36 protein-coding genes and 1 tRNA gene (1 of these 37 cut by a window edge) are annotated in these 40,680 nt (G+C 46.4%); 20 read left to right on the top strand and 17 right to left on the bottom strand.

Going from position 1 to position 40,680, the window contains the following annotated elements:
• The first annotated feature begins 140 nt into the window (after nucleotides 1-140).
• The 7 genes from Q1A41_RS17705 (at nucleotide 141) to Q1A41_RS17675 (ending at nucleotide 9,389) form a co-directional block, all read left to right on the top strand.
• A tRNA-Lys gene (locus Q1A41_RS17705) sits at nucleotides 141-216 on the top strand.
• A 772-nt stretch (nucleotides 217-988) separates the two neighbouring features.
• Nucleotides 989-1,927, top strand: a complete 939-nt coding sequence (locus Q1A41_RS17700; protein WP_299981677.1) for an alpha/beta hydrolase — start codon at nucleotides 989-991, stop codon at nucleotides 1,925-1,927.
• A gap of 146 nt (nucleotides 1,928-2,073) precedes the next feature.
• Complete coding sequence (nadA, locus tag Q1A41_RS17695) at nucleotides 2,074-3,132, top strand: quinolinate synthase NadA (RefSeq protein WP_299981675.1); 1,059 nt, start codon at nucleotides 2,074-2,076, stop codon at nucleotides 3,130-3,132.
• A 174-nt stretch (nucleotides 3,133-3,306) separates the two neighbouring features.
• Nucleotides 3,307-6,930: a DNA polymerase III subunit alpha gene (dnaE, locus tag Q1A41_RS17690; protein ID WP_299981673.1), complete on the top strand. Its 3,624-nt coding sequence runs from the start codon at nucleotides 3,307-3,309 to the stop codon at nucleotides 6,928-6,930.
• A gap of 243 nt (nucleotides 6,931-7,173) precedes the next feature.
• On the top strand, nucleotides 7,174-8,130 hold the full coding sequence (locus Q1A41_RS17685; protein WP_299981671.1) for an acetyl-CoA carboxylase carboxyltransferase subunit alpha: 957 nt from the start codon (nucleotides 7,174-7,176) through the stop codon (nucleotides 8,128-8,130).
• Between the two features lie 77 nt (nucleotides 8,131-8,207).
• Nucleotides 8,208-8,939, top strand: a complete 732-nt coding sequence (locus tag Q1A41_RS17680) for an SDR family oxidoreductase (protein ID WP_299981669.1) — start codon at nucleotides 8,208-8,210, stop codon at nucleotides 8,937-8,939.
• Nucleotides 8,940-8,948: 9 nt separating this feature from the next.
• Nucleotides 8,949-9,389 (top strand): hypothetical protein, encoded by a 441-nt coding sequence (locus Q1A41_RS17675; protein ID WP_299981667.1) that lies wholly within the window; start codon nucleotides 8,949-8,951, stop codon nucleotides 9,387-9,389.
• Nucleotides 9,390-9,547: 158 nt separating this feature from the next.
• On the opposite strand, the gene Q1A41_RS17670 is transcribed toward Q1A41_RS17675, so the two are convergent.
• Complete coding sequence (locus Q1A41_RS17670; RefSeq protein ID WP_299981665.1) at nucleotides 9,548-11,632, bottom strand: prolyl oligopeptidase family serine peptidase; 2,085 nt, start codon at nucleotides 11,630-11,632, stop codon at nucleotides 9,548-9,550.
• A 189-nt stretch (nucleotides 11,633-11,821) separates the two neighbouring features.
• On the opposite strand from Q1A41_RS17670, the gene minC reads away from it, so the two are divergent.
• Genes minC through minE form a run of 3 tightly spaced genes read left to right on the top strand, consistent with a single transcriptional unit; the run spans nucleotide 11,822 to nucleotide 13,742 of the window.
• A complete protein-coding gene (gene minC, locus Q1A41_RS17665) occupies nucleotides 11,822-12,673 on the top strand; it encodes a septum site-determining protein MinC (protein WP_299981663.1) in 852 nt (283 codons plus the stop codon).
• An 8-nt stretch (nucleotides 12,674-12,681) separates the two neighbouring features.
• Nucleotides 12,682-13,488, top strand: coding sequence for a septum site-determining protein MinD (gene minD / locus Q1A41_RS17660; RefSeq protein ID WP_299776022.1), 807 nt, complete (start codon nucleotides 12,682-12,684; stop codon nucleotides 13,486-13,488).
• A 2-nt stretch (nucleotides 13,489-13,490) separates the two neighbouring features.
• Nucleotides 13,491-13,742 (top strand): cell division topological specificity factor MinE, encoded by a 252-nt coding sequence (gene minE / locus Q1A41_RS17655; protein ID WP_166845039.1) that lies wholly within the window; start codon nucleotides 13,491-13,493, stop codon nucleotides 13,740-13,742.
• A gap of 99 nt (nucleotides 13,743-13,841) precedes the next feature.
• Here minE and Q1A41_RS17650 read toward each other — a convergent pair whose 3' ends face one another.
• From Q1A41_RS17650 to Q1A41_RS17635, 4 genes are all read right to left on the bottom strand, one after another.
• Nucleotides 13,842-15,347 (bottom strand): parallel beta-helix domain-containing protein, encoded by a 1,506-nt coding sequence (locus tag Q1A41_RS17650; protein WP_299981661.1) that lies wholly within the window; start codon nucleotides 15,345-15,347, stop codon nucleotides 13,842-13,844.
• A gap of 2 nt (nucleotides 15,348-15,349) precedes the next feature.
• Complete coding sequence (locus Q1A41_RS17645) at nucleotides 15,350-16,513, bottom strand: cytochrome c peroxidase (protein WP_299981659.1); 1,164 nt, start codon at nucleotides 16,511-16,513, stop codon at nucleotides 15,350-15,352.
• Nucleotides 16,514-16,569: 56 nt separating this feature from the next.
• Nucleotides 16,570-17,220 (bottom strand): c-type cytochrome, encoded by a 651-nt coding sequence (locus Q1A41_RS17640; RefSeq protein ID WP_299981657.1) that lies wholly within the window; start codon nucleotides 17,218-17,220, stop codon nucleotides 16,570-16,572.
• A gap of 93 nt (nucleotides 17,221-17,313) precedes the next feature.
• On the bottom strand, nucleotides 17,314-18,384 hold the full coding sequence (locus Q1A41_RS17635; RefSeq protein ID WP_299981655.1) for a helix-turn-helix domain-containing protein: 1,071 nt from the start codon (nucleotides 18,382-18,384) through the stop codon (nucleotides 17,314-17,316).
• 328 nt (nucleotides 18,385-18,712) lie between these two features.
• On the opposite strand from Q1A41_RS17635, the gene Q1A41_RS17630 reads away from it, so the two are divergent.
• The 4 genes from Q1A41_RS17630 to Q1A41_RS17615 all read left to right on the top strand — a co-directional run bounded on the left by Q1A41_RS17630 (nucleotide 18,713) and on the right by Q1A41_RS17615 (nucleotide 24,756).
• Nucleotides 18,713-21,259: a TonB-dependent receptor gene (locus tag Q1A41_RS17630; RefSeq protein WP_299981653.1), complete on the top strand. Its 2,547-nt coding sequence runs from the start codon at nucleotides 18,713-18,715 to the stop codon at nucleotides 21,257-21,259.
• A gap of 203 nt (nucleotides 21,260-21,462) precedes the next feature.
• Nucleotides 21,463-23,022 carry an alanine/glycine:cation symporter family protein gene (locus Q1A41_RS17625; protein WP_299981651.1) on the top strand — a complete coding sequence of 520 codons (1,560 nt, stop codon included), beginning with the start codon at nucleotides 21,463-21,465 and terminating at the stop codon, nucleotides 23,020-23,022.
• Nucleotides 23,023-23,148: 126 nt separating this feature from the next.
• A complete protein-coding gene (locus tag Q1A41_RS17620) occupies nucleotides 23,149-23,526 on the top strand; it encodes an MmcQ/YjbR family DNA-binding protein (RefSeq protein ID WP_299981649.1) in 378 nt (125 codons plus the stop codon).
• Nucleotides 23,527-23,562: 36 nt separating this feature from the next.
• Complete coding sequence (locus Q1A41_RS17615; protein ID WP_299981647.1) at nucleotides 23,563-24,756, top strand: RDD family protein; 1,194 nt, start codon at nucleotides 23,563-23,565, stop codon at nucleotides 24,754-24,756.
• A 16-nt stretch (nucleotides 24,757-24,772) separates the two neighbouring features.
• On the opposite strand, the gene Q1A41_RS17610 is transcribed toward Q1A41_RS17615, so the two are convergent.
• The 5 genes from Q1A41_RS17610 to Q1A41_RS17590 form a co-directional block, all read right to left on the bottom strand.
• Nucleotides 24,773-25,774, bottom strand: coding sequence for a glycosyltransferase family 2 protein (locus Q1A41_RS17610; RefSeq protein ID WP_299981645.1), 1,002 nt, complete (start codon nucleotides 25,772-25,774; stop codon nucleotides 24,773-24,775).
• Nucleotides 25,765-27,171, bottom strand: coding sequence for a hypothetical protein (locus tag Q1A41_RS17605; protein WP_299981643.1), 1,407 nt, complete (start codon nucleotides 27,169-27,171; stop codon nucleotides 25,765-25,767). Before Q1A41_RS17605 ends, Q1A41_RS17610 begins: the two co-directional genes overlap by 10 nt.
• Nucleotides 27,158-27,541, bottom strand: a complete 384-nt coding sequence (locus Q1A41_RS17600; RefSeq protein ID WP_299981641.1) for a GtrA family protein — start codon at nucleotides 27,539-27,541, stop codon at nucleotides 27,158-27,160. Before Q1A41_RS17600 ends, Q1A41_RS17605 begins: the two co-directional genes overlap by 14 nt.
• Before the next feature lie 212 nt (nucleotides 27,542-27,753).
• Nucleotides 27,754-29,334 (bottom strand): transglycosylase domain-containing protein, encoded by a 1,581-nt coding sequence (locus tag Q1A41_RS17595; protein WP_299981639.1) that lies wholly within the window; start codon nucleotides 29,332-29,334, stop codon nucleotides 27,754-27,756.
• A gap of 35 nt (nucleotides 29,335-29,369) precedes the next feature.
• The gene (locus Q1A41_RS17590; RefSeq protein ID WP_299981637.1) at nucleotides 29,370-29,753 is read right to left on the bottom strand and encodes a BlaI/MecI/CopY family transcriptional regulator; all 384 of its coding nucleotides are present in this window, start codon (nucleotides 29,751-29,753) and stop codon (nucleotides 29,370-29,372) included.
• 224 nt (nucleotides 29,754-29,977) lie between these two features.
• Here Q1A41_RS17590 and Q1A41_RS17585 point away from each other — a divergent pair, with 224 nt between their 5' ends.
• The gene (locus Q1A41_RS17585) at nucleotides 29,978-30,373 is read left to right on the top strand and encodes a hypothetical protein (RefSeq protein WP_299981636.1); all 396 of its coding nucleotides are present in this window, start codon (nucleotides 29,978-29,980) and stop codon (nucleotides 30,371-30,373) included.
• 121 nt (nucleotides 30,374-30,494) lie between these two features.
• Here Q1A41_RS17585 and Q1A41_RS17580 read toward each other — a convergent pair whose 3' ends face one another.
• The 4 genes from Q1A41_RS17580 to Q1A41_RS17565 all read right to left on the bottom strand — a co-directional run bounded on the left by Q1A41_RS17580 (nucleotide 30,495) and on the right by Q1A41_RS17565 (nucleotide 35,205).
• Nucleotides 30,495-31,601, bottom strand: a complete 1,107-nt coding sequence (locus tag Q1A41_RS17580) for a phosphoribosylaminoimidazolesuccinocarboxamide synthase (protein ID WP_299981635.1) — start codon at nucleotides 31,599-31,601, stop codon at nucleotides 30,495-30,497.
• A gap of 265 nt (nucleotides 31,602-31,866) precedes the next feature.
• Nucleotides 31,867-32,106: a YdcH family protein gene (locus Q1A41_RS17575; RefSeq protein ID WP_299981633.1), complete on the bottom strand. Its 240-nt coding sequence runs from the start codon at nucleotides 32,104-32,106 to the stop codon at nucleotides 31,867-31,869.
• 673 nt (nucleotides 32,107-32,779) lie between these two features.
• The gene (gene nhaC, locus Q1A41_RS17570; protein WP_299981631.1) at nucleotides 32,780-34,285 is read right to left on the bottom strand and encodes a Na+/H+ antiporter NhaC; all 1,506 of its coding nucleotides are present in this window, start codon (nucleotides 34,283-34,285) and stop codon (nucleotides 32,780-32,782) included.
• An 83-nt stretch (nucleotides 34,286-34,368) separates the two neighbouring features.
• Nucleotides 34,369-35,205, bottom strand: a complete 837-nt coding sequence (locus Q1A41_RS17565) for a 6-carboxytetrahydropterin synthase (protein WP_299981629.1) — start codon at nucleotides 35,203-35,205, stop codon at nucleotides 34,369-34,371.
• 100 nt (nucleotides 35,206-35,305) lie between these two features.
• Here Q1A41_RS17565 and Q1A41_RS17560 point away from each other — a divergent pair, with 100 nt between their 5' ends.
• Nucleotides 35,306-35,626, top strand: coding sequence for an NGG1p interacting factor NIF3 (locus Q1A41_RS17560; RefSeq protein WP_299981627.1), 321 nt, complete (start codon nucleotides 35,306-35,308; stop codon nucleotides 35,624-35,626).
• Between the two features lie 83 nt (nucleotides 35,627-35,709).
• Here the strand turns inward: Q1A41_RS17560 and Q1A41_RS17555 are convergent, their stop codons facing one another.
• Both Q1A41_RS17555 and Q1A41_RS17550 read right to left on the bottom strand, forming a co-directional pair.
• Entirely contained in the window at nucleotides 35,710-36,318 is a 609-nt protein-coding gene (locus tag Q1A41_RS17555; RefSeq protein WP_299981625.1) for an NUDIX hydrolase, read from the bottom strand.
• A gap of 119 nt (nucleotides 36,319-36,437) precedes the next feature.
• Nucleotides 36,438-36,785, bottom strand: a complete 348-nt coding sequence (locus Q1A41_RS17550; protein ID WP_299981623.1) for a DUF3135 domain-containing protein — start codon at nucleotides 36,783-36,785, stop codon at nucleotides 36,438-36,440.
• A gap of 354 nt (nucleotides 36,786-37,139) precedes the next feature.
• On the opposite strand from Q1A41_RS17550, the gene Q1A41_RS17545 reads away from it, so the two are divergent.
• Nucleotides 37,140-37,742, top strand: coding sequence for a CoA pyrophosphatase (locus Q1A41_RS17545; RefSeq protein ID WP_299981621.1), 603 nt, complete (start codon nucleotides 37,140-37,142; stop codon nucleotides 37,740-37,742).
• 44 nt (nucleotides 37,743-37,786) lie between these two features.
• Here the strand turns inward: Q1A41_RS17545 and Q1A41_RS17540 are convergent, their stop codons facing one another.
• A complete protein-coding gene (locus tag Q1A41_RS17540; protein WP_299981619.1) occupies nucleotides 37,787-38,518 on the bottom strand; it encodes a PepSY domain-containing protein in 732 nt (243 codons plus the stop codon).
• 208 nt (nucleotides 38,519-38,726) lie between these two features.
• Here Q1A41_RS17540 and Q1A41_RS17535 point away from each other — a divergent pair, with 208 nt between their 5' ends.
• The 3 genes in view from Q1A41_RS17535 to purT are tightly spaced (at most 49 nt apart) and all read left to right on the top strand, a layout consistent with a single transcriptional unit that may run on beyond the window.
• Nucleotides 38,727-39,251, top strand: a complete 525-nt coding sequence (locus tag Q1A41_RS17535; RefSeq protein ID WP_299981617.1) for a gamma carbonic anhydrase family protein — start codon at nucleotides 38,727-38,729, stop codon at nucleotides 39,249-39,251.
• On the top strand, nucleotides 39,251-39,454 hold the full coding sequence (locus Q1A41_RS17530) for a DUF1289 domain-containing protein (protein WP_299776072.1): 204 nt from the start codon (nucleotides 39,251-39,253) through the stop codon (nucleotides 39,452-39,454). The genes Q1A41_RS17535 and Q1A41_RS17530 overlap by 1 nt, the downstream gene beginning before the upstream one ends.
• 49 nt (nucleotides 39,455-39,503) lie before the next feature.
• Nucleotides 39,504-40,680, top strand: partial view of a formate-dependent phosphoribosylglycinamide formyltransferase gene (purT, locus tag Q1A41_RS17525; protein ID WP_299981615.1) — the 5' portion only. 11 nt of this gene lie beyond the right edge of the window; 1,177 of the gene's 1,188 nt are visible here — the first part of the coding sequence; its start codon is at nucleotides 39,504-39,506; its stop codon lies off the right edge, out of view.

Below are 40,680 nucleotides of genomic sequence, written 5' to 3'. Positions count from 1 at the left end.
GTCGTTAGCTCAGTTGGTAGAGCAGTTGGCTTTTAACCAATTGGTCACTGGTTCGAATCCAGTACGACCCACCATATTTAGATTTGAAGTTTTAACTGGGCGGCTTTAAATCACACAGAACTTTTATACCACGAGTTTACGGGTCGTTAGCTCAGTTGGTAGAGCAGTTGGCTTTTAACCAATTGGTCACTGGTTCGAATCCAGTACGACCCACCATATAAAAAGGGCTGCCCATTCGGGCGGCCCTTTTTTTATGGTGGGTCGTGCTGGATTCACCCCAAAGTGGGGTCAGAACCCAAGGGTTCTGACCCCGAGTGCCTGCACGCTGCGAGTGGTATAGCTAGGTTTTAGCAAAGTCCCATTCTTACTGTTCTTTATGGTCAATCGATCCCGTTCAGCATCTCGGCTCCGAAATGGGGTCAGAACCCACGGGTGCTGACCCCGAGTGCCTGCACGATGCGGGTGGTATAGCTAGGTTTTAGCAAGGCCCTTTTCTTACTGTTCTTTATGGTCAGTCGATCCTATTCAGCATCTCGGCTCTGAAATGGGGTCAGAACCCACGGGTTCTGACCCCGAGTGCCTGCACGCTGCGGGTGGTATAGCTAGGTTTTAGCAAAGCCCTGTTCTTACTGTTCTTTATGGTCAACCGATTCCATTCAGCATCTCGGCTCCGAAATGGGGTCAGAACCCACGGGTTCTGACCCCGAGTGCCAGCACGCTGCGAGTGGTATAGCTAGGTTTTAGCAAAGTCCTGTTCTTATTGTTCTTTATGGTCAGCCGATTCCATTCAGCATCTCGGCTCTGAAGTGGGGTCAGAACCCACGGGTTCTGACCCCGTCTCGAAGCCTGGCTGTTTAACTCAAAGCAGTGCAATCAGAATCCCTACCTCTGCTCATACAAGTAGTGAGCAAGATCAATCTCGCTCTTCCCCCAATCAATCGAGCGTTTTATAGTAGCCAATTTCCCAAATAACAATAAAAGGCAGTACATGAGCCACAACCCACAAACCCATTTTGAGGAATGGCAAAAAGCCATTCATGGCGACAAGCTTTATCGCTGCAGTTGGCGAATTGAAAACCCCAAGGCCGTTGTGCAGCTGGCCCATGGTATGGGAGAACATATCGCGCGCTACGATAGCTTTGCCCGTTTTCTAAATGCTAACGGTTATAGCGTTTATGGCGCCGATCATCGAGGCCACGGTAAAAGTGCTATTGCGAGCAGCTATGGACATATGGGCAAGCGAGGCTGGGAAGGCTGCTTGGACGATATGGCTGAGCTGGCAGGAATTGCACGCGAACAGAACCCTGGGCTGCCTTTGTTTCTCTTTGGCCACAGTATGGGGGCTGTGCTCTCTCAACAGCTAATCACCGATATAGAAGAGCCTTACGCAGGGGTTGTTTTATCGGGTTCCCCTGGCTTTGTAAGTAGAGCTCTTAGTCGGTTAGGGCGCTTTCTGGCTCGAATAGAGTCGTGGCGTCGCACTGAAGCTGGCAATAGCGGGCTGCTCAAAGCTTTGGTGTTCGATGGCAATAACAAGCCCTTTAAAAACGAAGGTAATACTGGGTTTGAGTGGTTAAGTCGCGATTCCTCAGCGGTGCAGGCTTATATTGCCGATGAGGCCTGCGGTTTTGTGTTGAGTAATGGCAGCATGGCCGAGTTCTTTGCGGGAGTATTGGCAGGGCAAGATGTGCAGGCTATTTCCAGCATTCCGAAGAGTCTCCCAATGTTGATTCTATCAGGCACTGCTGACCCGGTTCATGAGGACACTAAAAATTTAAGGGCTATGCGCCTTGCCTACGAGAAAGTAGGTCTAAAACCGGACTATAAACTCTATCGAGGCGGTCGACATGAGATGCTCAACGAAAGTAACTCTGAGCAGGTATACAGCGATATATTGGCCTGGTTGGACAAAAACCTTGACGCTTAAGTTTTCTTGATTGTAAGTACAAACTACGCCTTTGGGCCATGTTTCATATGGCTTTATGATTCTTCACGATTGAAATTGCCCAGTATTGCTGGGCCCTGGCAGATATGTGGTAGAATCGCCCTCCGATTAGCCAGTTGGATAAATGCATGACCATTGTGAGCGATAGGCATTCAAAGGATGTCTATGACTTAGTTAAAGACCATATCGCCAATCTTAGCCAGACTCCAAAGTATACTCCCGAGCAACAAGCGGCCTATAAAGAAAAAATCAAAGCTAAGCTAAAGGAGCATAATGCGGTACTGGTGGCGCATTACTACACTGATCCTATCGTCCAAGCTTTGGCCGAGGAGACCGGTGGCTGCGTGTCTGATTCCTTGGAAATGGCTCGTTTTGGTCGCGACCATGATGCCGATACCTTGATCGTAGCTGGCGTTAAGTTTATGGGAGAGACCGCTAAAATCCTGACGCCCAATAAACGTGTCTTGATGCCAAATCTAGAAGCGACTTGCTCTTTAGATTTGGGCTGCCCAATTGATGAATTTTCGGAGTTCTGTGATCAGCATCCGGATCGCACCGTGGTTGTTTATGCCAATACATCGGCGGCTGTTAAGGCGCGTGCCGACTGGGTGGTGACATCGTCAATTGCGCTTGATGTGGTTGATCATTTAGATGCTCAGGGTGAGAAGTTTATTTGGGCACCTGATAAGCACCTGGGCACTTATGTGGCTGATCAAACGGGCGCCGACATGATCTTGTGGGATAGCGCTTGTATTGTGCACGAAGAGTTCAAGGCGAAGGGCATTCAGGATCTTAAGGCTTTGTACCCTGATGCTGCGGTACTCGTGCACCCAGAGTCGCCTAAAGCTGTTGTTGAGCTGGCCGATGTTGCGGGCTCTACCTCACAGCTAATTAATGCGGCTCAAACTTTGCCAAATCAGCAATTTATCGTGGCAACAGATCAGGGCATTTTCTACAAAATGCAACAGCTATGCCCGGAGAAAGAGTTCTATATTGCCCCAACTGCAGGCTCGGGCGCGACTTGTCGCAGCTGTGCTAATTGCCCGTGGATGGCGATGAATGAGCTGGAAGCTTTAGCCAGCGTGTTTGAAAAACCTGAAAATGAAATCTTTGTTGATGAGGATCTGATCCCGGCAGCCATGAAACCATTGCAGCGTATGTTGGACTTTGCGAAAGCCAATAAGTGATTGCAAATATGTAGTTGCTAAGCGCCCGCGGTAGCGGGCGTTTTTGTTTGACTTGAGTAAAAATTCAAGGACCAAAAGCCTTGCCATTCGGTCAGAGTAATGTCTGAATAAGGGCTGTGTATTTTTTGATGGGTAGGGCATTGAAGCCAACCCAATAATAACTAGCGAGACTCCATGTCCACCTCATTTATCCATTTGAGACTCCATACCGAATACTCTTTGGTAGACAGCATTGTTCGTATTAAGCCCCTTGTAGCTAAAGTCGCCGAAATGGGCATGCCGGCAGTGGCCGTTACGGATCACTGTAATTTCTATGGTTTGATCAAGTTTTATAATGCCTGCTATGGGGCGGGTGTTAAACCTATCGCAGGTGCTGACTTTTGGATGGCGCCTGAAGATGCTGAAGGCAAGCCTACATTGATAACCTTGCTATCAATGGGCCCAAAAGGCTACCGTAATATTACCGAGCTTATCTCCAGAGCCTACCAAGAAGGCCAAGTGCATGCGCACCCTTATTTGAAGCGTGAATGGTTGGAAGAAAAGAGTGATGACATCATCGTTCTATCAGGTGGTCGTCATGGTGATATTGGCTTGTCGCTATTGGCTGATCGTCAAACGCAAGCCGAAGAATCTTTGCAGCGCTGGTTGCAACATTTCCCCGATCGCTTTTATCTTGAGTTGCAGCGCACTGGGCGCGAGCACGAAGAAGATTATTTGCATGCCGCAGTGGATTTGGCGACGCGTTTCAATTGCCCGGTTGTAGCGACCAACGACGTACGCTTCTTGGCAGCCGAAGAATTTGAAGTGCACGAAGCGCGAGTGTGTATCGGTGAGGGTATGGCCCTTGACGATAAACGTCGTGAGCGCAAATATTCCGATCAGCAATATTTGCGTAGCCCTGCTGAAATGGAAGAATTGTTTAGCGATATTCCTGAGGCTCTGCAAAACTCTGTAGAGATTGCCAAGCGTTGTAGTGTTGATATCGAATTGGGGACTTACTATCTGCCGGATTATCCGATTCCCGATGATTTTGAAGCCGATCCGTTCTTTAAAGAACATATACCCTACGAGACTTTAGCTGGCTGGGCCGCTAAAGCAATGGAAGAAAAATGGACGGGTCGTGAAGAAGAAAAAGAATATAAGGAAATGTTACAAACCAATATCTTCTTCCAGAAGATATCTTATGAAGGTTTGTACGAGCGCTTGGAAATTATTCTTCCCGATAAACAAGCAGAAGATTACCCAGAGCAGCTAAAAGAATATACCGACCGTTTGCAGTTCGAGCTCGATATTATTATGCAAATGGGTTTTCCGGGTTACTTCCTGATCGTAATGGACTTTATTCAGTGGTCAAAAGATCACGATATTCCTGTAGGACCTGGTCGAGGCTCCGGTGCCGGTTCCTTGGTGGCTTACGCTCAAAAAATTACCGATCTAGACCCACTAGAATACGATTTGCTGTTTGAGCGATTCCTAAACCCTGAACGTGTATCCATGCCCGACTTCGATATCGATTTCTGCATGGACCGTCGAGAAGAGGTCATTGAATACACCGCTCGCCGCTATGGTAAAGATGCGGTATCGCAGATTATCACCTTCGGTACCATGGCCGCGAAGGCGGTGGTACGTGATGTGGCTCGCGCTCAGGGTAAATCCTATGGCCTAGCGGATAAGCTTTCTAAGCTTATCCCTGCTGACCCGGGTATGACTCTCGCCAAGGCTTACGATGGCGAAGAGGCGCTGCGCGAATTTTTGGCCGACGATGCCGACGGCCAAGAAATTTGGGATATGGCCAAGCAGCTAGAAGGTGTAGCTCGTAACGTAGGTAAACACGCCGGTGGTGTTGTAATTGCCCCAACCAAGCTGACCGACTTTGCGCCCTTGTATTGTGATGAAACCGGGGCGGGCCTCGTTACCCAATATGATAAAAACGATGTGGAATCGGCGGGCCTGGTTAAGTTCGACTTCTTAGGTCTACGTACATTAACGATCATCGATTGGGCGAAAAAGATGATCGATAAGCGCCTGCTGGCCAAGGGTGAACCTGAGCTGGATGTTGCTGCAATTCCGCTTGATGATGACGAAACCTTCGCGCTATTAAAACGCGCTGAAACCACGGCCGTATTCCAGTTGGAATCCCGTGGTATGAAGGATCTCATTAAGCGCTTACAGCCCGATAATATTGAAGACATGATCGCACTGGTGGCGTTGTTCCGACCGGGCCCCTTGGATTCGGGCATGGTTGACGACTTCGTAAACCGTAAGCACGGACGTGCCGAAGTCGCTTATCCCGATGCTAAATATCAACACGAAAAGCTCGAACCTATTCTGAAGCCTACTTACGGCGTTATCGTTTACCAGGAACAGGTAATGCAGATCGCCCAGGAGCTAGCCGGCTATACCTTGGGTGGTGCGGATATGCTGCGTCGAGCTATGGGTAAGAAAAAGCCTGAGGAAATGGCCAAGCAGCGCTCCACCTTTGAAGAGGGCGCGATTAGCCAAGGTATCGATGGCTCTCTTGCCATGAAAATTTTCGACCTGGTAGAGAAGTTTGCCGGTTATGGTTTTAACAAATCTCACTCGGCCGCTTATGCGGTAGTTTCCTATCAGACCGCTTGGCTAAAAGCTCATTATCCTTCGCAGTTTATGGCGGCCACCATGTCTTCGGATATGGATAAAACCGAAAAGGTTGTAACCTTTATCGAAGAATGCCGCGAGATGAAGCTCAAAATGTTACCACCTGATGTGAATATGGGTGAGTTTCAGTTCTCGGTAAACGATGAAGATGCTGTGGTTTACGGTTTAGGCGCGATTAAAGGTTTGGGTGAAGGCCCTGTTGAGGCCATTTTGAGCGCCCGTAAAGACGGGCCGTTTAGTGATCTCTTTGATTTTTGTGCCCGAGTAGATTCACGCAAAGTCAACAAGCGCGCTTTAGAGGCTTTGGTGCGCTGTGGTGCATTCGATACCATTGGTCCGCAAATGGATTTAGATTTATCCCGTGCCATCTTAATGGAAGCTATCCCTGAGGCTGTAAAGGCGGCCGAGCAAGCCAACGCCAACGCCAATGCCGGCATGGTGGATATGTTTGGCGAGGTGGTACCACAAGCATCGGCGGGTGATGTTTATGGGGAATTTACCGAGCGCACTCGCCGTTGGAGTTTGAAGGAGCGTTTAGAAGGGGAGCGCTCTACTCTTGGCTTGTACCTAACTGGTCACCCTATTGATGAATACCACGCGGAAATGAAGCATTTGGTAAGTTCGCGTATCAGTGATCTGCGGGCCGATAAAGAAGCTCAACAAGTTGGCGGCCTAGTGGTTGATATGCGGGTGATGAAAACCAAAAAAGGCGCCTCTATGGCCATTGTGTCTTTGGATGATCGCACCGGCCGAATTGACGTGGCTATCTTCCCAGAAGCCTTTGAGAAGTTTAAAGATCTGCTGGCCAAAGATAACTTGCTGATTTTAACAGGCAGAGTTAGCCATGATGATTATTCTGGCGGCTTGAAAATGAGTACCGATGCGGTTTCAAGTTTGACCCAGGCCCGACAGCAGAGGGCTCGCGGGCTCAAGCTGCAAATAGACAGCAGTAGCATGCCGAATGGCTTTATTTCCAGTTTGGCTACGGTGTTTAATCCGCATTTGAATCAGGAAGGCTGTCCACTGTTGGTGGAATACAGCCGCCAAGATGCTCAGGCAGAGCTGGTGTTGGGCGCGCGCTGGCGTGTTGTTCCCAATGATGAGCTAATCGATGAGTTGAAGTCGAGCCTAGGCAGCGAAAGGGTTACCTTAGTTTATTAAGGGCAAATTGGCGTCTCAGTTGGCGAGTTTGTCCGTCTTGAAAGGCTGAATTATAGTCGACTCCTGAGGCGCTTTCGCGTATCGTTACGGCTATTTAAATGATGGTGAAATCACCGCATCTTCAGTGCCAAAACAGTTCAAAATAAAGCTGTATAGGCGCTGAATGATTGTAGGTTTTTTGAGCACTTTGTGGCTCTAGGATTTTGCTAAAGACCCCATTAGTGTAAAGGCGCCCAAGCACCTATGAACCCGAATTATCTGGATTTTGAGCAGCCCATTGCTGACCTAGAAGCAAAGATCGAAGAGCTTCAATTGGTGAGTGCGGATAACGATCTCAATATTACTGAAGAGATCAGCAAATTGCGTGAAAAGAGCAATAAGCTGACCGAGAGCTTATATTCTAATTTGAGTCCTTGGGATATTGTAAAAGTTGCGCGTCACCCACAGCGGCCTTACAGCTCTGATTATATTGCCCGAGTCTTTGATGATTGGGATGAGTTGCACGGTGACCGCCACTTTGGTGATGATAAGGCCATTATTGGCGGTGTTGCCCGCTTAGAAGGCAAGCCAGTGATGGTTATCGGCGAAGAGAAAGGTCGCAGCGTTACCGAGAAGGTTAGCCGCAACTTTGGTATGCCGCGCCCAGAAGGCTATCGCAAGGCCTTGCGCCTAATGGAGATGGCTGAGCGTTTTAAAATGCCTGTGCTTACCTTAATTGACACCCCTGGGGCCTACCCGGGTATCGATTCAGAAGAGCGTGGTATCTCCGAGGCAATTGCTCAAAACTTGGCGGTAATGTCTCGTTTGCGTACGCCGATTATTTGTACCGTTATCGGTGAAGGCTCCTCTGGTGGTGCACTGGCAATTGGCGTGGGTGATCAGCTTAACATGCTGCAGTATTCTACCTACTTTGTTATCTCGCCCGAAGGCTGTGCCAACATCATTTGGAAGACAGTCGAAAAAGCTCCACTCGCCGCTGAGGCAATGGGGGTGACTTCTGATAATCTGGAAAACTTAGGTATTGTTGATACTACTATTCCAGAGCCTCTTGGTGGTGCTCACCGAGATATCGATGCCATGGCCGCCAGCCTAAAAACTCACTTGGTAGAGCAGGTAGATCGTTTGGCTCAGGTGCCACTCGAAGAACTACTGGAAAAACGCTATGAGCGTTTGATGAGCTACGGCAACCCCGATGCCTAAGTGATGTTTGAATAAAAAGCCCGCTGATGCGGGCTTTTTTGTGCCTTGCCGTTAACAACTTAATAGTGAGCGAGTAAATGACAAAGCGAGTCTTAATCACCGGAGCTGGACGAGGTATCGGTGCCGCTGTTGCAAAAGAGCTGGCAGCTTCAGGTTATATCGTAATTATTAATTATCGCGAAAATCGTCAAGCTGCTGAGGTATTAAATAAAGAAATCGAAGCTGCTGGGGGTGAAGCCTATATCTTGCAGGCGGATATCAGCGTACGAGCGGAAGTCTTGAGATTATTCGAAGACATTGATCGGCAGTGGGGGCCAGTCACCCATCTTGTTAATAATGCGGGAATCTTATTTACGCAGTGCCGCTTTGAAGATATCAGCGAAGATCGTTTTCAGAAAGTTCTTGATACCAATGTGCTCGGGAGTTTCTATTGCTTGCAAGAGGCGATAAAGCGAATGCAGTCTGGCTCGGCCATTGTCAATGTGTCCTCCTTGGCAGCCATCACAGGATCACCCAATGAATATATTGATTATGCCGCCTCCAAAGGCGCTCTCGATAGCATGACTGTTGGCTTGGCCAAAGAGCTAGCTAGCAAAAACATTCGAGTCAACGGCGTTCGCCCGGGTTTTATTTATACCGATATGCATGCCGATGGGGGAGAACCAGGCCGTGTTGATCGCCTAGCCAGTCAAATTCCTTTGCAACGTGGAGGGCAACCAGAAGAGGTGGCTAAGGTGATCGCATGGCTGCTATCGGATGAAGCGTCTTATGTGACAGGAAGTTTCATTGATGTGGCTGGCGGGCGTTAGCATATTGATATGAAAAGAGTATCTGAAGGGGATGTAGAAGCTTATATCAAAAAGTCCAAAGAATCACAGGCTAAGCAAGAGCTTGTTTATCGCAGTGAATTGGAAATTAGAGCGCGTGCAAGATTAGGAGAGCTCCGTGTGAGCTATGACAACGAAGGCCCTGCTGTTGCATACTTAATTAAAGAATTTGGTAGCGCTAATGCATATATCGAGGGTTTAGTTGGCTGGAATAAAAATGGGAATGGTCTTCTCAAAAGGCTAAAACATCTAGCCCAAGAGCAAAAAAGTACCACAATGTATTTTCATGTGAGGTCAGAAACTAAAAAAGAGCGAGTTGCAATGAAAAGGGCTTCTTCCTGCTCGCATTTGCCTGAAGAGATCGCTGATTATATCGGTTCTCAATTTGATTCTGGCTGGAGCCTGTTTAAATATCGTTCCCTGGGTGATTAAAAGGAGTGGTGAGCCTTTCGCCTTTTAATAACAGCTTTAGGTATCTACAAAACGGTTTGGAATACCATCGGGTTGTATTTACAGTTACTGTCATAAATAATTCATCTGACCGTAGAATATACCCTATCTCACATCATCTTGTTTGTCACATGGGCGCTTTAATGGTTTTCAGGAGTCATGAATTCATCATGCAAAAAGCTCAGAATGAGCGCGTCTCGTAATTGAGAGTCTTCATGGTTGCCCCCTAAATGTCCGCCACTGCCAAATTCATAGTAATTAACCCTTTGGCTTGCTGATTCGAGAGTTCTGGCGAATTGCTGAGAATGTTCAGGGGATACTCGATTATCGTTTTTGTTATTGAGTATCAAAGAAGGAGGGTATGTGACACCTTTTTGAATATTATGAAGGGGGGATATTTCCCTTAGATACTTTCTTTCTTGTGAAATTTTAGGGTCGCCGTATTCGCCTAGCCAGGCCGCTCCTTGATCCATGGTGTGGTAATCAAGCATATTGCTTAATCCGTTTTCACTGATCATGGCCCCGTATAAATGTGGTTTGCGAATCATGGCAGCCGAAACCGTGAGGCCACCATTGCTGGCACCTTGAATTGCGATCTTTTTATGCTGGCTGTACCCTCTGTTAACAAGGTCTTTTGTTACAGAATCCAGATCGTCTAGTGTTTTATATTTATTCTCCTTGGTGGCTTGATTGTGCCAATTCACACCTTGTTCTCCGTCACCTCTGACATGAGCTATAACATAAATACCGCCCTTATCAATCCAGTGCTTGCGTATCAGTTCGCTGTAAAGTGGAGTGCTGAGATTCTCAAAGCCTCCGTATGTGTAAATCCATGCTGGATTTTCTCTATTGAGCTTTAAGTCTTTGTGATGAAAAATCGTGTAATTTACTAATGTGTCGTCTTTTGAGGTGGCTTGTAAGCGCTCAATAACGTAGTTCTCTTCAGCTAGACCCTTCGGAAAAGTTCTGCTCGAAATGGTTTTAAAGGAACGGTCTAATAGGTGGATGTTTCCTGGGTTTATGAAACCTGTTTCTTCAATAATGATCAAGTTATGCTCTTCGCTCACGTCAATCACGCTAATAGTCTGACTTTCATCAAACTCTTTTTTTTCTTTTAACTTCCCGCTGGTGCCAAGAAGTTTAAGTGTGTATCGGCCATTTTCATATTCATTAATTAATATGCTGCTATCTTGCACTAATATGTCTTCATCCTTTAGTAGACTATTTTTGGGTGGACAATATAGGTTAGTGATCTCGAAATTGCGTTTGGGGAGCCCAGATTTTGGAGCAGCACTTAAGCAACCTGCGGGGACTGTATTATCTTTAAATTGAATGGTTTGTTTGGCTCTAAAGATCAGCTGTGTTGCTGTTTGTCCCATCAGTACTAGTGTGTCGGGAATATTTAGCTTTATGTTGGGGTTGCTTGAATTGGCTAGAATAGTGTACTCGCTTATATATCGATCTCGATACTCGATTGCGAGTATTTCATTTTTGTTGTCGATGCTTATTGGGTAAGGCGTTACACTCAAAGAGCTTTCGTTGGCTGCATATACCACTTGAGTATCATCTACTGAGTCACCTCGTTTCCAATGGTAAATATATCGAGGGAAGGTAGATGTTAAGCCAAAATGGAAATTATTATGACTGAAAAATATATTGTCTTTATCCTTCCAGGCAACATCGGCTAGCCCGTTGCTAATGGCAAAGCCATTGTCGTAAACAAAACCACTTTGTGGATTGTATTCATACCACACTACTTCTTCGAGGCCATTCTTGTGCAGCGCTAACATGCAGTTTTTATTGTCAGCCGTGCAGCTAAATCCACGCGGGGCAATTCGGAACTCTTCGAATCCTTGCATCTGGGGAACATACAATTCCCACTGCCAATTATTTTTGCCGTTTAAGTAGTCTTCGATCGGTATATAGAGCAAGCCCCATGGGTTTAGGTGGTAGCTCCCTGGATAAGTGCTATTATAAAGTCGCCCTCCAATAGCAACGCCCGTATTGTAGCTATCAGGGGTATTATGTGAGTATTGCCCGCTTGTGACTGCGCGGAAGACTGCAGTATCTGAAAGGCGCTCAAGTGTTTTCTTACTCGAGCTACTTACCCACTCATTTGAGCTTGGATCAGTAATAGCGGGCAGATATTCAATTTTCTCGCAGCCAATCAAGCCTAAAACGATGGCTATGAAGGCGCTAGCTAGCTGGGCCCTATCTATTTTCATCGCTTATATCCTTATTAGTTTTATCCTTGCAATTAATGGCTGCACTTACTCGATAGAATTTTGATGCAAGGGGTGGCTAATAAGTGAGCAATTGCTTGTATTAAATAGTTAAGGCAAACACTACCTTTTTCCCCCAAAGCCAGTAAACTAGCGCCTTTGGCGAGTTTTATATAAGGCCCTTTGGCAGTAATGAGTGTATCTGAAGTCTGCTTCCAGTTAAAAGGAAGTAATATCACCTCCATAGTATTGGAGCTGAAAAACTATCCCTCCTCTGATTTTCTCAATCAATTGCAGAATAAGGTGTCGCAGGCGCCACAGCTGTTTGCGGATTCAGCTGTGGTTATCAGTCTGGAAAAGTTTAGCCCTGATTCTGCAGTTGATTTCCATGCCTTAATTAGCGACTGCTTTGAGGCGGGGCTTCACCCTATGGCCTTTCGTGCGGTAGCTGATGAGTTACTGGATGCAGTTAAACAAACCGGTCTGCCGGCTTTGCCAGGTGCTGCGCGATCAGCCTCAGTTCAGGCGCCCGAAGAAGATAATAGCGTTCAAGACCAAACCTCTGCCGCCGTCGGTGATGGGGAACAGGTAGAGATGAGCTTGGAGGCTACCGCTGAAGTTAGTGAGCAAGACCTTACTGCGTCGGAACCTGAAGCTGTTAAAACCATCATAGAAACACGGGTAGAGATTCAGGAGAAGCTGGTACACAGGCCGGCAAAAATCATTGAGCGCCCTGTGCGAGGTGGCCAGCAAATCTATGCAGAGGGTTGCGATCTTATCGTTTTGGCGCAGGTGAGTGAGGGCGCCGAGGTTTTAGCCGATGGTAATGTGCACATCTATGCGCCATTACGAGGCCGTGCCCTTGCGGGTGTTAAGGGCGATAGCAACGCCAGGATTTTTTGCCAGCAGTTGGAAGCCGAGTTGGTTTCAATTGCGGGTATTTTCATATTAAGCGATGAGCTCAAAGATAAAGCTTGGAAGCAAACAGCTCATATTCAATTAAAGGACGAGCGATTAGAAATCGCGAAAATTAACGATAAGTAGGTGAACGAGTGGCAAAAATTATCGTAGTGACATCAGGAAAGGGCGGTGTTGGTAAAACCACCACCAGTGCATCCATTGGTACAGGTTTGGCTCAGCGTGGCCACAAAACCGTTATCATTGATTTCGATGTGGGCCTGCGTAATCTAGATTTGATCATGGGGTGCGAGCGTCGGGTAGTATACGACTTTGTAAACGTTATCAATGGCGAGTCTAATTTAAAGCAAACTCTTATCAAAGATAAGCGCGTTGACAATCTTTATATTTTGCCAGCATCACAAACTCGCGATAAAGACGCTTTATCTCAGGAAGGTGTAGAAAAAGTTCTTGATGAGTTGAGTGAAGACTTCGACTTTATCGTCTGCGATTCTCCTGCGGGTATTGAGCGTGGCGCTCAGATGGCCTTGTATTTTGCTGATATGGCGATCGTGGTAACTAACCCAGAGGTATCTTCAGTACGTGATTCGGATCGTATTTTGGGTATATTGCAAAGTAAGTCGCGCAAAGCCGAAAAGGGTGAGGTTGTTGAAGAGAAGCTATTGGTGACTCGTTACAACCCTGAGCGAGTTGAAGAAGGCGAGATGCTTAGCGTTGAGGATGTGAAGGAAATCTTGGCAATTGAATTGCTAGGTGTTATTCCTGAAAGTGAGGCGGTGTTGAAAGCGTCAAACCAAGGCAGCCCTGTTATTCTTGATGACGAATCTAATTCTGGTAAGGCTTATAGTGATGCTGTAGGTCGCCTGTTTGGTGAGGAAATCGAACATCGTTTCTTGGAAATAGAGAAGAAGGGCTTCTTCAAGCGTTTGATGGGGGCTTAAGGATGAGTATTTTTAGTTATTTCAGGTCACAAAAGAAGCCGAGCTCGGCCTCTGTGGCGAAAGAGCGCTTACAAATTATTGTGGCTCATGAGCGTAATAAGCGTGAGCAGCCAGAATACATCGAGAAAATGCAGCAAGAAATTCTTGCGGTGATTCGAAAGTATGTTGAAATCGATGATGAGCAGGTCAAGGTGAATCTTGATAATAATGACGAGTGCTCTATTCTGGAGTTGAACGTAACGCTTCCTGAGTAAGTTACACAGATATAGCCGCACCGGGGTCAGATCCCCAAAACAAAAAAATGGGCCACTAGGCCCATTTTTTTGTTTTGGGGATCTGACCCCTTTGTTGTTCTAGTTAGTACGGCTCAACATATACTCAGCAACCGCCAAGCGAGTTTCTTCATCCAGGTAGTTCTGCGGTGGCATTTCTGGATAGTCGTCGCGTTTCTTTGTTGGGTTTGCAATGTAATCCGCAAGGCCATGAGGGTTCTCCATGTATAAAGCTTGAATAAGCTGTACAGGTGGACCAACAATTCGGCCAGTATAACTATGACAACCAGTGCAAATACCTAAATAGGCGATCTTGCCTTTGTTTTCTGCAGTTATTTCTCTCGGCGGCACTGGCTCGGATAAGCTGTAAGTTACAACGTCGTCGGTGTTATTAAAATCACAATCTTTAAAATCGTTGATACCTACAGTGATGTAGCGGTGGCGGTTGTTGATGCAGCTGTCACTGCTTTTACCAGCTCGAATAATATCGGGATCACCCGTTTTAAGCTCGGTGAGCATCAGTGCCTTTACTTCATCAATGGTGTCGTAACCGTTGCGCATCATTAAGTTATCCAAAATCGCAACTTTATCTGGATAAGGGTCAGAGCCTTCATCGATCGTGGTATTTGGCGCGTTATAGTGATCGGTGATCATTATGCCAGCGGTTTTATGATCGGTAATAATATTATCTTCAATAACCACTTCATCGGCGGCCATTACCAAGATGCCGGTGCCCGGTGGAATGCCAGCAACAGTAGAACCTGGTGCGCCAAAGTTCGGGTGATTATTGTTAACCACAAAGTTATTACGAATGATGACATCGTAAGTGGTTTTGATGGGAAGACCAGGAGTAATAAAAGCTAGGATGCCGCCGGTATTATTATGAACATAATTGTCTTCCACAATGCAGTGGCGACTGTTTTCTATTTCAATGCCCGCTACTGAATCAAACACCTCGTTATGGGCAACATGAACATTATCGCTCATGCCGACGTAAATGGCGGCGTCTTCAATGCCTGAAATAATGTTGTGAGACACGATACCGTTTTTACCCAGTTGCGGGAAAATTCCGTAAACACCGGTATCAACAATTACATTGCCGCGAATCTCAAAATTATTGCCGGCCTGGCCCATAATGCCATTGCCTTTGTATTTTGTGATAAGGAAATTTTCGACAGTGATATTGTTGCCAGAATACAAAATGGCATCGTTCAATTCGCCTCTGCCATTAAGCTCGGCGCGCTGTCCTTCTTGGATAATGCCGACTAAACGAATGCTGTCTTTGTCGATGTAGATGGTTTCTTCATAGCGGCCGGGCATCACCATGATGGTATCGCCTGGTTTGGCGGCAATCACGGCATCTTGAATTTTTTCTCCAGGATTTACCGTTATAGTATTACCACTGCCCGGTAAGACAAAATCTACGTCGGCGTTCAAGTTTTTATCTTGCTCGGCTTGATAACCACCTGCGAAGCTTTTATCCACCTGATTAGCTTGAATAACTGGGGCTTTGTCTTTGGCCAGAAACTGTCCAAGTCCAAAACCTACGGCTAAGGTGATGGCAGCGAGTAAAAGGCTTTTGTTCATTGTTATCTTCTCATTGCTGTCTGTGGGATGCTGTCTTTGCTTTCCTTACTTGCGGCTGGTACATCAGCAAGCACTGGCAGGCCAGAGGGCAGCTGTTTGGGTGTTTTGGGTTTAAAGGTTTCATCGCTCAGCGTTTTCATAAAGCTGACGATTAAATCTAATTCTTCTTCTTTCAGATTGGGCTCCCAAATATGCCAATGGATTTGCATCTCCACGCCATTGGGAACTGCATGGCCGCGGCCTTTGTTATAAAACTCTGTGGCTTCACGTAGGCTTGGAAATACACCGGAGTGCATATAGGGCGCGGTAAATTCGATATTTCTTAAGGTGGGCACTTTAAAGCCACCTTTTAATACGCTGCTGTTAAAGGTTTTCTCAGCGCCAATATCTAATGCCATGCCCTCTGGCTCGGGGGTGCCAATAACGGCGATTTGGTTGTTAGTAAACAATGGCGGTGTGTGGCATTCACTGCAGCGCGCGACAAAAGAGCGAAATACATTCATGCCGGCTATCTCTTCGGAATTTAGTGCTTTGTGGTCGCCGTGGGCATAGCGATCGTAGCGACTGTTTAAGGAAATTAACGATGCTTGAAATGCCGCCAATACCGTTAGTAGTTGCGACTCTTCGATTGCGATGCTGCCGGGAAAAGCCGCCCTAAAAAGTCTTTGGTATTCTTTGTTTTGATTTAGGCGCTCGAGCAGCTCTTCTGGCTTATTGTTCATTTCTTCAGGGGCATAAAGTGGTCCCTTAGCCTGCTCCTCTAAAGTCTTGGCTCGGCCATCCCAAAAGAAGCGATCTAAAAAGGCACTGTTCCATAGGCTAGGTGCCGATCGTGGAAGCAGCTTGCCATCAAAGCCTACTGATCGACCATGGCCATCACTAAAGCCTTTATCTGGCTGATGGCAGCTGGCACAAGACTGCACCTGATTAGCAGATAAGATAGGATCAAAGAATAAATAACGGCCTAGATCAATTTGCTGTGGGCTGTAGCCATCCACATGTTTTGGCAAGCTGGTTTGAGTGCCGCCGACACCGCGATTCTGTAGGGAGTCGTAGAACTGATATACCGTTCTAAGCTCACAGCGATTACTCTCTGCTTTTTCAAATCCGGCAGGGCAATGGCTGCTGAGACTAATTCCGGCGGCTAATATAAGGCTGTTAATCATTCTCTGTTCTGGCCTTTGTCTTCTTTCTTAAACTTTCTTTCAGCTTTCTTTTTACCTTAGAGCTTTGCAATAAACCGGCTTAGTAATTTGACGTCCTGTGGCCCTTTTAAGGTATTGGCCATCATTTGCATTTGTTTTGCGTAGCGGCTGCTTGCACCCCGCTTGCCCGTTCTGAAGTGTTCTAGTTGCCTTGCTATGTAGGCTTCATTCATACCAGCAAGCCGAGGAGAGTTTAGGGCTTTGTTGCCCTCGGCTTTGACACCGTGGCAGCCACCGCAGCTGGCTTGGTACAAACGATAAGCGGCATCAGAACTGCGTGGGGGTATTTGAATCTCTTTGGCGGGTAGCGTGCTGATGTAGCTGGCCAATAACTGCCTTTGTTGTTCATTTTGCAAACTTGCCGACATGGCGGCCATTTGTTGGGCGAAATGATCTTCTTGACCGCGTTTTCCGGCGGCAAACTCCGCCATGGCTCGCTCTAGATACGAGGGCAATTGTCCGGCTAAGGTGGGTGCGCCAAGTGCGGCTTGCCCTTCACCTTGCTGGCCATGGCAGCTGGCGCAGCTCTGAAATAGCCGTTTGGCTTTTTGCTTTGGCTCTGTTTCGGCAAATGAGGTGCTGCTAATAGGCATTAACAGTGCTGTGCTAAGTAAGGCTGTGTGTTTAAAGCTTAGGCAATAGCCCGCTTTAAAGAGGCGCTTTATCATGACAAATCACTCGCTGATATTATTGTCAGCGTAGATTGCCGCTATTAAAGGCCGAAATCTCAGTGATTTTAAAATTCGGCAGCGAAAGATCGCTTAGTTGAGCTGACTTTTGCGATAAGCGGTGGGGGTCATGCCTTGGCTATCCTTAAAGGCTTTATTAAATGAGCTCAATGAGCGAAAGCCAGCATCAAGTGCGATATTCAAGACAGCAGTGTCTTGCTCGGTCTTTGACGCGAGTCTTTCGCATGCTTCTTGCACACGGTAGCGATTTAGAAAGTCATTAAAGTTTCGGTAGCCTAGACCTGCATTAATGATACGCCGCAAGCGATACTCTTGGATTTCTATTTTGTCGGCCAGCTGACCAATCGTGAGCCCCATCTCGCGATAAATCTTTTCACCTTCCATGAGCAGGCTTATGGCCTCAAGAACTCCATCTGGAACCTCTTCTTGTTCATGTTGGCGCTCGATCTTGGTGGCCTTAGTTTCTGCTTCTGTTTCTATGTTGGCTTGAGGCAGCGGGGGCGCTTGTTGATAAAAAACATCCTGCTTAAATTCCAGCAATACACAGTTACACAGAAATAACATGACCCCTGCAGGGGCATATTGCCAAATAGCCAGCCATTCGACGCTTGGGAACAACAGTTGCTGCGCGGCGATCAAGGCGAAGATATAAAAGCCAATAAAGGCCGAAAACCAAATGCGTAGGTTCCGACGTTGCTCTAAAAGATCATCTTGCCAGTGGGCCAAAATGACTTTGAGCGCCCAGCCGAGGAGCACAAATTCAATAAACTGAGGTAGCTGAAACCACAGTAGCTGGCCTATTTGAGACTCACCTAGATCAGCGAAGGTTGCCGCCGTGGGTAAGACAACGGTAATGATAAAGGGAATCAGCTGCCATGGTCGCAGCCGGAAATGATCGTCAAATAAGCTATAGCTAAATAACCAAAATAGTCCGGGCACCATGGTTTGCGCGGGGTATAAAATGGCTCTAGCCCAATCGGCGCTAACCCAAGGGATAATCAAATAGGCGGCATCGGCTAGCAATAAGGCAATAAACAGTTTTTCGCTTAAGGCATGCCCTGTTGGGCGGCGCAGCAGCAGTACTGTGCATAGCAGCAGCTGGGACAGGGAAAAGCTGATAAAAATATCAATCAGATTACTCACGGATTATCTTACTTCCTTACCCATTATAAAAGCATCACTTAGGGCGTGCTGGGGCTTTTATTATTTTATGTTTGCTTGAGTCTAACGCTTGCTGACTTCAGCTGCCAGAGTTCTTCATTATTATGATATTCCTTGAATTGGGCTTCTGGATTTCGAAAACACTCACTCAAACGTGCTTGGCCTGCATTACGGAGGCTTGGGCTGCATAAAAATCAATGACGATTTTTAAAAACACTAAGCATCTATTGCCAGATTCTGGCAGATTTCACGCTCATAGCTATAACAGCAAATGAAATAACAATAATAAATAACAACGACGGAGAGCGTTATGTCGCGATACCCAGCCTACAGGCCGGCCATTCTCAGTTTGGCCATCAGTCAAATTCTTATCGGCAATGCCAATGCCCAAAGCAATGCACCCAAGTTCGCCCTAGAAGAAGTTGTGGTTACCGCTCAAAAGCGTGAGCAGAATGTTATGGATGTGCCGATTGCCATCGATAACTATTCTTCAAAGGATATCGAAAATACTGGCGCGCTCTTACTTGAGGATATCGCCGATTATATTCCGGGCTTTGAGGCCGGCGGCGCTCTTACTCAAAGTACCTTAACCATTCGTGGTGTCGCTAGCTCAAATATCAGCTCTGGTGGCGACGCCTCGGTGGCCACTTTTTACGATGGTGTATACCTGCCGCGCTCAGCTACCACTATCGCCTTCTCGGATATGGCTCGCATCGAAGTGCTTAAAGGCCCCCAGGGTACTTTGGCCGGGCGCAATGCCGCCGCAGGTTCAGTCAATATTGTTCCTAATCGCCCCCAGTTAGGTGAGCAAGAAGGCTTTGTAAAATTAAAAGCAGGTAATTACGATTTTCAGCGCTGGGAGGCGATGATTAATCAGCCTTTGTCTGAAAATGTTGCTGTGCGTGCCAATCTAATGCTTAACCAGCGTGATGGCTATATCGACAATGTGGTGTCAGGCGGTGCTGATATTGATGCCAAGGATATGCTTACTGGTCGTTTGGCTCTGCTTTGGGAGCTTAGCTCAGATACCCGCTTGCAGCTTAGTGCAGATTTCGATGATTCCGATAACGGCCCGGCCCCGTCGGTGGGCTATAGCGCTTTCTCTCACAACCGACAACCCACGAGTGCCGTAGTGGCGAACGACGTCATAAATGGCCAAGAAACACGCGATATGTATTCTTTGGGCTATCGCTTAGAACACGATATTAATGAGGAGTGGTCACTAGCTTGGTGGGCGAATTATCGAGATCTAGATACCACCAACCGTCAGGATGAAGATGGCGGCAGTCATATCGATCGATATTTAGATACCGACAATATTGAAACCAGCGAACTATTCTATACCGAGTTGCAATTGAATTTTTCCAATGAGCGATTCAAATACGTAGGCGGCTTTACCTATTCGAGTGAAGATAAAAGCCAGACCACACAAATTAATACCACTGCCGATACGGCTGCAAACTTGGCCACCCAGGTATCCAATGGCTTGCTAGCGGCTGCAGGCGCAGGCTTTAGTATCGACAGTATTTGGGATCCAACTGGCTGGGCCATGCTGACAGGGGCGCTCGATCAATTGGCCGGTGGTGCTTTGGGAACTCCTTTGGATCAATCAACCGCCTCTTATAATGGCGTGCTGGGCTTTTTATATGCCAGCCCCTTTGCGCCGCAAATTCAGCCCTTTAGCCCAATCCTAGCGGCCGGCTTTATTGCGCCAAGCTACAGTGGGCAGTTGTTCACCGAAGAAGTACGAAATACTGGTGAGTTTGTTAATTGGGGCGTTTATAGTGATATCGATATTAGCGTAACAGACGACTTTAATCTGATTTTCGGTTTGCGCTACAGCAAAGATGAAAAAGATTTTACTTGGTTCAATGCGACGGCGCCTTTAGCTACACAGCTCAATCAAGAGCGTGCGGCGCTGGCAGCTGCCGGCTTGCAAGTAGCGGCTTTAATTCCACAAGCTACCAATTTGCTTAGCCCTTTGAGCCAACAAGGGGTTGGTCTGGTAACTGATCGTTTAGTGAGCGCTAAAGATAGTTGGAGCAAAACAACAGGCCGCGCCATTGCTCAGTATCGCCTCAATGATAAGGCGATGGTGTTTGCCTCTTACTCAACCGGCTATACCTCCGGTGGCTTTGACAGCTTTGTGGTGAATACAGCGCAGCAACCTTTGTCACCGGAAGAGGTGAGTAATATCGAACTCGGTATCAAGGCTGATTGGCTTAATGACCGATTGCGTACACGCTTAAACTTCTTTGATATGAGCTTCGAAAACCGCCAGCGCTCGGTATTCTCAGCTGATCCCAATATTCCAGGCTTTTCCGCGCCAATCATTATTGCGGGTGATGAAGATATCGAAGGCTGGGAACTGGTGATGCAGTGGCTGCCAACGGACAATATTCAGCTTGGTCTGGTAAGCACCTCCCGCGAAACCAGCAGCCGCTATGGTGAGTATATTGATGCCAATGGTAATCAGCGTGGTGGTGATCAAGAATCAGCTGACACTTTAGATGAATATACCTTTACCTTCGATTGGGCCTTCGATGCCGCACAGGGGCAGGTGAATTTACATGTGGATTATGTCTTTAAAGAGCAGCAGTTTGATGAGAATGATGCGGGCTATTTACCTGAGTATGAGCAAATTGAAAACTTTGGTGATGATCGTAAATTCCTCAATGCACGTATCGCTTGGCGCAGTCAGGATGAGCGCTATGGCCTAGCCTTGTGGGGACAGAATCTACTCGACAACCGCTATACCAGTATTCCAGGCGGCTTAGCGGCATCAGATTTGGCTTCTCCAACGGTCTCGCTAACAGAGCCGAGAACTTACGGTATCGATTTTGAGTATCGCTTCTAGCCCGACTGACTAATCCCAACAGCTAGGCGAGGTCGATAAAGGCTTCCCTAGCTACCCTTTTCATCCTCTATCTCCTTGAGTAAAGGGGCAGACGCCCCTCTTTTTCGGGTTTTCTTCTGTCTGATCGTTAATTATAGTGGTACGCGGGGTTTGAGCCCGGCTTATACCCCAGAAACTATCCTAATCATAAGAAAGGTTTTCTCATGTCAGAGACCCCAGAAACTCTTGCCGCAGAGGCGGTTGAAGCAGCACAGGCGGCTTCAGCGGATGCTGGCACCTCCTTGCAGACCATTGTAGACGCTATTAACAGTGTGGTTTGGAGCCCAGCGCTTATCTATACCTGCTTAGCGGCAGGACTGTTTTTCAGCATCATGACTCGCTTTGTTCAGCTGCGATTGTTTAAAGAAATGATCCGCCTGCTGTTTTCAGGAGGGGCTTCGGACAAGGGCGTATCCTCATTTCAGGCTCTGGCTGTTTCACTGTCCGGTCGTGTTGGTACCGGTAATATCGCTGGCGTGGCGGCAGCTATCGGTTTTGGTGGCCCCGGTGCCGTTTTCTGGATGTGGGTAGTGGCCTTTTTAGGGGCTTCTACTGCTTATGTGGAATCAACTCTGGCACAAATTTATAAAGAAGAGCATGAAGGCCAGTATCGTGGCGGCCCGGCTTTTTATATTGAAAAAGCGACTGGTCAGAAATGGTACGGTATTTTGTTTGCTATCGCGACGATTCTGGCTTGTGGCATTTTGCTCCCTACGGTGCAGTCCAACGCGATTGGTAATGCAGTAGATTTGGCTTTTGGTAGTGGCACTATGCTGGATACAGCATTGGGCACCATCAGTTCAACAAAGGTTATTACAGGCGCTGTAGTCGTAATGATCCTAGGCTTCATTATTTTCGGTGGCTTAAAGCGTATTGCTAAGTTTGCTGAATTTGTGGTGCCGTTTATGGCGCTGTCTTACATCATCATTGCTTGTGTGGTTTTGGTGCTAAACATCGACCAGGTTCCTGCGGTATTTGCTTTGATTATTGGCGATGCATTCACCCCAATGGCGGGCATCGGTGCGGCAATCGGTTGGGGCGTTAAACGTGGTGTTTATTCCAACGAAGCCGGCCAAGGTACAGGCCCACATGCGGCGGCGGCTGCTGAAGTGCAGCACCCAGCTCAACAAGGTTTGGTGCAGGCATTCTCGGTATATATTGATACTTTGTTTGTATGCTCTGCGACGGCATTTATGATTTTGATCAGCGGCGCCTACAATGTTCATGGTGAGGGAGGTTTCTTGGTTCAGAACCTTGCGGCCACAGTTGATGCCAACAGCCCTGCATTTACTCAGCATGCGATTGAGTCGGTATTCCCTGGAGTAGGTGAGCCGTTTGTGGCGGTTGCGCTATTCTTCTTCGCCTTTACCACCATCCTTGCTTACTACTATATCGCCGAAACCAATGTTTCTTATGTGCTTCGTAGCATTAAGATTCCAGGTGCTTTCTTTATCTTGAAAGTGATTATGATGTTTGCCGTATTCTACGGCAGCGTGAAAGCCGCGACTCTGGCCTGGGGCCTTGGTGATATTGGTGTGGGCTTGATGGCCTGGCTGAATATCGTAGGCATCTTGATTATCTTCTTTATTGCTAAGCCGGCGATTAAGGCCTTGCGTGACTATGAAGCGCAGCGTAAAGAAGGTGTCAGTGAATACCGCTTTGATCCTAAGGCTTTAGACATTAAACATGCTGAGCTTTGGGAAAAGAAAAACTCTGAGTCTTAAGCTCAACAAAGACTAGAAAACGGCCACTTCATGTGGCCGTTTTTGTTTGAATAATTCGAATGCAAAGTGTTTTCCTGAAACGATAAACTAACATTCTAATCTGGCAATAAAGGCTAGGGAGGCGATATGACCAATGAAGAATTTAATACTTTTTGTGCTTCTCAACAGGCCGCAGAGCATGTTGTACAGTGGGGTGGAGCGGATGTTTGGAAAGTGGGCGGTAAAGTGTTCGCTATCGGTGGCTGGACAAAAGTAACAGGCCAAGAAGATAAAGAGGTAGGCTTTACCTTCAAAACCTCAGAAAACAACTATCTTTTTTTAGAAAATAAAGAGGGTTATCGGCCTGCTCCGTACCTCGCCTCGAGAGGCATGAAATGGATTCAAAAAATTGGGGTAGATAGCTCTGAAGATGAAGCATTGCGCTACTACATTTTAGAATCTTATAAGATGATCGCCGCAGCCTTGAGTAAAAAGAAGCAGCGAGAGCTGGGTGTCATCAAGTAGTTGAATCAATATGACAAATATAGAGGCACAAAGCCTGTGGATGAACAAGCACTAGCAACTAGCCAAAGCAAAAAAGACCCTAAGAAATTTATTACCCCTTTTGCTTTTAGTGTATCTCCCGTTCTTTACGGAGTGGCTCTAGCATCGCCACTAAAAAGAGCGCTGGCTATACTGATTGACCTTTTTGTTATTGTGCTATTGGCTGAGTTAAGTAGCACATTACTAGCTGTTTTGATTGCTATCGTTTTTTGGCAGATTAGCCGCCAGTTTGCATTGGCCGATGAAAAACCGGTGTTAAAAGTCTGCTTACGTGTATTTGCGAGTCTTATATTGTTCGGGCTTTTGGCATTCTACTATGCCCAAAGTGGCTTGCTGGAAGAAGAACAAAGCTTAAACTGGAGTGTAGGAGATGAAAACTCTCCCATCGAGGATGCATCCTTGGCCCAAGGTGCCGCCTATGCCATTACTGCTTTTCAGCACAATCGTTTAATAACAGAGAAAAAAGAAAGTCTGATCGAGCAGTCCTGTGAGCCTGCCGCTGCATGTTGGCAGGACACTTTTAATGGCATGGCACAGCAGTTAATCGACATAAAGGCTCCCAAGGATATTGCAGAAGATATCATGGCGGCGGCTTTTGAAGAGTCTGATTTATCGGCAGAGACCATTGCCGAAATTCGTTCTAAGTTTCCTAAAGCTTATCTGCAACTAACGGAAACTGTGCCGAGCGAAATCCAAGAGATGGTGAAAATTACTGAAGGTGACTCAGCGGCTTCGGAAGGCAGCACTGAAAAAGAGGAGTTAGGTAGCGCGGCTCAAAGGGCTACTGAAACTGCGGAAGAAGAACATGATGGACAGCATGAAGACACTGAAAAGAGCCAAGCTGAGCCTCAAAATAAATACAGTATTATTGCCTATATTAATGCCCTCTTGGCTGATCTGGGCCTAGGCTTTGGTTGGGCCGCTTTCTACTTTACTGTTATGAGTGCCTGGTTTACCGGTCAGACCGTGGGTAAATACTTAATGGGTATTAAAGTGATCAAGCTTAATGGTGAAAAGATGAGCTTATGGGAAAGCTTTGGTCGTTACGGTGGTTATGGTGCCGGCTTGGCCACCGGCTTAATGGGCTTTATACAAATTTATTGGGATCCGAATCGTCAGGCTATTCAAGATAAGATTTCGGAAACTCTCGTGATAGACTTGAGAAAAGCCCGTTACAACTTTCTAAATTAGCTGATCACTTAGTTACTTACATGTTGCCGGCTTGATCATAAAGTATGTCTGTGGATCCAGATTTTTGATCGCCTAGCCCAACTGTTTGTTGCACCAAGAATCTGGGGCGCCCCTTCAGTTCGTCATATATTTTGGCGATATAACTACTAATGGCGTGTAGCCCAACCATAATCATACTTGTTGTTAATAATTGGAGGATAATGACAGTGGTGAATCCTTCATGTGCATCGCCGCTCGCCCAAGTGTATAAAGAGTGGAAAGTTAAGATGAAAGCTACCAGCAGCATGAGATAGCTAATTGCTCCAATGAGTTTAAGTGGTGCGTAGCTAAAGGCTAGAAGGCTATTTTTTGCGTAGTTAAATAACTGAAAGATGGACCAAGAGCTTTCTCCCTCAATACGTTCAAGAGGTTTGAATTCAAGCTTTTTTTCAGGATATCCCATCCATGCTATAAGCCCCCGGAAAAATCTCTCTTGTTCCGGCATTGAAAGATACCTGGCAATGATCTCTCTATCTAATAATTTGAAGTCGCTGGCTTTCTGGATATTAAATCCACATATTTTTGTGAATAAATGATAATAAGCGCCTGCAAATATGCGCATTATATAGCTTTCGGACTGACGTTCACTTTTAACGGCTGAGACAATTTTGTAGTCTTCATTTTCCCAAGCAGATATCATATTTGGGACGAGGTCAATTGGGTGCTGAAGATCAGCGTCGATTACGATGGCGGCATCACCCCGGCTTTGCATTAGACCAGCCTCCATTGCTGCTTCTTTGCCGAAGTTTCGCGCGAAATTTATTCCGATAATATTCGGATGCTTCTCTGACAGGAGTGTGATCTCCTTCCAGCTTTCATCGGATGACCCATCATTTACAAAAATTATACTGTAGTTAATATTAGGGTTTTCAGCGCTCATAACAGAAGATAACTCATTCTCAAAGAGGTGAATATTTTCTGCTTCATTATATACTGGTACTATGAAGTCTACAGTGTAGAGGCCTTCCCTTATTGGCATGTTTCTGTCTCCGTCTCTATTTGTGTTAACGCATCGTCAGCATAAGCAAAAACTACCTGCTCCTTAGGGCAATCGCAAAGTGCGTAGCAGGCCTTGGGTCCAGGGTTTGATTGTAAAACTTTTTCTCTAATGTCATACAGGCCAGCATGATGCCACTTTGCACCGGTAGGCTTTAGAATACTAAATGATTCTTCCTCATATAAAATTGCTTCACCTTCGACCTTAGTACGCTTGAAAATATCTCTATGAAAATTTGCTTTTGCTAATGGTGACTGGGGGTTATAGGTAGTTACATTTTTATATGTACTAAAAGAAAAAGTTGAAGCTAGTAGTATGTTGGTAAACAAGCGTAGATTTTTAGAGTTGCAAAGAATACAAGCCCAAAGTGTAGGTAATAACAGTAATACAAAAACAGCTACGAAAGTGTAGTTATAGTTAACTCTTGCTGTTGGCATAACGGGGTAGGCAGGAACTAAAACTCCAACTACAAGACTCGCGCCGACCATAAATATACTTAAGGTTCTTATCTTTTCTGCTCTAAATGCCGTTACTAAGCTGGCAAAGATTAAAATGACATAAAAGTACATCAAACCTTTAAAGTGATTAAAGTTGATAATGCGTGTAAAAAAATCAATTACATCTGTGAAACCTTGATGGTCTATTTTTGAACCATAGCCGCTTATAAGTCTGTCCCAGCCTAGTGCATAGCCGCGATAAGGAATGTAGATAAGCACAATAATTATAAATGGAGCTAAATAATAAAAAACGCTCCAGCTTTGTCTTTTTACTGCAATATAAGCTAGATAGGCCGTAAAGAATCCAAATAAAGGTACATACACTTCCTTGTTTAAACAGGCAACGAAATAAAGCGTGGCTGAGAAAATAAGCCTCCAATATCCGCCATTCTCGATGAAAGATTTAAGAAGAATCACACTTAAACAAGAGTATAACAAACCCTCGACATAATGCCTGGTACATAGTATTTGTATTACTGTATAGCTGGCTGGAGTGGTTAGAAAAAATAGGCAAAAGCTTGCCGCGAGCCAAGTTGGCATCCAGCGGCTCAAGGCTCCGTATATGGCTAGGCCACAGACAGAAACGGATATTATTTGGTGTATGTGTGCTGTGGTTGGATCAAGCCCGCCTATTTTAAAGTCTATCCAATAATTGAGTAGAAGCCAGGGTGTGAAATTGGCTGGGATCATGCCTAATTCTTCGGCCGGTGTTGTGAATACTCTTAGACCGTCGAGTGCTACCTTCTTTACATGTTGGGAGTCGTCGAACATCCACCATGTATCAATAAGAAAGCTGTAGTAGTAGCCAAGGAACCCAATAATGATAATTCCCGGTATGGCTGTGCTAAGTAAGCGGATAATTTTTTCTCTAGCGGTAAACATAGTATTTCAGCAGTAAATAGTTACCTGGGATCACTAAACATTCAAATGCAAGCTTAATAATAATGCTATGGATATCTAGAGTGGTGGAAAAGTACTCAATTCCAAAAAGTACAATACTATATGCGATTAGCCATACCAGTGCATATTTTGCCCAGGTTCTCACCGTGTGTTTCTTTGTGTTTTTGAAACTTACTTTTTTGTGGATAAAGTAACCAGCCAGGGCGCCAGTAACTCTGGATACTAATAACGCGCTTGGGTTGTCTAGAAAAATGGAAGAAATTAAAAAAGCTATATTATCTAGAACCCAAATCAGCCCTATAGATAGGCCGTAACGTAATTGTGTTGGGGTTAATAAGGGAAGGCTTGCCAAGAGAAATTCCTTTTAGCTTGATCGCCGGACAAATGTTAGTGGGTTAATGTTACATAAAAATGATAATTATGAATATGATCTAGTACTCCTTATAGTTTGTTTTTTTCGTGTGTGGTTTATTATCAATGATGAGTGGCAAGGCTAAAGTATAGGGTTGAATTTTTATCCATTTGAACATATTGCCCACCGCTTGGCAGCAGGCCCCGGGCTTATCAATATTGTTTTTCGATCTGGTTGAGAAGCCTTAATTGGCGAGCGTTAGCCAGCTGAGGGTTATCGATCATATTGTATTTCTTGGGGGCTTCTAAGAAGGTAATTAGCATGGCCGCTTCACTTAGGCTGAGCTTTTGATAGGGCTTTGAGTAATAAGTGGCGGCGGCACTTGCCAGGCCCCATGCTCCATTGCCAAAATAAACGCGATTTAGGTACATTTCCAGTATATCTCCCTTACTGAAATTGGCTTCAATAATGCGGGCGAGCTTCGCTTCTTTGAATTTTCGCTTTAATGATCGTTTTTCATTTAAAAAAGATTTGGCCAGTTGTTGAGTAATAGTAGAACCACCTGCAACAAATTGACTCTTGCCACGGAATCTAGCGCCAATATTACTTAGAGTAGCCCGAGCCACCGCTTTTAGGCTAATGCCTTGATGATCATAAAATCCCTGATCCTCGTGCTGCAATAATGCCCGAGTTAATGTGGTGGGAACCTGTTCGATATCTATCGAAGGGCGTGTACTAAGGTTTTTCTGATAACTCTGTTGGATGTTCTGTAGAGCCAATTGCTCTAGGTATTCGTCTTGGCTTTGTAGGTTGAAGTGAATGACCAACGCAAGGCTAACGATAAAGCTTAGGGTGGGAATAGCAATAAGTTTACGTTTGAGTGTTGCTGGCTTGATAAGCATATGAAGTCTCCGTTTGAGCGTTTTTTGACTTAGCCAGGCTTGTGTTGCAAAGCCTGTTGTTTGGCTTTGTACTCGCTCAGCGCTGCTGATTAACAGCTTGCTGTAGGTGATGGGGTTGCTTTTGGCTACCGTTAGCTGGTCGCACTGCAACTCTCTAATAAGTTCTCCGTGACGGCAAAAGGCCCAGAGTAATGGATTTATCCAAAATAAATGCTGAACTAACTTTTCAGCGAGAGACCACTGATGGTGATGGCACCGTAAGTGATTGAGTTCATGCTCTAGAATCAATCGATATTCTTCGCTGTCTTTTTGCAGTTGTGCTGGAAGAAAAACTTCGGCATTGCTTAGCCTAGAGGAGAACGGCTGTGTTAAGTTGTAACAGTGGTAAATTCTAATTTTACCTGTATGAGTAGAATCTCGTTGAGATTTCCTGAGCTGACTTAAGCTGTATAAAGTTACAAGTAGCTTGGCGATAAACAATACTAAACCTACAGCGCCAGCTAAAACTATTAGGCAGCTTAGTATGTGTATTGTGTCGGATAGCCCTAAGCTTAACCTCGCGTAGCCCCCATCAAAATTTGATTCCCCTTTGTGTTCTATTCCACCTTTAATTTCCTTAGGTGAGCCTCCAAATGAAGCATGCGTACTAAAATCCCCAGATTCAACTACTTCAGGCTTGGTTTTGATTGCATTATTTGCAAACGCGGCAATAAGCAGGGGTGGCAGAATCATCAAAAGTAGAATGCTCTTTTGAATCTTTATGTTCCAATCTAATGGAATTCGACTTGGATTGATGAATAATACTGAGCACAGCAACGGTGCTATGAATAACTGGGCAAAAAACAGATATAAAAACAGTTGCTGTAAATAGTTGCTTATATCAAACATCATCGCGGGCCTTGAAAATGTATTGTCACGTTGACACTTTATTTTTGCGCTTCTTTTTCTTTGATCATCGCCTTTAGCTCGTCTAGCTCTTCGGCACTGAATTCATTTTCCTGTAAAAAGTACTCCGCAAAGGAGAGCTTATTGCCCGAAAACAATCGGGTGATGATGGTGCTTAAGCGCCCTTTGGTGACTTGTTCGGGTAATATCTCTGCAAAATAAGCATGCTGCTTGCCTTGTTTTTGGTGGCCGACCAGTGACTTGGCTTCCATTTTTTGTAGGGTTTTTAAGACGGTGGTATAACCAGGTACATCCGATTCAGGCCAAAGCTCGATAATGGTATTGACCGTTGCCGCCTCACCGTTTTGCCAGATGCATTGCAATATTCTCAGCTCTAGCTCAGTTACTTTTATTTCGTCGTTCATACTCAATGATCTCTAGGCTAATTCAGCTATTGCTCTCACATTTTCTTATCGCTACGGTAAAGATATCAATCTACGATGCTTGTCGTACTTAGCGTAGCTTAATACGACACTTGTCGTATATCAATAATTTATTACGATTTTTGTCGTATTTTCTCTCGTCTCTTGAAATATAAGGCCTCGCCCTCAGTAATAGCTGTAAATCAGCCTGTTTGTGTACTTGCTCTATGTTGCTACTAAGAATTGTTTTACTGATCTTTGCTTTGGCTCTGGCTGCCTATGGTGGCTATGCAATGCTCGCTGCTGAGCTAATTTTGCCTACGCTTAGCGGAGTGGAAAATGGACGTTTTGTGCAGCTGGGTGGGCTAACAGCTTTGTTTGGTGGCGCTACGGTATTGGGCTTGGCGGTTATGTTAGCCTGCTCGATGTTTGGGGCCTTAAGCCGCCACCCTGTTCGCGAAATGCAGTGGCAAGATGCTTCCGGAATTGCTCTGAGGATTGCATTCGCGGCTTTTACAGTTGCCTTAATTAGCGCAGTTATGGGTTGGGATAGTATCTATAGTGGATTTTTGGCTGTGAGCGAACCGGTGGATGTGCATTTGCACCCCAGTGCTATTGAGTAGGATGATTTAAGTCGCGCCATGTCATGGGAGCGAGGGAAGTTAGAGAGGGTGTAAATAACGCTAGGAAAAGCTAATGGAAATAGCCTGGCACCGCTTCCGGCGCCAGGCTTTAGTGACTTAATTAGGCGTCAATTAAGCCGTATTCGTCACGAAGGATATCGATGATTTCTGCTTTTGGATTAGCAGAAAGCTCGATTTTTTCGCCAGTGATCTTTTCTGCAATACCACGATAGGTTTCAGAAACCTGCATTAAAATAGCTTCAGGCAATGCATTATCACGGGCAAGTGCATTACGCTCATCCATACGCTCTTTATTTAAAAGAATGTCTGGATCAGGGAAGTGCTTCAGTAATAACTGACGGAATTCTTCTTTTGAATTCTCCACAACTTTACCGTCGCGATAGGATGGGCCGTCCCAGATGCGTGAAGAATCTGGAGTACCTACTTCGTCCATATAGATCAGTTTTTCCTGACCATCTTTAGCGGTCACATAACCAAACTCAAACTTGGTATCAACAAAGATTTGATCCAGCTTTTCAAGCTCAGCCGAGATAACATCAAAACCTTCACGCAATAACTTCTCGTACAAGTCGATATCGTCTTTGCTCTTAAAGTTAAATGCTTCTACGTTATTGTCGATGTCCTGGCGAGTAATGTTTACATCGTCTTGCTCAGGTACGCCAGGAATACCTGTAAGGATACCTTTGGTAGAAGGGGTAATTAGTAGCTCAGGAAGCTTACTGTCTTTCTGTAATTCATCGGCTATCTGAATACCGCAGAATTCGCGCTCGCCCTTGGCGTAGCTGCGCCACATTGAGCCGGTAATATACTGACGGCAAATCGCTTCGATCATGACCGGCTTAGCTTTTTGTACGATCCACACAAATGGGTGTGGAATATCTAGGATGTGGCTATCCGCCAAACCTTGCTCTTTAAACAGCTTAAACCAATGATTAGAAATGGCGTTTAAGGCCGCACCTTTGCCAGGTACGCCATTCATTCCACCTTCGCCATGCCATACACATTCGAAAGCCGAAATACGGTCACTGATTACCATAATGGCCAGTGGGGAATCGGGTGCTACATCGTAGCCCTTTTCTTCGATAAGGCGACGGCTGTCGGCCTCGGTTAGCCAGTATACAGAGCGAACTTTACCGCTGTGTACAGGGGCATCGGTACGGATAGGTAGGTCGTTATTTACGGCCAATACTTTATCGGCAAGACTCATGGGGTTGTCCTGTGCATTGCTTAGCTGTTCAAAGGTTACTTTTTGCTGCTTGCGTCAGTTGGCAAGCGATCTAGAAGCGCCAAAGGCATTGGGCGGGTTTTCTAGAAAGGGGATTCTACCAGAACTCGCCGAAGTTGCCAGATTTTCAGGACTGTTCGGCGTTTATCGCTAGTAGCTATGGGGTGTGAAGAGCTAATGGCTTAAGAGATGAGGGTACGGCCAAGCTAGGCTTGGCCGAAGTGGGGCGTAATGCCCCTAGGGGAAATCAGGCCTTTTGCAGCATAGCGAACATTTCGTCTTTCAGGTGCAAACGCTTAAGCTTAAGCTCTTCCATATGTGCGTCAGTGGTTGGGGAGTCGTTTTGCTCTAGACCACGCACATTGTGATCCAGCTCGTGATACTCCTTAAACAGTTTGGCAAAGTGGCGGTCATTCATTTTTAGATCGTGAATTTGATCGCGGTATTCTGGTAGTTCGTGAACTAAATCGTGCTTCTCAATATTCATGATATTTCCTCAGCTAGTTTGAAAGAAGAACCTTTTGTTTGGCTTTATTATCGGCCTGCTAGCTATTGAGGTGTTGATGTGGGTCAACAATGTATGCGGATAAAAACACGGATTATTGGAGGCCGATTAATGGCGCTCGAGAAACCAAAAGAAGCCTTTAGGCCTCCTATAAATCTCATCTATTTGAGTGGAGTTTGTTCTTTGGTGGAAATAGGTTGGGCTTAGTTTTTGTTTTGTATATCCAAACGAAGCCGAGTCCTGAGCGGGGCAGTAGAGAGTTTCTTAGCACAATTCATTTCATTGCTGAAACCACCTAAGTATGAGTCTAGCTTGGGGTAGTGGTTTGGAGCGACTAGGCTCCTGACCAAAACTCTTGGAGAGGATTGGGGCTTGGCCGAAGGCTGAGCGCATGGATGCGCGAATCCATGGAACGGGTGGCTGCATGACTATTTTGCATGGAGCAAAATAGGGCTTGCCCGTAGGGTGAGTAACTGGATGTTACGAATCCATGCAGCGTCGGAGCGGAAAAGCACTGCCCCAAGCTAAACTCTGGCCAGAGAGCAATTGATACAAAAAGCCCGAGATCACGATCAGTATTTACTATTGTGAATTTGTTAGTAATAGAAAAGCCGCTAAAAAGCGGCTTTTAGTTTGCTTCAGGAACAAAGGCTGCTTATGCCTGGGCTTGCTCTAGCGAAGTAATTTTGAAATTAGTGAAGCCATAGATTGTGGTTATCACCGGGCTTAACAAATTGAAGAAGCAAAAGGGTAGATAGGCAAATGTGGCAACGCCTAAGGTGCCTGCCATAAATACACCACAAGTGTTCCATGGAATCAAAGGCGAAGTGATAGTGGCACTGTCCTCGATCGCTCGAGACAGATTCTGCGGCGCCAAGCCGCGTTTTTCAAACTCAAGTTGGTACATGCGGCCAGGAATCACAACGGCAATATATTGATCTGAAGAAACAAGGTTCACACCAATACCTGTGCAGACGGTAGTGAAAATAAGGCTGCCTGTATTTGAGGCTAGATTAATCAGGCTGTTTACCAAGCGCGCTAGAATGCCGGTCTTTTCCATAATGGCGGAGAAGATCATCGCACAGATAATCAACCAAACGGTATTTAGCATGGAGCTCATACCGCCACGGCTAAGCAGGTCGTCGATATTGCTATCGCCAGTCGTGGATTTATAGCCGTCAAATAATACCGTCCAGCTGCCTTTAAGCATCTGCAGAGCATCACCTAAGTTCTCGCTGGCGCCCATCGCAATGACGCTATCAGCTTGAAAGATTACCGCAAACACCAAGCCCAGCATGATTCCGGCCCAGATGCTTGGTAGCACCGGAAACTGCTTGTATGCTAGTACAAAAACAACGGCCAATGGTAGCAGCAAATACAAGCCTATTGTGAACTGACCTTCCAGGGCCTGCATAGTGTTGTTTAAAGTGTCCAGCTCGCCGCCGCTAGTGTGTTGACTGCCAACCCAGGTAAATAGAATAAGCGCAATAATAAAGCTTGGCGTAGTGGTCCACAGCATGTGGCGAATATGGGTAAATAGATCGGTGTTTGCCGCCGCAGCCGCTAAGTTAGTGGTGTCAGATAACGGCGACATTTTATCGCCAAAATAAGCGCCAGAAATAACCGCGCCGGCGGTTGCGGCTAGGGAGAGATCTAGCACAGTGGCAGCGCCAATAAAGCCAATACCGATGGTACCTGCAACCGTCCAAGAGCTGCCAATACATAAAGCTACAATTGCACAGATCAAGCAGGCCGCGGGGTAAAACCAAGCAGGGTCGAGTAGCTGTACCGCATAATAAATCATCGATGGCACGGTGCCCGACATAATCCAAGCGCCAATAAGGCTGCCCACCGAAAATAAAATCATGATGGCTTTCAAGGCGATAACAATACCAGATTTAATGCCGTCTTCGATTTCATCCCAGCTGTAACCGTTCTTAATACCGATGATGGCCGCGACCGCAGCGGTAAGAATTAAAGCGATCTGGTTGGCACCACTAGAGGAGCTGTCACCATAAAAATATACCGAAGCAGACAGTAAGCCCATCAACACCAAGGCTGGAATAATGGCATCAAAGAGGCTGGGGGCTCGGCTATCCTCACCATTACCCTCGCTGATAATTGCTGGGCTCTCTTCTTTGGTTTCGCTGATTTCGCTCATTCTTGTTCACTCATTGTTTTTATTGTTTGGCCCTAGCCATTTGCTGATCTAGGGCTGTGCTTACCGAAGTATTTCCGGTGAAGCTATATTTGATAGACGGCACCCTTACCGATGCCCTCAAAAGCGCGTACTTTGAATTGACTGCCTGGTGCTGCCTTTTTTAACTGCTCAGCGATATAGCAAGCAATCCATTCCACTGTGGTGTCGGTGGGAAGTAGCTCACAGCACGTCGCTGGCAAGCTAATATCAAAGTTACCTTGGGCGCTTTGATAGGCAAAGCTGAGTTGGGTGTCGCTACGCTCGCTGACATCAAAGTCACTGCCTAAGTAAATATCACACCAGCGCTCTGACCATTGAGCTTCCAGAGCTTTATCGCGCTCGCCGTCGCGCCAAATTTGGATGCCAGAGCGATGGCCATGAGCAATGCGCTGGCAGTTGCCGGCGTGCTTTTTTAAGCCATGGCTGTAGTGGTAAAAAGCGTTGTCGCCCAGCTGCTCAGGCTCGAACTCTAGGCTTAGGCGTTCAATAGTATCGGGGAGCAGGGCTCTAAGCTGTTCGATACTCCACTTGGCCACGCTGCTTGCGTCGATTTCTTCGGCGTCAATTAGGGTAATCGCCTGTGCTGGAGAACGACAGCTCAGTTCTTTATCTCCAAATTTCCAGCGCAAGCTGATGTACTCGCCTTCTTCTAATAGGCTTAAGTTGGGGCTGTGCCTTGGTACCAAAAGGCAGTGATCCAGTATTTCATCCAGCCAGTTGCGCAGTGTTTTTTTCACAATGCCGAAGTCACAGACCATGCCCTGTTCATCAAGGGCGCCATCCAGTTCGGTGCTTGCCAGCCATGTTTCACCCAATAAGCCGCGGCTAGGGTGCAGGTAGCTGAAATCAACATTGGTCAGTTCATCGACAAATAACAACATAGGGGGTAAATAGCTCGATCAAAAGGCCGTCTATGATATAACAGCCCTTGAAGCTGGGCTATTGCCCAGGCTAAGTTCAGCATTTTTGATGGAATCTGCCATGCGCCACAATTACAAACTCAGCTTTTTCGTCCCTAGCGATCACTTGAATGCGGTTAAAGGGGCTGTTTTTGCAGCGGGTGCTGGGCAGCAGGGGGATTATGAGCATTGCTGTTGGCAAACTTTAGGGCAAGGGCAGTTTCGCCCGAATGGTAAGGCCTCTCCCTACATCGGTCGCTCTGGTGAGCTGAGTCAGGTGGAAGAGTATAAAGTAGAAGTGTTGTGTGGTGCCGAATGCATTAAGGCGGCGGTGACCGCCTTAAAGGCTGCCCATCCTTATGAAGAGCCGGCTTATGATGTGATTGAGCTGCTGGACTTTTAGTTGCTTGTCCAGCTTCCCGCTTATTTCCGCTACTTATTGCCAAGAATCCAAGTGACCTTGTTAACAGGCCCTAGTTTGAAGGCTTAGGCGTCTGGATTTACGGGGCCGGTATTACCAAGGGTGTAGCGCGCCGGCTTGGGCGGCTTCCAATCACGCCCTTTGGGGTGCACAAGATCTTCGCTGCGCACTGGGTATTGCCCGCTTTGGCGATCATTGAAGTAATGCTTAAGGGTTTTGCCGACAACCATAAACGCTAAATCATCCCAGGGAATCTCATCTTCACTAAACAAGCGAACTTCTAATGACTCCGGGCCGGGCTCAAAATCTAGTGAGCTTAGCTGCCCACGATAAAACAGGTGAACCTGGTTTATCTGGGGCAGGCTGAACATGGTGTAAAGACTGTCTACCGCTATTTTAGCTCTGGCTTCTTCCCAAGCTTCGCGCAAGGCGCCTTCTTCGGTAGTTTCTCCGTTTTCCATAAAGCCGGCGGGTAAGGTCCATTTGTCGTAGCGCGGCTCAATAGCCCGGCGACACAGCAATACTTTGTCTTCGTAAATGGGCAGGCAGCCTGCAATAATGCGAGGGTTGCTGTAATGAATAGTGTCGCAGCTGTTGCATACGTGGCGTTCGCGGTCATCCCCAGGTGGGATAATCAAGGTCACTTTTTCGCCGCAGTGGCTGCAATGGTTCATAACTCAATCTCTTCTTCGACAATAAGTGAATTATACCGAAGTGGCGAGGCAAGTTTAGGGTTGAAATGGGCGAAAGTTGGTCGTGAAGGGATTGTGGGTGGCGTAGCCACCCAAATGCATTAACCCGGAAAGCTTAAAACCTTTGCATTCTCAGCCATTGGGGCTGGACTGATTTCGGCCTTACCGGTTTGCTCATTTAAGATTTGGCTAAGTTCGCCAAGAGATTTCTGCATCATCTCATAAACTTTAACGCATGAGCCTATAGGATTGTTGTGTAGTTGGCGCTGGGCATCTACTTGGAATTGGATGCCCCGTAAGCGACGTTGCATATGACTTGGAGCGCTGCTGATAGCAGCTTCAATCTGACTGCTACGATAAGCCTCAAAAGCGGCTGGGTCGTTTACTGCTAAGTCTTTCAGTTCGTCGAAGCTGAGCTCCGTGCTCGATGTGTTAGTTTGACTACTCATAAAGCTAACTCCTGTAAAAGCGTTTGCAGACTACCTTTCCCCGTCAAAAATACTGCGCTTGCAAACCAATGGTCTTGGGTGTTTTGAATATAGTTGTTTTTTTGACGCTGGCTGCATGTTAGCAAGCTCGTTTTCGGCTGGATAGCCTGGCGCCTATATCTTCTTTTTATAAAAATATGTCTTTCTTATTTGATTTTCTGTCATTTTGAACTAGGGCGTAAGGGAAAATTCCCTTTAACCGACATGTGGTTGATTATTAAACGTCTAGCTTGAGGCCAGAAATGGCGCGGATTTAGAGCATGTTCAGGGAAATGGGTTTATACTCTAAGGCATCTTTTTATTGATGAGGACACTATGCTTAAGCGCCTGCGGTCTGGCCTTGAAGAAAGCCCAATTAGCCAAGAAACAGGGACAACTAACCGACAAGCGGCAGTCTTGTTGGCGCTCACTGATCACCCAACTGAGCCAGAAATTGTTCTAACCAAGCGCGCAGAGCACCTCAATAGTCACTCCGGTCAGGTAGCCTTTCCCGGCGGTAAATGGGATGAAACCGATAACAGCTTGATGGAAACCGCTCTGCGGGAGAGCCATGAAGAGATTGGCTTACCCCCAGAGCAGGTCGAAGTACTGGCCAGTTTGCCCTCCGCCAAAACCCGTTTCGGTATTCATGTCACACCATTTGTAGGTGTTGTTCCCAAGGATCAGCCGCTAACGCCTAATTTTGATGAGTTAGATGCGATATTCAATGTGCCGGTAAGCTTCTTTTTAGATGATGCTAACCGCAGCCGCACCGATATTTTTGATGGCTCCATGGGGCGCTTTTGGGCGCCCGTTTGGCATTATGAGGGTTACGAAATTTGGGGCTTTACCGCGGGCATACTGGCGAACTTTCTCAACCACACGTTGGACGCTGGCCTAGGTGAGCAAAGCCAAGCGCCTGTCAAAGTCTTCGCCTGAGCTTTCCTTCTATAGGCATCTATAATCTAAAGGCATCTATTCCTTTATGGGCCAAGCAGCTTCATTCGAAAGCGCCTAAACCTCTGTGAAGTTAAGAACCACAGCCCATAGCCTGAAGCTAAGGTCACTAAGCCTAAGATCGACATCAGCTTTAACAGCCAGTTGTTAAAGTCTTCGCGCTCCTCAAAATCCATAATATGCAGCATCCAAAGGAAATCGAAACCCCGCCATATCCAATTTCTTCTGGCGGTAATGCGACCGCTGTTGGCGTGAACATAGAGTTTGCTTTGCTTGGGGTGGTCAAAGCTTATCTGGAAGGCTGGCAAAGGGCCTTTGTATTCAGCGTTGTGTTGATTTAATAGCACTGTACGGAGAATAGGGCTGTTGTGTGCAAAATCCTCTTTAGCGATGGCCTCTGCGGTAGCGCTGCTAATAGGGCTAAGCAGTTGCCCTGTATTGGCATCAACTAGGCGGCTCTCATGGCGGTCTTGCTTAAACCAGTATGCCCATCGTCCGCGCCAGTGGATGAGTTCAACGCTATGAATAGCGGCTAAATCGACTTTTTCCTTCAGCTCAGTAATCCCCAAAAAGCTTTCGGTGCTCAGAGCAGTAGCTTCAGGCTTGGGTTTCACATCGTATTGACCGCGGACATTATCAATATGAAACCAAGCAAAGTAGGCTCCCCCCAATGTCCAAGCAAAAAACTGTAGGCCGATCACTATGGCTAGGCGTCGGTGCCAGCGTCGCATAAAGCTTTGCAGGGTTTTCTGTCCCATGTCTTCTCCTTTTTATTGTTTTGGCTATTTAAACACAGATTGTTGTGGCTATCGCTGTGGCGTAAGGACGCAGCGCTATGCCAAAAATTGCAATGATGAATAGTGATTATTTCTTGTGCAGCCTGCCATTTGGTGGTGCTTGCCGCTTGAAAGCCTCATAATATGGTGCGTGATTACCCTGAAATATAAGTAGGTGAGAAGGCGAGTTATGAAATACCGATTGGGTGATAAAGCCCCCGAATTGCGTGGTGAAAAACACTTTATAGCCGACAGCGCTGATGTAATTGGCGATGTGATTTTAGAAAATAATAGCAGCATATGGTTTAACGCCGTACTGCGTGGCGATAATGACACGATCACCATTGGCGAAAACTCCAATGTACAGGACGGCGCTGTTTTGCATACCGATCCAGGCGTAAAGCTAAGCTTAGGTAAGGGGGTCATCGTGGGCCACAATGTAATGCTGCACGGCTGCGAGGTGGGCGATAACAGTTTAATCGGTATCGGTGCTGTGGTTCTAAATCGCGTGGTTATCGGTAAGAACTGCATCATTGGCGCTAATGCTTTGGTGACTGAAGGCACCGTCATTCCAGATAACTCTATGGTTCTGGGGTCACCTGCAAAAGTGGTTAAGCAAATAGATGATGCGACCGCTGAATTTTTAAAGCTCAACGCCCAAGTCTATGTTGATAATTTGGAGCGTTTTAACGAGCAGCTGGAGCCAATTGACTGATGGTTAATATTATCAGTGAAACGGAAACGCCATTGCCCTCACCTTGTGTTTCCATCTGTGTATTAAATGACGACGACATCTGTGTCGGTTGTTATCGCAGTGGTGAAGAAATTAGCCGCTGGGGTCGTTACAACAACACTGAAAAGCGGGCTGTTTTTGAAGCAATGCAAGAGCGCGCTAAAAAACTGAATCCTTTTTTGTAAGAAATACGTATTTTTTAAAAACGCATAACAAACGGAGCATGGGGTCTATATGAGCACAACGGTATTTGGCACACCATTTTCAAGCGGTGCCACAAAGGTTCTTTTGTGTGGTAGTGGTGAGCTCGGTAAAGAAGTAGCCATTGAATTACAGCGTCTAGGCTGCGAAGTCATTGCCTGTGATCGTTACCCCAATGCGCCAGCCATGCAGGTTGCTGATCGTAGTCATTACTTCTCAATGTTAGATGGTGAAGAACTACGCCGTGTTATCGAGTTAGAAAAGCCAGATTATATCGTGCCTGAAATTGAGGCTATCGCCACCGATACCTTAGTGGAGCTAGAGCAAGAAGGTTTTACAGTAGTACCTACTGCCAAAGCTGCGCAGCTCACCATGAACCGTGAAGGTATTCGTCGTTTAGCCGCCGAGACTTTGTCTTTGCCCACTTCTAAGTTTTGCTTTGCTGACACTTTAGAAGCGTATCAAGATGCTGTTGCTGAAGTGGGAATGCCATGTGTAATCAAGCCGATTATGAGCTCTTCGGGTAAGGGGCAGAGTGTTGTCAAAACTGAAGCGGATATTTTATCGGCTTGGGAATACGCACAAGAAGGTGGCCGCGCTGGGGCAGGGCGAGTGATTGTTGAAGGTTTTGTCGACTTCGATTATGAAATCACATTACTAACCATTCGCCACAAAGGCGGCACCAGTTTTTGTCAGCCTATTGGCCATCGCCAGGAAGATGGCGACTACCGTGAGTCTTGGCAACCACAACAAATGTCAGAGGCTGCGCTTGCGAAATCTAAGCAAGTCGCCGCTAGCATTACTGATGCGCTTGGTGGTTGGGGTTTGTTTGGTGTGGAGTTGTTTATTAAAGGGGACGATGTCTACTTTAGTGAAGTTTCTCCGCGTCCTCACGATACCGGCATGGTCACCTTGATCTCACAAAACTTATCTGAGTTTGCACTTCATGCCAGAGCGATCTTAGGTCTGCCTATTCCTGAAGTCGAATTCTACGGGCCTTCAGCTTCGGCGGTTCTTTTGGTGGAAGGGGAATCCCAGAATTGCCGCTTTCATAATTTGCCCCAAGCCTTGGCGGAGCCTGGCACCGATTTTCGCTTGTTTGGCAAGCCGGAGGTTGTAGGCCAGCGCCGTATGGGGGTGGCCTTAGCACGCGATAAGGATAGCGATACGGCTGTCGAAAAAGCCTTACGCGTGAGTCAAGCGGTACATG

The sequence above is a fragment of the uncultured Pseudoteredinibacter sp. genome (genome assembly GCF_947502065.1).
Lineage (GTDB): Bacteria > Pseudomonadota > Gammaproteobacteria > Pseudomonadales > Cellvibrionaceae > Pseudoteredinibacter.
Note: the sequence above shows the minus strand (reverse complement) of the source record. Positions and strands in the feature narration are given on the sequence as shown.

Bases quoted from the DNA above. Each gene is read 5' to 3' on its own strand.
- Q1A41_RS17685 (WP_299981671.1), top strand. From the start codon at position 7,174: ATGAACCCGAATTATCTGGATTTTGAGCAGCCCATTGCTGACCTAGAA.
- Q1A41_RS17545 (WP_299981621.1), top strand. From the start codon at position 37,140: ATGCTTAAGCGCCTGCGGTCTGGCCTTGAAGAAAGCCCAATTAGCCAA.
- Q1A41_RS17590 (WP_299981637.1), bottom strand. From the start codon at position 29,753: ATGAACGACGAAATAAAAGTAACTGAGCTAGAGCTGAGAATATTGCAA.
- minC (WP_299981663.1), top strand. From the start codon at position 11,822: ATGAGTGTATCTGAAGTCTGCTTCCAGTTAAAAGGAAGTAATATCACC.
- nadA (WP_299981675.1), top strand. From the start codon at position 2,074: ATGACCATTGTGAGCGATAGGCATTCAAAGGATGTCTATGACTTAGTT.
- Q1A41_RS17555 (WP_299981625.1), bottom strand. From the start codon at position 36,318: ATGAACCATTGCAGCCACTGCGGCGAAAAAGTGACCTTGATTATCCCA.
- Q1A41_RS17620 (WP_299981649.1), top strand. From the start codon at position 23,149: ATGACCAATGAAGAATTTAATACTTTTTGTGCTTCTCAACAGGCCGCA.
- Q1A41_RS17585 (WP_299981636.1), top strand. From the start codon at position 29,978: ATGTTGCTACTAAGAATTGTTTTACTGATCTTTGCTTTGGCTCTGGCT.
- Q1A41_RS17680 (WP_299981669.1), top strand. From the start codon at position 8,208: ATGACAAAGCGAGTCTTAATCACCGGAGCTGGACGAGGTATCGGTGCC.
- Q1A41_RS17675 (WP_299981667.1), top strand. From the start codon at position 8,949: ATGAAAAGAGTATCTGAAGGGGATGTAGAAGCTTATATCAAAAAGTCC.
- Q1A41_RS17700 (WP_299981677.1), top strand. From the start codon at position 989: ATGAGCCACAACCCACAAACCCATTTTGAGGAATGGCAAAAAGCCATT.
- Q1A41_RS17605 (WP_299981643.1), bottom strand. From the start codon at position 27,171: ATGTTTACCGCTAGAGAAAAAATTATCCGCTTACTTAGCACAGCCATA.
- Q1A41_RS17630 (WP_299981653.1), top strand. From the start codon at position 18,713: ATGTCGCGATACCCAGCCTACAGGCCGGCCATTCTCAGTTTGGCCATC.
- Q1A41_RS17560 (WP_299981627.1), top strand. From the start codon at position 35,306: ATGCGCCACAATTACAAACTCAGCTTTTTCGTCCCTAGCGATCACTTG.
- Q1A41_RS17550 (WP_299981623.1), bottom strand. From the start codon at position 36,785: ATGAGTAGTCAAACTAACACATCGAGCACGGAGCTCAGCTTCGACGAA.
- Q1A41_RS17650 (WP_299981661.1), bottom strand. From the start codon at position 15,347: ATGAACAAAAGCCTTTTACTCGCTGCCATCACCTTAGCCGTAGGTTTT.
- Q1A41_RS17645 (WP_299981659.1), bottom strand. From the start codon at position 16,513: ATGATTAACAGCCTTATATTAGCCGCCGGAATTAGTCTCAGCAGCCAT.
- Q1A41_RS17640 (WP_299981657.1), bottom strand. From the start codon at position 17,220: ATGATAAAGCGCCTCTTTAAAGCGGGCTATTGCCTAAGCTTTAAACAC.
- Q1A41_RS17575 (WP_299981633.1), bottom strand. From the start codon at position 32,106: ATGAATATTGAGAAGCACGATTTAGTTCACGAACTACCAGAATACCGC.
- Q1A41_RS17530 (WP_299776072.1), top strand. From the start codon at position 39,251: ATGGTTAATATTATCAGTGAAACGGAAACGCCATTGCCCTCACCTTGT.
- Q1A41_RS17610 (WP_299981645.1), bottom strand. From the start codon at position 25,774: ATGCCAATAAGGGAAGGCCTCTACACTGTAGACTTCATAGTACCAGTA.
- minE (WP_166845039.1), top strand. From the start codon at position 13,491: ATGAGTATTTTTAGTTATTTCAGGTCACAAAAGAAGCCGAGCTCGGCC.
- Q1A41_RS17565 (WP_299981629.1), bottom strand. From the start codon at position 35,205: ATGTTGTTATTTGTCGATGAACTGACCAATGTTGATTTCAGCTACCTG.
- Q1A41_RS17595 (WP_299981639.1), bottom strand. From the start codon at position 29,334: ATGATGTTTGATATAAGCAACTATTTACAGCAACTGTTTTTATATCTG.
- Q1A41_RS17540 (WP_299981619.1), bottom strand. From the start codon at position 38,518: ATGGGACAGAAAACCCTGCAAAGCTTTATGCGACGCTGGCACCGACGC.
- Q1A41_RS17535 (WP_299981617.1), top strand. From the start codon at position 38,727: ATGAAATACCGATTGGGTGATAAAGCCCCCGAATTGCGTGGTGAAAAA.
- dnaE (WP_299981673.1), top strand. From the start codon at position 3,307: ATGTCCACCTCATTTATCCATTTGAGACTCCATACCGAATACTCTTTG.
- Q1A41_RS17625 (WP_299981651.1), top strand. From the start codon at position 21,463: ATGTCAGAGACCCCAGAAACTCTTGCCGCAGAGGCGGTTGAAGCAGCA.
- nhaC (WP_299981631.1), bottom strand. From the start codon at position 34,285: ATGAGCGAAATCAGCGAAACCAAAGAAGAGAGCCCAGCAATTATCAGC.
- Q1A41_RS17670 (WP_299981665.1), bottom strand. From the start codon at position 11,632: ATGAAAATAGATAGGGCCCAGCTAGCTAGCGCCTTCATAGCCATCGTT.
- Q1A41_RS17580 (WP_299981635.1), bottom strand. From the start codon at position 31,601: ATGAGTCTTGCCGATAAAGTATTGGCCGTAAATAACGACCTACCTATC.